Below are 50,373 nucleotides of genomic sequence, written 5' to 3' on the forward strand. Positions count from 1 at the left end.
AATAATGATTGATATGCCAGCTGGGCATTTTTTTCATTAAAGTTTTTCTTATGTCTTGCACGTTGACCATCTGAAACCATATGCTTAACTTTAAGTAACTTGAAGAAAAAAACATCAGGCTTATCATGATAATATCTTTTTCTCTTACCGACTTTAGCTAGGAACTTATCCTTGCTTTCATATTGCTCATATCTTTTGTTTAAGCTATCCCACATTAGTGGGAACAACTCTTTAAATAATTTTAACAACAAATACTTATCATACTCTTCAGGTAACGCCTCTGATATTAAATTCAAAGGTCGTGTAAATGACTTTTGTAATTTTCTTGTTTCTGACTCGTATTTTCTTTTTATAATACCCGCCATAATCAACCAATTGCTATTATTTTAGTTATATAAATAATAAACACTRATCGAATATAAAATCCCCAAACTGAAATTGACTTCATTGCATCAACCTGATGTTTTGACATTTTCTCCTGTGGCTTGATTGCATATAAATCAGAACTAACTAATGACTTACGATGTAGTTTTTCGACGAATTTGTTGTAAGTTTCTCTAAACCCCTTTTCTAATGCTAAGTAATATGCATCTAAACAAGCAAATATTACCGTAGGTAATAATGCAATCCATGCATAATCTGGCTTTCATTTATCCGCAACTATTACAAGCACAGCGGAAACTAAAGTAATACACCATGATTTACATGAAGAGCTATTTGATGCCATTCTCTGTATAACATTTTGTAACATCGCTAAATGAGCTTAAACTGAAGGAGATTCTTCAGTCACACTAATTGGTTGATTTTATAACATTTTTCATCCTCGTACATTTGATGACTTCGAAAGCACATGACGCCCGCATTTGCGGCTGATTTGTAGCGAAGCGAAAAAGCAGTCCGGCAACATGCGTTTGTTAGAGCATTTCACAGCCCGGACACCAGTTCGTACATCTTTTTTCTGTACCCGATCAGGTTTTGATTTACAGCAAGAATATCCTTTTCCAACTCCTCATAATCAGGAAAATTCTTTTGTATATCCTGCGGGTGGAAGTCCGCATTTTCATCCTTAGCCAGCTGAAACTCATACCATCTGCGAAACCTAGCTTGCCATTTGGTAAGATGCGGACGTATCCCGGAATTAAGAACATCGATAGAAAGCGCTATGATTCTCTCTGTATCTTTGCGTCGAAATTTTGAAACAGGAACATCTTTTATAAGCTCGCGAGTTACAGAGAAAAAGCTATACCAAGAATCATAAATCTCGGAAACTACGTCATTATCTAGATCTATCTTTAAACCGACTTTTCGAGTGCTCAACTCGACCCAAATCTTATAAGCTATTTGCCTATCTATATCATTCGGTCGAATTTTCACTTTCTGGTTGCCAAGACCGAATTCCGCTTCATCAATTTCGTATGATCTCCAAGGTCCACGAGATGATAGAATAACACGCAGAATAACCACCAAAATCAATATTGCTATCAGCGCAAGAACAACCGAACCGCTAGCCTCTACAGTCAAACCTAGGCTATGATCAAGAATTACTCGAAAGTGGTCTGGTAGCGTTTCTTTACTTTCCATTTTCAAAATCCTAGCATTGACGGTTATACCTCATCCTATCCCTAGGATTAACGATCCATTTCCGATGGGTATTTCTTCTTTGGCATGCAGCTTCAATTGCGTTGACTAACTGTTCTGTAGTCCGTGGATATTCGATCCATCTAGCGTAGCAATCTTCTTGAGCATCACTTTGTTTTAGGTTTTTGTTTAGTCTGTCTGGGAAAATCTCACTTCCTTGTGTATAGCTTGGCAGCTTTATAGCCAGTAGCCCGTTTGGAGTGGTAGCCTCCCCTTGTCGCAAGGAAGATTGAATTTCCCAATCTACGTATCTGCGTGCCCAAGTACACTTGCCGAGCATAACAAGAGTAACGGTCGAATCACCAAGATAAAGCTGCCGAATTCGGCTCATAACATAGTCGGTATTAGTGCTATTTATAATATCTTCAGACATTTCACGACCTAGACCACGAGCAATGAACGTGTCTTGTTCGTGATCAAATGATCGAACAAACCGACTCACTTCATCCTGATCCGCATGATGATAGGAAATGAAACATTTCCTTCTTACAATTGCCATTATTCCTCCTTTTATTCTGGTTCTCTAACGCTGCTGACACGCGCCTGTCGCGTGGTCAGCCTTGTTAAGTTTGTATTTAGAGTTCATTTTTAACCCTGACCCACTCAAGCTTAAGGACTTTCTTGGATTGTGCGCTTAGTAGCTCGTGATTACTTGGAAAATTAATACGGTCATCGTTATTTCCGTAACTATAGATACCCTTGAAACAGGATCCTATTAAAGCCAAAAGGTTTTGGTGCTCATCCTCAAATGGATTGAGAAGAAGTTCTACTTCTGAACGCAGGATAGTAAGGCGACTTTCCACCAACTGCTCAATCTTATCGTGTTCGTCTTCCGAATCTAATGACAAGTCATGAAGATATGTCCCTGTCACATAGTACGATAAGCTCACACTAAGAATCTCACTCAATAGGCCACGGAGCCTATCAATCCATGCCTGTCGGATCGGAGCTACAACCTGCTTTTTGGCTAGCTTTATTGCGTTGTCGCTTTGTAGTTTGGCGACCTTCCAAGATATGAATGGACCGACTATAACAGCCAAAAACGCTACAATCAGAGAAATAACTGGCAAGTACGCCTGTATATTATCCAATGTCCCTCCTTAAAACTTAACGCTCGGCTCTGCGGATAGTAAAAGTGGAGGCGAAGCCGGAGCTTTTACCAGTCCGACAGCAGCCGCTTGTTAAATGCGATCTAACTGCTTGCGCACAGCATGAATTAATTCGTCAGTTGCCTTGCCGTTATTAGCGTCTATATATAAATAGTCTTGGAGCAAAGGAGGCATATTATCRTAATCAACGCCTAAATTTACGACCACCAATGTTTTGTTCTTCTTCATCCGCCTATTAATAAAATAGTTGCATTCAGCCTCAGTCCATCCGGAATGTTTAGATAGAAAGTTATCCGACAGGAATATCACTCCGAGCTCGCACTCTTCCAGGCCTTCACTTACTTTTGAAGTAATGCTATCACCTGCAGTTATTTCTTCCTTATCGTACCAAGCCTTTAATTCGGCTTTTTGAATTTCATTATAATATACGTCTACAATGTCTTTATCCTTCGACGAATGGGATAAAAATACTTTTTTCTTTTTTTCTATCACAGGTTTACCCCATATTTCGAACATTACTTCTCTGTCAGGATACAAAAATAGTTCATTTCTATTTATAGTCATCACTTCATCGATATTGCTTGAATCTATGAACGTGACTAGCGAATAACCCTTCCGATAAACCGCCTCCATAAGCTCGTTTACAAATACGTTGTACGCTCTGATTTTATGTGGGTAGTGTTTTGAAAGCCAACTATCAAAATCTCTATCGTCTCTTTCGAAACTTAAACAAAAATACAGCTCCAAGTTGTAAGGAGTGTTGTTTATGAAAAGCCCACAACCTGTAAGTTGAAAGCGATTAAAGCGGTCTAACACATCCTTTACGAACTCTCTTTCATTCTTTCTGTCGCCATAATCTAAAGAGAAAAGGTATGTCCTATGCTCGAGTAGATTGTCGACCATTTCTTCAGGTTTCAATTCATTGCTCCTTACATTTAACGCTAAAATAAGCGGCGGCCCGTCAGGGACGTCCGGTGGAGGCCACGTCTTTTGTGGCCGTAACGAATTTGATGGCCTTGTTATATGTTGAATTTCTCATTCATGCGCTCGATTAAACTGCGGCACTTTTCCGAATCAATGGAAACAGAAGTGCTAACCGGATGGTAGATGCCAAACTGCTGACGGACGCTCTCAGGTGAAATCCCCTCGTTTAAAGCCTTAGCGGTAGCCTTCCACTTTACCTGAAGCCTATGCCTGCAATTACCATCCAAACGGTCTCCCTTATCCCCAACTGCTATCAACCGATATTTAGCAGGGTCTGTTACGACTCCCCACCCAACTGCTCCAAACCCTTTCGCGTATGCAACGACGACGTCACCCGGAATGTACCTTGTCAGGATCTTCTCACCTTGATCACCAGGCGAATTCTCGAAACAAGCCGGAATTTGCCGATTGTCTACCAGGAATGTCCACCAATCTTTGTCAGCTCTGGCAATATTGTGCCAATAGTAGCCGGGCTCCCGAACACTTGACGCAAAACTGACTGGATACAGCGCCTCGTTTGCTCTATCAAACACCACGGAAAATGAGAGTAATTTCTTGCCTTCTATTTCTACCGGGGAATAAGTTATACAGCGGAATGATATTCCTTTGGAGCTCAACCACTCCCCCATAGAGAACAGAGTTGAATCAAAGGATCTCGCCATCAAGATTACACGGGAGTTGCGGTTCAAATCTTCGATCTCGGCATTGTCCCCGACAAATCCGAGGATCACATCCTCGGAAAGCGTGTCCTTTTGTCCAAATTTCTTAACGAAATTCTTTCCTGAATAAGCTGAAAAATCCGCCAGATACTGAAGTGCTTGCGTTTCGACACCAAGATGTCCTTGGTCCCGCTTGAGCTCGATTACTACGCCGTTACCCGCTCGATCCATTGCGAGGATGTCGGCTCTTTTCTTGTTGCGAGTTCGTACTTGGTTGCTCAAAAGCAACAACGGCTCACCAAAGACAGCTTCAGAAAGAATCGGCGGGCCATCATCTTCTCTAGTGATGAGATATTTCTCTATATCGAGCTCAAGCGGCATCCACGAAGATTTTACCGATCGTAGTACACCTGACTTCTCATCTACCTCGTAAAGCATCGATTACCCTCTGAGTGGATACATATAACGCTTGCAGCATGCGCGCCCACGGAATGGAGCCAAAGGCGCAATGTAGTGGGCGTCGCCGTGCCTGCGATTGTTAGGCACTTTCTGCCTCAATAATTGAGATATACCGGTCAGCAGGACGATTGAATTGACTGGCGCCACACGAATAACGCCCCCTAGGTGTGGTTCCCATATTCCTGACTTCGTCCGCCGTAAGCCGATACACGAGAAAGTCGGCAGGGTGTACATGCTTTCTGACAACGCTGTCCTTGCCAAGCACAACGTAAACCTCGTCATACGTCGAAGGGTCTCCCAAATCCATGTTCGTTTTCTTACCGCCACCGTACTTAATTTGGACCTTCAGCTCTTGCCTAAACCCATCGTGCCCAGCTTGCCGCTGGTTAGTAGCGAGATCGATTCCATAAGCATCAGCACAAAGAAATTCGGCTATATCGCCTAGGTATCGGTCGGACCGAATCACGCCTGCTGCTTTAAGCTCTTCTATGGATTTGTTGAAACGCACCAGAGCACGCTGTTGTCTCTCATTCATAGCTAGTTCTGCCTAACGCCTTGCTAACAAGCGACAACGCGATGCCACTTAACTTAAATATTGTGCCATAAACACAGAGTTGAAATTGCGACTTAAGTCGCCAAACGTTAGGAGTCTTTGTTAAGCAATTTGTTATATTTTTTCACGCACTAAGTTAGCTACATCAACTGCAGCGCCACCTGATTTGAAACTACGACCTAGATCGTATGCCATGTTCTCTAATGGCGCATTGTCATAGCCGTGTTCATTGATTTCTTGAACGTACCGCTTCAAAAAGCCTTCTCCACCTAGCTGCTCCCATTGAATTGTGTGCATGAGTTCGTGAATATGAATTTCTAAGTTTTCTTGATGCTGGGGTTTCATAAAGTACATGTGTTTGTAGGTGATTGCCCCACAATCCATATCAAGAAAATCACCTAAACCAATATGGCGTAGTTCGGGAATGTCAGGCTTCGGGATTACGTCCGTTACAACAAACTTGCATTTAGCTAAGTATTCTGGAGAGTAGTAGCCTAAGAAAACATCTGAAAACTTACTGCAGCATTGAGCTTCAATTTCGTATTTAGAAACGATGCTATCAATCCACTTATCAAACTGCTTGATTGGCATATTACCCCCGTAAAATATAACATTGTATTAGTGCGCATGCGCGATTTCCCAAAATCGTTATACGCGGCTTTTATTATCTAACCCACTGTTATAAATAGCATTTTGAGTCTTTATGATCTGTCTCTTTCCGAGAAAGTGTGCATGCCGCCTATCATGGTTCAGGCGTTCACATTATCCCCAACCAGTGAAATGCAACCCATTGATTAAATAGCATTTCTATTTTTTAGCTTGGTGATAATGTGAATGTGTTTCGAATAATCGTGCACACGATCTGGCTTTCCTCGCCGATAAGCTGTGTAAATATACAGCTTGGCAGTTTAATGGAGTGCGCTTCAACACCCACGCTACCGCCATTGGTTGGCGGCGTCCAAAAGGCCTTATAGGGCAATTTTTCGCGGGCTAGATTATCAGACGCTGGGCAGTGTGTTTAGGCAAAGGGGTCTAAAATGTTGGCGCGGTCAGGGTTTGGGGATTTGTAGGGGGATAAACGCAAAAAAGCCGCTGACTGAGCAGCGGCTTTTCGGTATATGGCGGAGAGATAGGGATTTGAACCCTAGAAGGGCTATTAACCCTTGCCGGTTTTCAAGACCGGTGCTTTCAACCACTCAGCCATCTCTCCGGAACGCGGCGTATATTATTGGGTTCGTTGTGGCTTGTAAACCCTTTATTTGCCGCTTTTTGTCTGCTCGCTCAATCAATGATCAGGCTGGCGAACATGCTAGCAAAAGGCGATTAGCTTACCGCCAATCGCCCCTGCTTTTAACTGAGACACTTTAGCTGAGTCTCTTTGCTGCGCAGTGTTTATAGCGCGATAAAAATACCCGCCAGTGCCGCACTCATTAGGTTGGCAAAGGTGGCGGCAATCACTGCGCGCACGCCAAGGCTTGCCACATCTTTGCGGCGCTCGGGCACCATGGCACCAATCGAGCCAAGTTGAATGGCAATTGAGCCAATGTTGGCGAAGCCACACAAGGCAAAGGTCACTATCACCTGGCTTTGCACCGACAGGTTCGCTTTGATATCGGCAAAGGATAAGAAGGCGACAAACTCATTGAGTGCAATTTTCTGCCCTAATAGGTTGCCGACGGCAAACACTTCATGCACCGGCACCCCAGTAAGCAATGCCAAGGGTGAGAATAAATAGCCGAACAGGCTTTCTAGGCTTAAGCCTTCTAAATCAAGCAGCTCGCCAATGCTCCCGAGCCCGGCGTTTAGCATCGCAATCACACTGATAAAGGCCACCAGCATAGTACCCACGGCCACCGCGACTTTCATGCCGTTCATCGCGCCACTGGCCAAGGCATCAATCGCGTTCGCTTGGTCGCTATCGCTGATCTCCACCTGATTTTGCTCAGCCGGTGTTTCCGTCTCAGGGACGATGATTTTGGCCATCAATAATCCACCGGGCGCGGCCATAAAGCTCGCGGCAATCAGGTATTTTAAATCCACGCCCATGGCGGCATATCCGCCAAGTACGCTGCCGGCCACTGAGGCCATGCCGCCGACCATTACGGCGAAGAGTTCAGAGCGGGTCATTTTGCTAAGAAAAGGGCGAACTACCAAAGGAGATTCGCCCTGAGAAAGAAAGATGTTGCTGGTTGCCACCAGAGACTCTGCGCGGCTGGTGCCGAGTAATCGCTGTATGCCGCCGCCGAGGAGTTTGATAACCCACTGCATAATGCCGAGATGATAAAGGAGAGAAATCAGCGCACTGATAAAAATGATTAACGGCAGTACTTTAACAGCGAAAATGAACCCATCGTTCGCCAGAGGTCCAAACACAAACTCGATACCTTCGTTGGCAAAGGAGAGCAGCTTCGCCGCGCCATTACTCATTGCCCCTAGCATGGCTTGACCAAAGGGAATATAGAGCACCAGGGCAGCAAACCCAGCTTGCAGGCCAAACGCACCTAGCACTGTTCGCCAGTTGATCGCTTTGCGGTTGGTGGAAAATGCGCACGCGCACAGAAACAGAGCGACCAGACCTGCCGCACTATAGAGGAGTTGCATAAATAGATTACCTTGCCGTTGTGTTGCACTTGCGGTACGGATGAGTACGACACGCTGCCGGGGTGGCAAGAGGTTCCATCATGCGTTACATCGTACCGCGGGTTCGGTGAAGGTGGGCCCGACCTTGGACGCTTTTTCTTCAGCCGCAAATCGCGACACAGTCACTCTTTGGCTATCGCTGCGCAAAGAGCACATGTTGGGCGAGCATTCTAGTGTGATTAAACTCTCATTTCCAGCAGAATTTGACGCTCAATCACACTTATTGAGTGGTTATCGAGGGTTGCAAACTGCCCTTTTGGCTGTGTCTTGTCTCTCAGACAATGGTCGGATGTTTATCCCTCTCTTTTTGTGTCACCTTGGTGGTGTCTATCATTCACACCCTGCATCACGCCTGCGCTTAACAAATTTGGCAAGATTGGTTGACACGTTTGGCTCATATGATATTCATGGGTGGCTATTGACAAAATCATTGAAGGTAAAGTGATAAAAATAAGCCTCAATGGAAAAACAAAAGCAATAGCGCTAAAAAAACATAAAACAAAGCAAACACAACAACGCAACCACAATAAAGGAAACACACATGCAAACCGTCTCTTCGCATCAGGCAGGATCTAGCTTGTCGGTGATGCAACGTCTACGCGCATTGGGGCCTGGTATCATGATGGCCGCGGCAGCTGTAGGCGGCTCTCACCTTGTTGCCTCGACCAAAGCTGGAGCCATTTATGGCTGGCAACTCGCGGCATTGATCCTGCTCGTTAACTTGTTTAAATACCCCTTTTTTCGAGCAGGCGTACAATACACCGCGGGAACCGGTGAAACCTTGGTCGAAGGCTATGCGCGTTTAGGTCGGCCTTATTTGTGGCTGTTTGTCGCGTTAAGTGCGGTCTCTGGGGTGATTAACACCGCGGCCTTGACCTTATTTAGTGCCAGCTTGCTCAGCTATTTTGTGCCGTTTGATCTCTCACTGACGGTGCTCTCGAGCATTATTGTGGCCACCTGCTTAGTCATCTTGATTGCGGGGCATTACAAAGCGTTGGATACCTTATCAAAAGTGATCATGGCGACGCTGACATGCGCCACCTTGGTGGCGGTGACGATTGCCGTGGGGAATCCTGTCGCGGTTGAACCCAACTTCAATGCGCCCTCAATTTGGTCTGTCGCCGCCATCGGCTTTATTGTGGTGACCATGGGTTGGATGCCCGCTCCGATTGAAATATCTAGCATCACCTCGGTGTGGCTCAAGCGTAAAGCGCAATCTGAGCCGATTAACGCCAAAGCGGCGCTGTTTGATTTTAACGTTGGCTATATCGGTACCGCGCTGTTGGCGATTGTGTTCTTATCACTCGGTGCCTTGCTTCTGCACGGCAGCGGGGTGGAGTTAAAGCAATCGGGTATTGGCTTTTCGCACCAGTTAGTGGGCCTGTATGCCGCCACCATTGGTGAATGGTCGCGCTATTTGATTGCCGTGGTCGCCTTTTTCTGTATTTTCGGCAGCACCATTACCGTGATTGATGGCTATGCGCGGGTCGTATCAGAATCACAACGCTTGTTGCGTGAACAAACAGAAGCCGAGGCGCACCCGGGCATCGCACAAGGCTGGATGATGCTGATCTCGGTGTTGGCACTGGCGATTGTGGCGTTTTGGACCGGCGCACTGCTGACCATGCTTGATTTCGCCATGGTGGCGGCATTTGTCACCACGCCCTTTTTCGCTCTGTTGAACTATATTTTGGTGACCAAGCACCGCTTGCCGCCTGAAGTGACCATGAGCAAAGCGATGCGTGCGCTAGCCATTACTGGATTAGTGTATTTATTCGGCTTTTTGGCGGTGTTCGTCTGGTGGAAGTGGTTGATGTAACAAAGTTTACCTTGTTCGCGCTTAAAGGGCTGGGTTAACATCCTTTTACAACTTCACCATCGGTGTTGAGCGCGGATAAGGTATTATTGACCTTATAAAAGCCAGTCGTGGTTTAGGTTAAGGACGTGGGCGGCTTGAAAAAGTGAACGACTGCCCACATAACTGTCGTATATAAAAATGGATTGTTAACCCAACCGGGAGAACGTTATGAACGATCGTATCGTTTCGCACAGCCAGTCACAGCAGAGTGCGTTATCTACAAACAAAGTGCTACGTAATACGTATGCACTGCTATCGATGACACTGATCACCAGTGCTATCGCGGCCTTTATCGCTATCGCTGTCGGCATCGGCCCAATGATGTCGCTAGGTATGACCCTAGGTGCGTTGGCGATCGTGTTCTTTGTGCTACCACGCACCATGAACTCTTCCGCCGGTATTGTATGGACCTTCGTGTTCACCGGCTTACTGGGTGCCTCACTCGGTCCAACCTTGACCTACTACCTGAGCCTGTCTAGCGGCCCAGGAATTGTCATGCAGGCGTTGGCGACCACAGGTATGGTGTTCTTAGGCCTATCGGCGTATGCCATTACCTCTAAGAAAGACTTCTCTTTCATGGGTGGTTTCTTGGTCGCGGGTGTGATTGCTCTACTGGTGGCGATGGTCGCGAACATCTTCTTGCAGATCCCAGCGCTGAGCTTGGCAATCAGCACCATCGCGGTACTGATTTTCTCAGCCTTTATTCTGTATGACACCAGCAACATCATTAATGGCGGCGAGACTAACTACATCCGCGCCACCGTGTCGCTGTACTTGAACATCTTCAACATCTTCGTTCATATGCTGAGCATTCTTGGCTTTATGAACGACGACTAAGCCTCGTGCTTTAAACCGTAAGTCACAAAGAGCCGGCATGCGCCGGCTTTTTTTATGGCTGCTTTTCTATCCCTAAAGCGTGTGATTGAATGGCGCACCCACTCAGTGAAGCGCGCCACATCAGGCACAGTGAACGCCAGTTGCACTCGCCCGCCCTGCTCGCTATGCTTTGCAGCCTCAATCAAAGCGATAACGTCCGGTCAGATGACGAACAAAGGTAGAAGTATGCTGGTGTATGAAGGTGAAACCATTGCGACGGATGCGCAAGGGTATTTAAAAAATGTGGATGATTGGCACGAAGCCCTGGTACCGCTGCTTGCAGAACAAGAAAACATTGCGCTGACCGAAGCACATTGGGAAGTGATTCACTTCGTCCGCCATTTCTATCAAGAGTACAACACCTCACCGGCGGTGCGTTTGTTGGTTAAATCGATGGAAAAAGAATACGGCCCAGAGAAAGGTAACAGCAAATACTTGTTTAAGCTGTTCCCTAAAGGCCCGGCAAAACAGGCTACCAAGCTGGCAGGCTTACCCAAGCCCGCGAAATGCCTCTAGTCACCGAGGCAAACAAGTACCGAAGCTGACAAGCCCGAGGCCGATAGATCAAGCGCCGCCACACCTTCGCGGCGCATGTAACGATTGGCAGCAGCCTCTCTTCTATTGAGACCTGTTACTAAGGCGCTACAAGATGGCAAAGCCATCAACGGCGCGCCATTCCACGTCCTCTTGATCAACCTGATCGACGCCCGCCGTCGGTGGCCCTTTATCTAACCAGGCCATTAACGAATCCACTGACTCTTCGCGTCCACAAGCCAATACCTCAACGCGACCATCCGGCAGGTTCTTCGCGTATCCGGTTAATGAGAGCTTCAACGCCTCATGGGCGGTGTGATAACGAAAGCCAACCCCCTGAACGTGACCTGTGACATAGGCTTTGACACATTTTTGAGACATCTGTCACCTCTCCTATATTCCCATTGCAAAACGACACCTGTATAACGCTACATGAGACAAGTCGTTTGACAGGATGGCGTCATGAAAGAAGTTGCGTTTCGATGGATTGATAAATATTTTATCCACCTTCGGCTACAAGAAAAATTTTACCTTATCTTTTTCCTCCCCTTGCTCGCAATGGTTGTGATTGCGCTTACCTTGGATGCCGCCTCGGATACCCGTGTGGCACACAAGATGGAAGCGGAAGGCCAAGCCATTCAAGCCATGGTTGATAAATACGACCTCCCGAAAGGCGAGGTACAAACCCTGCTCAATAACCAGCAAACCGGTTTTACGTTCAATGGTAATGAGCTTGTCTATCAACTTGACGGCTCACTGTTTAGCCATATGAGCGCCACCGACTGGAGCCTGCTGATCGGTATGGTTCTGGTGATTGCAGTACTGATTTACTACATCATGACCTTTATTGGCGGCGCGATGTACACCATGAACCAAGCCTTATTAAAGCTAGCAGATGGTGAGCTGAGCTACCGAATGAACTTTATTCCTGTTCGTGATGAGTTTAGCCAAATTGCCGTCACTATCGATAAAGTGCTTGAGCGCGAGCAAAACTTGGTGAAGGCGATTCAACAAAGCGCTGAGATGATGGATGGCTTGTCAGCAAGCTTGCAGCAGCGTAGCGATGAGAGTGAAGCCTTGGGTGAGAGTCAGCGCCAGTATCTTGATTCACTGGCCAGTGCCACCGAAGAAATGGCAGGCTCGATTCGCGAAGTGGCCAGCCATGCCACGGACACCTCAACCCAAACGCAAGAGGCCACCGAAGCGGCGAACCAAGGACGTCAGCAAGTCCAGCAAACCATGGCCGCGATTAACGGCCTTGCCAGCGAAATTGCCCAAGCGGCGGATAAAGTCAGCGAGCTGAGCAAAAACGCCGAGCAAATTGGCACCGTGGTGACCACCATCAATGGCATCAGTGAACAAACCAACTTGTTGGCGCTGAATGCGGCGATTGAAGCGGCACGTGCCGGTGAACAAGGCCGCGGCTTTGCGGTGGTGGCCGATGAAGTACGCACACTGGCCAGTCGCACCCAAGAGTCAACGGTTGATATTCAGTCTATGATTGAATCACTGCAAGCGCATACCGCGGATCTGCGCCGCGTGATGGAAGGCACGGTTGAAAATGCGTCCGCCAGCGAGGCAGCGGTGCAAGAAATTGATACCGAAATCAGCCAAATCGCTGAGCGCAGTGGCACCATCGCCGACCGCAGCACCGAGATTGCAGCCGCTGCCGAACAGCAAGGCAATGTCGCGGGCACGATTTCACAAGACGTCGAACAAGTACGCAGCCAATCGACCCAAGTGGCACAAATGCTGCGAGATTCTGCCACCGAAGTCAGCGAGCTGGGCGCACAAGCTCATCAGCTGAAAACCTTGGTGGCAGGGCTTCGTACCTAAACGCCTAGGTCTATCCCCTCACGCTTGTAATCACGCGCCCTTCTCTGGGCGCGTTTTTATTGCAATCCCCCTGACCTTGCTCGACAATACCCGCCCTTTTTTGCTTTGCCTCGTTAGGACACCATCATGACTGCCACTGTGTATCTCGCCAAAGGCCGCGATAAATCTATCAAACGCCGCCACCCCTGGATTTTCTCGCGCGGCATTGCCCGTATTGAAGGAAAGCCAGGTTTAGGTGACACTGTCACTGTCTGTGATCATCAAGGCGAGTTTTTAGGCCTTGGCGCGTTCTCGCCACAATCGCAAATTCGGGTACGCATGTGGTGCTTTGAAAAAACCCCCATCGACAGTGACTTTTTCCTTGCCCGTATTCGTGCGGCAAAACCGCTACGCACCATGCTCGCTAACCGTGATGGGCTCACTGGTTATCGCCTATTAGCCGCTGAGTCTGATGGCGTCCCCGGCATCACCGTCGACAAATACGATAACTACTTGGTGTGCCAATTGCTCAGCGCCGGCGCGGATGCCCAGCGTGATAATCTGGTCACCGCCCTACGCACCGAGTTTCCAGATTGTCATATCTATGAGCGCTCCGATGTGGCGATTCGTAAAAAAGAAGGCCTTAAACCGCGCACTGGCGTTTTACACGGTGAGGAGCCGCCTGCGTCCGTCATCATCGAGGAAAATGGCGTGGCAATTGAGGTTGATATTACCAATGGCCACAAAACCGGCTTTTATCTCGACCAGCGTGATAGTCGCGAACAAGCGGTGAAATACATGGATGGCAAACGGGTCTTAAACTGCTTTTGTTATACGGGCGGCTTTGGCTTGTATGCGCAAAAAGGCAATGCCAAACATGTCACTAATGTTGATGTGTCACAGCCTGCGCTCGACAAAGCGAAAGCCAATGCGGCCCGAAACGGCTTTGATCTCACCCGCGCGGAATTTATCAATGCCGATGTGTTCAAGCTGCTGCGCACTTATCGCGAACAAGGCGAGCGCTTTGACGTGATTGTGATGGACCCACCTAAGTTTGCCGAGTCGAAGTCACAACTCAATGGGGCGTGCCGTGGTTATAAAGACATTAACATGCTGGCGATGCAGCTGCTTAATCCAGGCGGTGTGCTGCTCAGCTACTCTTGCTCGGGTTTAATGGATGCGGGGCTGTTCCAAAAGATCCTCGCGGACGCGGCGTTAGATGCCGGTAAGAACGTGCAGTTTATCGAACGCTTTGCACAAGCGGCGGATCATCCCACTCACAGTGCTTATCCTGAAGGCTTTTACCTGAAAGGGTTTGCCTGCTTGGTGCAATAAGCCGCAAGCGGTATCGCACTTTTGTGTCAGTAGGCGACCTATGTCGTCTTCTGACCTAGACACTTCTGTCTAGCGCCTCTACTGTATTTAGAGAGTCAGCGTTTAGAGAGCCAGCAACAGGAGTGTATGAATGCTCAGTCCCATTAAGCCACAAGATGAAGATCAGCGTTTAAAAAAACTAGAAGAAACGGGCCTGCTAGATAGCGAAGACGAAGAGCGCTTTGACCGTATCACTCGCTTAGCAAAACGTTTATTCAACGTCCCGATCGCCCTCGTTAGCTTAATCGACAACGATCGTCAGTGGTTTAAATCCTGCTTTGGCCTGACTGTGCGCGAAACTTCCCGCGATATTTCTTTTTGCGGCCATGCCATTTTGGGCAATCAGCCGTTTGTGGTTCAAGACGCCAGTGCCGATCCACGTTTTGCCGATAACCCTTTGGTGACTGGTGACCCGCATATCCGCTTTTATGCCGGGCACCCGCTTTCTCTCAGTGATGGCACCAATATCGGCACACTCTGTGTTATTGATACCCAGCCAAGACGTTTTAGCCAAGAGGACGTGCGCTTTTTAAAAGATCTGGCGCTACTCGCGGAAAGTGAGTTGTCATCGGCACATACTGCTTACACTGACGACATTACAGGCATTTCTAATCGACGCGGTTTTATGCAACTGGCGAGCCGAGCGGTACAGCATTGCCAGTCAATTAATGCTCCCTATTCATTAGCTTTTTTGGACTTAAATAACTTTAAAGCGATTAATGATACCTACGGCCATGCTGAAGGGGATATCGCGTTATCTCACTTAGCCAACTTGCTGCGCGCCAATATGCGCGAATCGGATGTGTTCGCCCGCTTTGGGGGGGACGAGTTTGTGGTGTTTCTCTATGGTGCGGGTCGTCAAGAAGCGGAGAATGCCCTCGAGCGTTTTGCTGGGGTGGTTGAACGATTTAATCAGATCAACCGACACACGTATCCCCTCTCATTTAGCCAAGGCATTGCGACCAGCTCAGCCACCTCGCGCCGTGGTTTAGATGACTTGTTGGATGAAGCAGATACCAAGATGTATCAACAAAAAATGCGTCAAAAAGCCCACAACGGTGATGAGCCCTAAGCGGTGTAGACGTGTAAACGAATAAAAAACGTGGCACACCAAGGTGCCACGCGTTGTCGATAGTACTCACAGCCTTTGCATCTAGTGTGAAAGCGCCGAGGCGATGGTCTCCAAACTACTCGGATCATCAATCGTCGAGGGCACGTGATAAGCCTCGCCATCCGCCATTTGGCGAATAATGCGACGTAATATTTTCCCTGACCGTGTTTTGGGCAACTTATCGACGATAACCGCTTTTTTAAAGCAAGCGATCGCGCCAATTTGATCCCGCACACGCTGTACCAATTCCTGTTCTATCTCCCCGCTCACAGAGACAAAACCATCTTTCAGTACCACCAAGCCAAGCGGCAATTGGCCTTTGAGTTCATCGTGCATGCCCACCACCGCACATTCGGCGACCGCTTCATGGCTACCCAGTACTTCTTCCATTTCTCCGGTCGATAAGCGGTGACCCGCGACGTTAATCACATCGTCAATCCGTCCCATCACAAACACATAACCATCTTCGTCCATGTAGCCCCCATCACCAGAGACATAGTAACCGGGGAACTGGCTGAGATAGCCGGCTTCAAAGCGATCGTGGTTGCGCCACACCGTGGGCAGGCAGCTGGGCGGCAGGGGACGCTTCACGGCAATGTATCCTTGCTGGTTTGGCGCCGCAGGGTCGCCCATTTCATCGAGGATACACACCTGATACCCCGGGCTTGGCATGGTTGCCGAGCCAGGCTTGGTCGCAAAGCAGGTTAACCCCAATGGATTGCCGGCAATCGCCCAACCAGTTTCAGTTTGCCACCAGTGATCGACCACAGGTCGCTGGGTCTTTTCTTCTACCCATTCCAATGTCGGTGGGTCAAGCCGCTCGCCGGCCATAAACACCGTGCGTAACGATGTCATCGGATAACGCGCCAGGTGCTCACCGTTTGGATCTTGCTTTTTAATCGCTCGAAAGGCGGTGGGCGCCGAGAACAAGATGCTGACGTTATACTCATCACACACACGCCAAAACGCCCCCGCATCCGGTGTGCCGACGGGTTTGCCTTCAAACATCACCGTGGTGCAGCCGTGTAGCAAGGGGGCATAGACAATATACGAGTGCCCCACTACCCAGCCGACATCCGAAGCGGCCCAAAACACCTCGCCGGGTTTGACGTTGTAAATCGCGCTCATGCTGTACTTCATCGCTACCGCATGGCCGCCATTATCACGCACTACGCCTTTGGGTTTGCCCGTGGTGCCGGAGGTATAGAGAATATATAAGGGATCCGTAGCATTGACAGGCACTGGCGCCGCAGGCGTTGCTTCCGCTAACAGCGCCGCCCAATCAGCATCACGCGGATTATCTAAATTGGCACGACACATGGCACGCTGATAGACCACCACATGGTCGGGTTTGTAGCGACTGTCCATGATGGCTTGATCGACCATCGGCTTATAAGCCAAGGTTTTCGCGCCCTCGATGCCGCATGAGGCGGTGAGCACCACTTTGGGCTCCGCGTCTTCAATCCGTACCGCCAGCTCATTCGGGGCAAAGCCACCAAAGACTACCGAGTGGATCGCCCCAAGCCGTGCGCAAGCGAGCATGGCTACGGTCGCTTCTGGGATCATGGGCATATAAATCACCACGCGATCCCCCTTTTCAACCCCTAGCCCTGCCAGCATGCCCGCAACTTTCGCCACGTAGTCACGCAGCGCGGCATAGGTGTAGGTGGTTTTTTTGTCGGTGACCGGTGAGTCGTAAATAAGTGCAGTTTGTTCGCCTCGACCTTGCTCGACATGAGCATCAAGCGCCATATACGCGGTGTTCATAGTGCCATCGGCAAACCAGCGCTCAATGCCATTGTCATCTTTGCTAAGAATGGTTTGTGGAAAGGTAAACCAATCAAGCTGTTTGGCCTGCGCCTGCCAAAACCCCTCGGGATCGCGGCTAGCCCAATCCGCATGGTGTTGATAACTGGCTTCTTGCATAAGCGGCTCCTTATCGCCCGCCATGAGCGAGCGATGAGTTAGCAAGCAACGTGTTTAATAACGTGCTTAGTTAATCACAAACAGAGACATAAACGTGTGCACTGGGGTTTTCTCCAGCGCGGCCTGGTCGCTACACAAGGCAGCGATTTTTTCGCTCTGTGCTTGCGGGAACCGAGTCGCCAAGTTAGCGCGGAATTTTTGCTCCAGCACAGGGATCCCTTCTTCGCGACGGCGGCGGTGACCAATTGGGTATTCCACCGCGACTTGTTCAGTACTGCTGCCATCGGTAAAGAAGATTTGGATCGCATTAGCAATCGAGCGCTTGTCGGCTTCAAGGTATTCCGCGCTGTAGCGTGGGTCTTCTTTGATCACCATTTTTTGCCGTAGTGCATCAATACGCGGGTCGGCGTGATGGAAGGCGTCTTCGTAATGCTCGGCCACTAGATTGCCGTATAGCAGCGGCACGGCCACCATGTATTGCAGGCAGTGGTCACGGTCAGCCGGGTTAGCCAACTCCCCTTCTTTAGAAATGATGCGAATGGCCGATTCATGGGTGGTGATTTCAATACGTTCAATCTCATCCACGCGGTCTTTCACCTGTGAATGCAAGGTCACCGCCGCTTCCACTGCCGTTTGGGCATGAAACTCTGCTGGGAAGGAAATCTTAAACAGCACGTTTTCCATTACGTAGCTGGCAAAGTCTTGTTTGATACTAAAGGGATTACCGTTAAACAGCACATCGTAGTAGCCCCACTTGGGTGCGCTGAGTACCGACGGTAAACCCATTTCACCTTTCATGGTGATCATCGCCAACCGCACCGCACGGGAGGTGGCATCGCCCGCCGCCCACGATTTGCGTGAACCGGCGTTCGGCGCATGGCGATAAGTGCGCAGCGCACAACCATCTACCCAAGCTTGTGAGACAGCATCAATGATCTGATCGCGATTACCGCCCAGCATTTTGGTGACCACAGCCGTTGATGCCACGCGCACCAATAAAACGTGATCCAGCCCGACGCGGTTAAAGCTATTCTCAAGGGCGAGCACGCCTTGGATCTCATGCGCTTTGATCATCGCGGTCAACACATCGCGCATAGTGAGTGGTGGTTTGCCTTCGGCCACGGCCACACGACTTAAGTAATCGGCGGTGGCCAAAATTCCACCTAGGTTATCGGACGGATGGCCCCACTCGGCGGCGAGCCAAGTATCGTTAAAATCGAGCCAGCGAATAATACAGCCGATGTTAAACGCGGCAGTGACCGGATCAAGCTCGTGAGAGGTGCCCGGCACACGCGCGCCATGGCGCACAGTCGTCCCCGGCACCAGTGGACCCAGGTGTTTGGTACATTCAGGGAAACGTAGCGCTAGCAAGCCGCAGCCAAGGGTATCCATCAAACAGTTACGCGCGGTGTTGTAGGCTTCTGCCGAGGCAATCGGCGTGCTATCGACATAATCAGCAATTTGCACCAATAAGGCATCGGGGTCGGGGCGCTGGTTCAGTTCTACGTTGTTGCTCATGGTCAATTCCTTCTGTGATTTCAATCGGGTGAATGCGCGCTGATTAGGGGCGCTGATCGATAGGTAGCCAATCTTGGTGCTCAGGGCCGTCGTAATCGGCACTGGGGCGAATAATGCGGTTATTAGCGCGCTGCTCAAACACATGCGCCGCCCAGCCCGTCACTCGGCTCATAACAAAAATCGGGGTAAACAATTTGGTCGGGATCCCCATAAAGTGGTAGGCCGATGCGTGATAAAAATCGGCATTGGGGAACAAGCCTTTTTCGCGCTTCATCACCTGCTCAACCCGCTCAGACACGTCATAAAGCCAAGCGTCCGGTGCGTTTTCGGCAAGCTGTTTCGACCAATGCTTAATAAGCGCATTGCGGGGGTCTGATTCACGGTAAATCGCATGGCCAAAGCCCATCACTTTGTCTTTGTTGGCGAGCATTTGCATTAGCCCGGCTTCAGCGTCGTCAGGCGTTCGCCACTGCTCGAGCATCGCCATCGCCGCTTCATTGGCACCGCCATGCAATGGGCCGCGCAAGCTGCCGATGGCCGCCGTAATACAAGAGTGCAAATCGGACAAAGTGGACGCGCACACACGGGCAGTAAAGGTCGAGGCATTGAACTCATGCTCGGCATACAGCACCAGCGAGCAATGCATCACGGATTCATGCAGTGGCGACGGGGTTTCGTCAGTGAGCATTTTGAGAAAGTAACCGCCAATGCTTTTCACCTCCGGCTGATAGGTATCGACTCGTACACCATCATGCGAATAGCGGTACCAATAGCAGATAATGGCCGGTAACATCGCCAACAGCGTATCGGTTTTATCCGCTTGCTCACTAAAGTCGGTTTCTTGATCCAAGTTACCCAGCATCGAGCAACCAGTACGCATCACATCCATGGGGTGCGCATTGGCAGGAATTCGCTCCAGCACCGCTTTTAAGGCGTCAGGCAATCCCCGCTTGCCGACCAAGGTTTGTGTGTAGTCGGCGAGCGCTTGGCGATTGGGGAGTTGGCCTTTGAGTAGCAGGTAAGCGACTTCCTCAAATTGGGCGTGATTGGCTAAATCGGTAATGTCGTAACCGCGATAGGTTAATCCAGTACCGGTTTGTCCCACCGTACACAAGGCGGTGGTGCCGGCACTTTGACCACGAAGGCCCGCGCCGGAGATGGCTTTGTCTTTGGGTGCGACGGCGACATTTGTCATGATTGGCTCCTTTCCTTTGATGCCATCAGATTCAACCGCTGCATGAATCCGTGAACGTGGCGATAATTCCAGTGTGGCGTAACCGACGTTTTCACACCGAGGGTGTGCGTCCGTGATCACTCTTTTCCAAATAAGCGATCCAATTGTTGTTCGTAGGCGTGATACCCCAAGAAGTCATAGAGGGCATCACGGGTTTGCATGGTGTCGACCACGTTTTTCTGGTGGCCATCATCCAGCAAGTGTTGATACACATTGAGGGCGGCTTGGTTCATGGCACGAAACGCAGAGAGCGGATACAGCACCATGCTGACCCCGACGCCCGCCAGCTCTTGGCTGGTAAACAGTGGGGTTTGACCAAACTCGGTGATATTCGCTAGTACCGGCACCTTTACTTGCTCAACAAAGGCTTGGTACTGCTCGAGTGTTTGCATGGCTTCGGGGAAAATCATGTCCGCCCCTGCTTCTACGTACGCTCTGGCGCGGGCGACGGCACTGTCCATGCCTTCCACCGCCAAGGCGTCGGTGCGCGCCATGATCACAAACTCAGGATCGGTCCGCGCATCCACCGCGGCTTTAATGCGGTCGACCATTTCAGCTTGGCTGACAATTTCTTTGTTAGGGCGATGACCGCAGCGCTTTTGCGCCACTTGATCTTCCATATGCACCGCGCCTGCACCGGCCCGCTCCATTTCGCGAATGGTGCGAGCAATATTGAGCGCGCCGCCAAAGCCGGTATCAATATCCACCAGTAAGGGCACGTCGGTTGCTGCCGTGATCCGGCGGACATCTTCCAACACGTCGTTGAGAGTCGTGATCCCCAAATCCGGTAAGCCGTAAGAGGCGTTAGCAATCCCGCCTCCGGATAGATAAATGGCTTGATGCCCCACCTGCTCTGCCATCATGGCGCAATAGGGGTTAATTGTGCCGACGACTTGCAGCGGAATATTGTTGCGCACCGCTTGGCGAAAACGTGCACCTGCACTCATAGTATTCTCCTTGTAAATTCGTGACTTAGCGGGACTCACCACCGCACTATTTTTAATTCGTCAGTTGCTATTCAATCAGCAATTTGCTGTTCAATCAGTTGGCGACTGCGCTGAATATGACGACGCATCAGCATTTCGGCCAACTCGGCATCGCGCTCTCGAATTGCCGCCAAAATCTGCATGTGCTCTTGCAACGCTTGCTGGGGGCGAGAATGCGCCCGGGGCGATTGAAAGCGATACATTCGCAGCAAGTGGTACAACTCGCCACACAACAGGTTGATCAGTTTCTGGTTGTGGCTGGCTTTAATGATGCAATAATGAAAATCAAAATCGCCTTGTTGGTGAAAGTACGCCGCCCCCTCCACCCGTTCGATATAGGCATGGTGGGTGTCGAGCACTGCACTTAACTGCTCAATTTCCTCATCGGTGATGTGCGCGCAAGCCAGTCTTGCGGCCATACCTTCTAACGCTTCTCGCACCGCATAAATCTCAGCCAGTTGACGATGCGTGAGTGTCACTACCCTTGCCCCAACATGAGGGACGCGCTCTACCAACCCCAAGGCTTCGACCCGCATCATGGCTTCACGCAGTGGCCCTCGGCTGACGCCAAATGCAGCAGCCAACCCCGCTTCCGATACCTTGGTGCCCGCTGGATAAGTGCCGGTGACAATCGCCTCGATAAGTTGCTCGGTCAGACTGGCTGACTTGGTGGGCTCTCGTGACTCAAGCTGCGCCGCTTGCACGCTCTGATCGAGAAATTGATCATTTGTCGACAATAAAGACATAAAAACCGCCTAAAAACTTCAATAAAGCCAGAATAGAACAATATTGTAGACAATGTGGATTAGACTTTGGTCTGTAGACACCAACTTTTATCGTGATCAAAGCCACAACGTAAATGATAATGTACGCATTGAGTTGTTATTCACTTGTTATCAAACGAGCGTTTGACTCGACCTATCCGAACAACGGCGTATGGTGTAGCGGTCGTTTTAATAGGGATAGAACGCAAATATGGATAGAAATCATTCCAAGCGTGAAAACGCATTAGCGCTACTGATTGGCAGTAGTTTGGTGTCACTCGGCATCTTCTTTTTCAATCAAGTGGGGTTACTGACCGGCGGTACCGCTGGGCTAGCACTCTTTTTACAACGGATCACCGATTTCAGCTTTGGTGAGCTTTTCTTCGTGATCAACCTGCCTTTTTATTGGCTCGCCTACACCCAAATGGGCAAACGCTTCACCATCAGTACCTTGGTTGCGGTCAGCATCGTTTCATTCGGTGCGGATCATCTAAGCGCCGTATTAACTATCAACAGCATTCATCCTGTGTATGCGGCGCTGTTTGGCGGCGGCTTAATTGGCATGGGCATGCTGGTGATGTTCCGCCATCAATGCAGCTTGGGCGGATTTAACACCTTGGCGTTGTTCTTACAGCAACGATTTGGTATTCGCGCTGGGAAAGTACAAATGGCGTTGGATTGCTCGATTGTGGTGTTGTCGCTGATGATCGTTGACCCATGGCTGATAGCCTTATCTGTCGCCGCGGCGATTACCACCAATCTCGTACTGGCCATGAACCACAAGCCTGGACGCTATCAAGTCCAGCCTCCTTCAACCGCATAATGGCGGTGAGTGTTGAGAGGCGAGTTTTCGCCTCTCTTCCCTAGGCTCCATCCGCTTACGTCTGGCGTGTTATTCGTGCCATCGTCGCCACTCGAATACCTAAATACGAATCACTCTTACAATTGATTGCCGTACATGCTAAATTTCGCTTTTTTGGCGCCTATCATAAAGGAGTGTTGATGAACGCGGCCGATCCTAGCGTTGATGTGTTACCACTGCCCGCCACGGTTGCACTGTCCCCTTTCCCCGCTGCTTTAGGCTTGTCTGTGATACCAGATGATGTAGTGGGCACGTCACTTCAAGAACAGCTCACGACTGAGCACGGATTGACGCAGTGTTTTTCCGCCGTCAACGCCACCTATGGCGATGCAGATAACCGCGCCCAGGGCACACTTTTTATCGGCGCCTATGCCTATGAGTTTTTGCTTCCGGTGCTGGCAAGCTGGCTACAGGCTGGGCAACTCCCCGCGCTGGACTTAGATAACTGGCAAGTTAAATACGAGCCTACCCGTGTCACTAAGCCGAACGGCGAAGAGCTCGTTTATCACAAGCCGCATTTTTATCTCAATGCCTTGATTGGTTGGGAACAGCCTGCGGCAAAGGATTGGCAGGCTATTTTGCATGGTGCCTTATTACGGCATTTTTCGCCCATCGTCGACGCGGTGGCGGAGCAAAGTGGCATGCGTGAAGGTCCACTTTGGAAAGTGGTTGCCGATTCAATCTGTATTGCCTTTTTGATGGTGGGTAAACATCGTGATTGTGAGCAAGCCGCGCGTGACGCGGCGCTGTCGATCGTCCATCAACGCGGCACCCCACTTTATAGCAAGCGCAGTGGCTTTCACGATGTGACCGTCTACGATCCAAACGATACCCAAACCGTGCTGCAAACCCATAGCTTCCGTTTGCGCGGCGGCTGCTGCCGGATCTTTACCGTCGATGATCACAGTTATTGCTCAACCTGCTGCTTTTTAAAGCCTGACGAACAAGCTAAGCGTCTCGCGGAAGTCGCGTGTCAGCGTGAAGGCGTGGCGCTGGACACGCAGCCTCGCTAACTCAGCGCCACATCGACCCAAACAAGACGATGATCGGAGTGAGCACGCGCATGCTCTTGGCCGTTTTTATCACAAATCAGTGGGTAATCGGCATCATCAGGCGCAGGCCAAAATACGCCGGAGGCTTGCACCGCGAGCTCTCGCGAAGGTAGGACATAATCAAGGCGCAGTCCGCCGTTGTGGGTGGCGATTGCCCGCCCTTTACCATCGATAAAGCGAAAGGCGTGAGACTGGGCCGCCTCACTTTTTGGCACCTGTGCGCCGACAGCGACCTCTGGATGCACACGCGGATGATTGAGCAAAGCGCCAATGGCTTGCTTATCCCCATCGCCATAGCTCGGATCCGCATTTAAATCGCCAATCACCGCAAACGGCGTCTCGGAAGCAAGCCCGCCGTGGACGCCCTTGTCGTCCACCAGCCAATCGGCGTTGTCTAAAAGGCCAATTAGTTGGTGAATTTCATCACTGTTGCGCCGCCAGTTACGCTTTTCCGGTCCATCAAACACGGGCGGTGTGGGATGACAGGCCACCACTTGTATTCGATGTTCGCCGACCCGTATCGGCACTGACACCAAGTTTTTTGAGGCGAGACGCAGCGCCTGTTGTGCTTGTTCGGTGTAATACTTCGCAGGAAGCTGATGGCGAGGCAATTGATGCCACGCAAAGTGCTGCCAAGTGCGAATTGCGGCATCTTCGATGAGGTAACGCGATAAAATCACATAGCCAAATTGACCATGATAGTCGCCAAAGCCATGGCATTGCTGGGCACGATTTAAGCGTTGGTGATCACTGACCGGCACCGTTAATTTTAAGCCCGTATTGGTGGCCGGCAAATAGCGATACGGATAATCAATCGGCGTTTCACCGTGTTGCGATTGAGCCAAATGCCGCTCACAAAATGCGGCGAGCGCACCATCGTCGCCACCGCTGCCCGGATGATCAAACTCGCAAAGCACCGCCACATCAGGACGCACTCGTTGTAGGGTCGCGGCGAGATTTCTAATTTGTCGGCTGGGGGTGGGCGCTAACATCTGTGCTTTAATGTCACCGGCCTGACGTCCGGCTAGAGACAGGTTGAATTGTGCCAACCTAAGGCTTGAAGGTGCTGTCATGACATCCCGATAATGTGCTGAAAGAACCCCTATTTTAACAAGCTATCAAGGGCGCGACGAATTTGCCGCGCATCTTCTTCTGCTCGATGCGGTGTCGGCCCCAAAGCCTCCATTTCGCGACTAAAATCGCGCCGATCGAGATCGCTGTGCTTTTTTAGCCATTGATTCACCTCCATTAGGGTGAATGAAGGACGCATATAGCAGGCTTTGTAAAGCCGCCCCATCCAAAACAGATCCCACTGGCTGTCGCACAATACATGTTCAAAGGGGGCAAGGGTTTGGTTAAGGTGCTGGCATACCTCAAGAACACTGATCCCTTCGCTGAAAAGACGTTCACGCGAGATCCCATGAATTCGGGTTTCGGCTTCATTGTCCCAGTGGTTCCAATGGCCACTGGCGGTGGAAGGGTCAATCAAAAAACTATCACTGTCGCCATTTGGTAACACGTACCCGACCTCAATCGGGTAAGACACTAACGACAAACCGGATGCTTCAAAATCCAGTGTCACCCACATACGCGTACTCCTTGCTCATAAACACTCCTGCATGACTAGGCACTTCCATTGCCTGACTACCTAACTGTAGCCTTTTTGTTGCTACTTGGACGGGGTGTCGCGCTACTTTTGCGTGCTTGATTAACAAGTGGGTGAAAAAATAGATGTTATTTCATCTGCTTGGCTATTTTTTTATTGATAATGTGATAATTCTGACAAGTGACCGTCGGAGTTTGACCGTTGTACGATATATTTTATCACCGGATTGATTTAGGCTTCGGTAAATGCTGCTTCACGCAGTTTGATAGCAACCACCTTGTTAACGAGGGATGATAGGTATGAAGCAAACGTCTCGCACCATGCTTGCGCGTAAACACGTGGCGTTAGTGGCGCACGATCACTACAAAAACGCCTTGAGCGAGTGGGTACAAGAAAATAAAGAGATACTGAGTCAGCATGAGCTTTATGCTACTGGCACCACGGGGCATATTCTTGCGCGAGAAACCGGATTAAAAATCACCCCGTTAATCAGCGGCCCCATGGGTGGCGATCAGCAACTCGGTGCGATGATTTCTGAACAAAAAATTGATGCGATGATTTTCTTTTGGGATCCGCTCAATGCCGTGCCACACGACCCAGATGTCAAAGCACTACTGCGTGTCAGCACGGTTTGGAACATTCCGGTTGCCACCAATCGCTCAACCGCCCGCTTTCTGATCACTTCGCCGCTATTTGGCCAAGAGGTGGATGTTCAAATCCCTGATTATCAAGCGTACTTAGACGAGCGTTTGTAGTACTTGCCCCACGCTGTGAGTCATTCGCTGACAGTGTGGGTTATACACCTTCTAGAGATACCCTTTGAGCTCCTCAACAAATGATGAGGCATGACCTTTTTGGTGTACTAGCCACACTTGTTTTTGTGCGCGTGTCAGGGCGACATAAAACAGTCGTCGTTCTTCCGCGTGCTCAACCGGCTCTTCATTTTTTCCCAGTAACGCCTCATCGAGTGAAAGCGAGCGTGGTTTGGCGGGAAATACGCCATCATCCATGCCGAGGATAAACACATAGTGCGCTTCTTGGCCCTTGCTGGCGTGTGCGGTGGTATAGCGAAGCGCCAATGAAGGATACGCATTCTGCCAGCTTTCTAGTGCGTCAGGACGGATGGCATGCGTGCGACCAATCATCATCACACTCACAGCTTGCGCCGCCTTAGCATGCTTTTTCTCTAAGCTTGCCAGTGTCTTTTCTAGCTTATCGTCAGTGATCACCTTGATCGATTTGGGTGTTTTCGTCGATGCCTTGTCTCGCGCGTAATCTAATTGTTTGCTGAGCTGTTTAGGGTTTTGGCCAATGAATTGTTGTGCCACATCTCCCAAGGTAGACGGGTAGCGATAACAGGTGGTCAGCCAGCAAATTTCACTGTCACCGAAACGCTGTGCAAACTCGGTGGTTAAACTGACGTCGGCACCGGCAAAGCGATAAATGGCTTGCCAATCATCCCCCACGGCATACAAGGAGGCGCGTGGTGATTGGGTTTCACTGTCCGTTTTACCGTGACACAGTGCCTCGAGCATCGCCAACCGTGCCGGGGAGATGTCTTGATACTCATCGACCATCACAAACTGAATCGGCGTGACGAATTTTCGCTGCTGAAACAACTTGGTGGCTTTTGCGATCAAGCCGTCAAAGTCAACAGCGTTCTCCGCTTTTAGCGCCTGTTTGTAGGCTTGGTACAACGGCCAAATCACCGCCAGTTCATTTTTTAACGCACTCTGCTCATCAAAGCTCGCCAATCTATCGGTCAGGGCGCGCTTGGTGGTATTGGCTTGGATCACTCGAGAAAGACGCGACCAAATCCAGGTGTGCAACCGGTTTTCATGGGCACAGGCGCTGAGCTCAGCATTATCATCAAGTGGCAGTGCGTGCTGCTGATGTAATTTGTCCCATGCTTTACGGGTAGAGGACTGTTGCCAGAGTTCGGCGAGTGTTTGGGTCAGCCATGCCGATTTCGCCGTCTCATCACTGGCGAGTGGAGAAATAATCGGCGCCTGTCCTTGGTGTTCAGCAAGTTGCTGGCGGGCAAAACCATGGAAGGTGGTTACATTCACTTCATGGCCCGTTTTGGTCTTAATCCGAGTTTTGAGCTCGGTGGCGGCATCTCGACCAAAGGCAAGCAACAAAAGCTGATCAGGCTTGGCTTGACCGCTTTCAATCAAGTAGGCGGCGCGTGCGACCAACACGCTGGTTTTACCGCTTCCGGGCCCAGCCACCACCAAGGTATGAGATTCATCAGTAAGCACGGCCTCGCGCTGTCCCGCATTCAAAGGCGACGACTCAACCTGATCAAACCAGGTTTGCCACTGGTTAAGCATCGCCGCTTGCCACTGTTGATTGCGGGCTTTCAGCCAGCTTGAATCGGCCTGCAACACAGGCGCTAACGTGGTGGCAAGGCTTTCGTCCAAATTGGCTAAGAATGAGGCGGGTATCCCCTCGCCTTCCAGCTTATTCAATACCGTTTGCTGCGCGGTGCGTAATTGTGTGACACGTGCATAACCTGGCGCATTCACCAGTGCATCAAACTCTGCCAGTAAACTGGGGCGTATCATTGCCAGCCGTTTTTGATAACGGGCGATATAGGCTTGATAGTGGCGATAGATAGTTTGTCCCGCCTGTTGGGCATGATCCCATGGCAAGCCAAAGACCTCGAATGGCAGCGGGTCGCCGTCTTCGGTGTAACCGGTTAGCGAAATCGTGCCCCAAAGCAACCCACGCGACACCCGAAGTTGCCCGTCCCATGCTGAGAAAGGAATGTATTGGCGATGGTGGCGAGACTCCAGCAATAAACCATCATCTTCTAACTGCAGGCTATAATGATCGCCATAAACAAGCCATTGTGCCCAACGGTTGGCCGTAAGTTTCATATCTCAACGTTATTCAGCGAATAGCGCACGCGTTGTGCCCTAAAAAGATGCTTGGCATGCTACTTCTCAAGGCTCGATAAATCAATTCACTAGCGAGATGCCACTGCCTACGCACTGCGCTGACAACGCGAAATTGACCTGCCGCAACCATTTTCTTAATCCATGACAAAATACCCGATTGAGGCTTAGTTTCTGGTCCCGTTTCTGCTATCTTGCCAGCATTGTTGGCCGATCACCGTTATTTATGTCTCTTTCTCTGCCACGTTTACCTTTCCTGCCGCTCGCCGTGCGTGAGTATTGGGCGAACCATCGTATTAATGACAGCATTCGCGTCCTTATTGCCCTAATGGGGGTAGCGCTTTATGCGGGGTATGCAGACCGTACGGATATTGTCACACCGCTGGTGTTGGGCGTGATTGCCTCGGCGTTGGCAGAAGTGGATGACCACTTTTGGGGGCGGATACGAGCACTTGGCGTCACACTCGTTTGCTTCACGGTCGCCGCCTTTTCTGTCGAACTGCTTTACGACACACCTTGGTTATTTGCCATTGGCCTCACACTATCGAGTTTCGGTTTTATCATGCTGGGTGCGATCGGTGAGCGCTATGGCACCATTGCCTTTGCCTCTTTGCTTCTCGCGGTTTATACCATGCTGGGGATGGAGCAAGGCAGTGATATGTGGTTGCAACCTATGATGCTGCTGTCAGGCGCACTCTGGTATGGGCTGCTATCGCTAGTATGGATCCTCATTTGGCCTCACCGCCCTGTGCAGCACCGGCTCGCGGCGGTTTTTCGTCAAACGGCGACGTACATGGAAACCAAATCCCGTTTATTTCATCCGGTGGCTGAATTGGTTCCGCAGCCGACTCGTATCGCCGCCGCTAACCAAAATGCCCAAGTGGTGGCGGCGCTAAACCAAGCAAAAGCGTCATTGCTGACACGCGCGCGCCGTGGCCGACTCACACAGCGGCATCAAACCTTGCTACAAACCTATTTCATTGCCCAAGATATTCACGAGCGTGTCAGTTCATCCCATTATCGTTACCAAGATCTGGCGGCGCATTTTTTCCATTCCGATATCCTCTTTCGCTTTGAAGCCTTATTAAACGCCCAAGCTCAAGCCTGCCGGGATGTCGCTCAAGCCATGTCAATCGGTACACACTACCAGCATCCGAAAACAGGCCAGCAAGCGCTCACGGCAATCAAACAGTCGATGGCCTATTTGTCGGCACAAGAGGAGCAAAACAGCACTCGCCTCGCACTGCTGCAGCAACTCGATTTTCTCTACAAAAACTTGGAGACAGTGGAACAACAACTCGCCAGCTTGAGCCACTTAGCTAGCACGGACAATCTGCAAGAAAGTGAACTGGCCGACCCTGATGCACACTCGTTGGGGGAAATGGCTTACCGCATTCGTCGACAGCTCACGGTCAAATCATTGCGGTTTCGTCATGCGGTGCGTTTGTCCTTATCACTGCTGACCGGCTACGCCCTGATCCAAGGGCTTTCGCTAGAGCACGGTTTTTGGATTTTGATGACCATTCAGTTCGTGTGCCAAACCAACTATTCAGCCACCCGCAGTAAGCTTAAAGAGAGAGTATTGGGCACCGTCGCCGGTCTACTCTTGGGCGTACCGGCGCTCTATCTCGTTCCAGATCCCAGCAGTCAACTGGCGTTGATGGTGATCACCGGTGTGCTCTTTTTCGCGTTTCGCACCGTGCAATACACCCTCGCAACCTTGTTTATTACGCTGTTGGTATTAATGTGCTTTAGCCAATTCGGCCAAGGCTTCGCTGTTATTCTTCCCCGCCTTGGCGATACCGTCATTGGCAGCTTGATTGCCGTCGCGGCCGTCCGTTACGTGTTACCCGACTGGCAAGCACACCGTTTGCGCGGGATCATGACCGAAGCCTTGCAAGCCAATCGAGACTATCTTGCTCATGTGATTGCGCAATACCGCGTCGGTAAGCGCGACAACCTGGCTTATCGTATCGCTCGACGTCACGCCCACAATGCCGATGCCGAGCTCACCACCGCTATCAGTAACATGCTGGTAGAGCCTGGACGCTATCGCACCAATATCGAAGAGACCTTTCGGTTCTTGTGTTTAAACAACGCAATGTTGAGCTATATTTCGGCCCTCGGCGCGCACCGTAGTCGCATGGATGATGAAGTTAATCACCAAAAAATGGCGCAACTCCATCGTGAGATTCATCAATCACTGAACACACTGACTGAGCGTTTGGGTCAAGCATTGCCAGCAGAGTTACCCACCCAAGTACCATCCACTGGCACCAAGACACCCGCAGGCGAGCCTGTGAGCATTGATGAGCACCACGCCAATGACACTATCGCGTCGCAATCACCTTCGTACGCGCCTATTGATAACGCGCCGCTAAGCATGGTGCTGCAACAGCTACACTTAATTCGACGCATGTTGCCTGAGCTCAATAGTTTGACAGAAACACTGCGCCAGCAAGCACTTAAGCAAAGTCGCGCCTAGAAGGAAGAAAAACGGTTACACAGGGTTAGCTCGGCACTGTCACGTAAAAGGCACGGTTATTGCGGAGTTAACAGGACGGATATCACGTCAGCGCTGTGTAAAATTACACTAATTTACGCAGCGAATGGTTGAAAGCCTGACCGCGAGGCCGGATATTAATAGTTACGCCACCTGTTGAGGCTGGCAACTATACTGATAATTAAGCGGCCTAATGCCGCCTCGTAGCCCGCCTGGAGCAATTATGGCTATTCATGTAGGAATCATCGACTCTGACCCCGTCCGTCTCGTCACCCCTGTTTTACATCAGCAATTGCCTGTGAGTAAGCTGATACTTATTGGCACACTGGAGCAAGATCTAGAGTTTGAGCGTTTAACACGTGTGTTGGCACCCAAGGGGATTGAAACCGAGTTTTTTGAAATCTCGGACGACATCAATATTCGTGAAGTAAAAAGCCAAGTGAAACAACTGGCAGAACAGCTCAGCAACGCTTCTGAAGACATCCTTTTTAATGCGAGCTGTGGCCTGCGCCACCAATTACTCTCCGCTTATGAAGTCTTTCGTACCTATCAGTGGCCCAGCTATGTAATTGAGCCCTATAGCGACGAGCTTTGTTGGCTGTACCCTGACGGCCTCCCCCAGCAACAAGTGGAAGACCATATTAGTCTCACTGAGTATTTAACGGTTTTCGGCGCGCGCTGTGAGCATCAAGATGACCAAGTCTCAGGTTGTTTAACCAATGACATTTACCGGTTAGGAGAAAAGTGGGCCAGCAATGCCTATGAGCTAGGTCCAGGCTTGGCCACTTTGAACTACCTCGCAACCACGTGTCGTAAAGAGCAACGTTTAGACGTCGCGCTTAGTGAGAAGCAGCAAGGTTATCGCGAGCTTGGTATTCTTCTCGATGACCTCTCGGATGCCGGCTTAGCCAGTTATGAGCAAGGGGTGCTGACATTTAGCTGTGAAGAAGCACGACGTTTTGCCAACGGGGAGTGGCTAGAAAGCTACGTGCACCACACTGTCACGTCCATCCAACAGGAGCTTCCCACCATCCAAGACAGTGCCCTCTCTTTACAGGTATATCGTCAAATTGGTGAGCGCGAGGTGCGCAATGAGTTAGATGTCGCCATGGTGGTGAATAACAAGCTGCATATTATTGAATGCAAAACCAAAGGCATGTCGAGTGATGGCGACGATACCCTATACAAGCTGGAGTCCTTGCGTGATTTGCTCGGAGGGCTGCAGGCGCGCGCGATGTTGGTAAGCTTCCGTCCATTAAGGCATCACGATATTACCCGTGCCACCGATTTAGGCTTAGCCTTGATTGGCCCGGATCAACTGGCCAACCTGCGTACTCATCTTTATGACTGGTTTATCGCAGCGGGCGGGACGATTGAGGTAAGAACGAGCTAAACGCTTGCGCGAAGCAATAGGACAGGTTCGCTAAACGGTCGACAATAAAAAAACGCGGTGCCCGAGGGCACCGCGTTTGGATAGGATAACGAGGTCTCGCTTATGACAGAAGCTTACGTGCAGCCTCTACCACGACTTTAATCGAGCGCGCTTCCGTCTCTTTCAAGGTTGCATGATCTGGGGTCTCTTTCTGTGTGCGGTTGATAATCACGCCCGCCACGCAACCCGCTCGCAGGCCGGAGCTCGCACACATGGTCAGCAATGTGGCTGATTCCATCTCAAAGTTCAGCACACCCATGTCCTGCCATTCTTGCATTGAACCTTGGAAACGACGCACAACACGGCCGCTAAAGGTATCGTAACGCTCTTGACCTGGGTAGAAGGTATCACTGGATGCCGTCACGCCAGTGTGAACCGTCGCACCATCTTCATCAACGGCGGCTTTCATGGCCGTGGCGACGTCAAAATCGGCCACCGCAGGGAACTCCATTGGTGCAAAGTGCGTACTTGCACCGTCAAGGCGTACAGAGCCGGTGGTCACAATCATGTCACCGACATTAATGTCAGGCTGAATCGCCCCCGTCGTGCCCACACGCAAGAAGGTGCCAACGCCAAGTTGTGCCAACTCCTCAACCGCAATAGAGGTCGATGGGCCACCGATACCCGTTGAGCAAACAACCACAGGTTTGCCATCAAGCCAACCGAGGTACAAGGTATACTCACGCTGTGAGGCGAGAAACGTGGGTTTTTCCATCAAGTTAGCAATTTTTTCTACGCGCGCAGGGTCGCCAGGAATAATCGCCGTGGTTGCGCCTTGAAGATCCGCTTTTGTTACGCCAAGGTGAAATACAGGGGTATCAGACATCATTCGTCTCCTCGCTGGATGGTATCATCCGCATTAGAATCAATGTGATGCCTACGTGAGCAGGCATCAACGCGTTATTGGTTATGTGGTTAGGATACCCAAATTTTACGCCTTTTGTGTGACCACCATCGACCTATTACCATATTGAATATTACAGATTTCAGAATTTAGAGATCGTTATCACTTTATAAAGGCAAAAGCAGACAGCCTTTGCCCTGGTTTTTAGCGCGGGTCACGAAGTAAGCGTAGCGCATTCAGCGTGACTAACGCCGTGGCCCCGCTATCAGCCAGCACCGCGACCCAAAGTCCTGTGATACCGAGTACACTTGTCACCAAAAACACCCCTTTAAGCCCTAATGCGATCGTGATGTTTTGCCGTACATTTGCTTGGGTCGCTCGCGCCAGTTGCAGTACTCTTGGTAACTCGACCAGCCGGTTATGACTCAATGCCGCCTCAGCCGTTTCTAACGCCACATCGGTGCCACTTCCCATTGCAACACCCACGTGAGACGCTTTCATGGCCGGTGCATCATTAATGCCATCGCCAACCATGGCGATACGGTATTGCTCCGCCAGCGCTTCTACCGCCTCAACCTTGTTCTCCGGCAGTAGCCCCGCACGGTAATCAATATCCAGTTCGCGGGCAATTTCAGCGGCTGAGGTCGGGTTATCGCCGGTCAACATCACAGGCTGGATACCCATAGCGCGCAATTGCTCGATGGCTTCTCGCGCATCATGTCGCAGTGTATCTCGCCAGCCGATCATCCCTTGTGGTTGCTCGTCAATGAGCACAACCGCAACCGTCACCCCGCGCTCGGCCACCGATTGGGCCTCTTGATATTGCGCGTGGTTTAACGTCGACTCTGCCACTTTATCCAATGCAACCAACCTGACTAACTGTCCTTCGACCATGCCTTGCACGCCGCGACCAGCATTCGCTTGAATATGCGAGGCATCCGGTACCGATAGACCACGCTCGGCGCTATACAACACCAAGGATTTCGCCAAGGGGTGGTGGCTGCCACGCTCTATCGCCGTCGCCGCTTGAAGCAGAGCGCTCTTATCACCGTGCCATGCGCGCACATCGGTCACCATGGGTTTACCTTCGGTCAAGGTACCTGTCTTATCCAATGAGACGGCATTGATACTGGCGAGTGTTTCTAACGCTGCTCCACCTTTGATCAAAGCGCCACGGCGTGCCGCGGTGGCAAGCCCTGAAGTAATCGCCGCAGGCGTCGAAATCACGAGCGCACATGGGCACGCGATCAACAATAGTGCTAACCCTCGGTATAACCATTCTTGCCAGCTGGCGGCAAAGAACAGGGGGGGAATCACCACAACCAGCGCGGCGAGCCCAATCATTGCCGGCGTGTACCAACGACTGAATTTGTCGATAAATCGCTCAATCGGCGCTTTTTTCGACTCGGCCTGCTCGATGAGACGCAAAATACGGTCAATGGCATTTTCGCCCTGTGCGGATGTCACGGTCAGCTGTACGGTTTTATCAGTTGCCAAGCTGCCCGCCATCACGGTATCGCCCGCGTCGATATCGACGGGAATAGGTTCACCTGTCAGCGCACTTTGGTCGAAACTGGCGGCACCTTTCATCAGTTGCCCATCCGCGGGGAGCCGCTCACCGGCACTGATTTCAATCCGATCACCCGGCTCTAGATCACTGGCCGCGACTGTCTCACGCGAACCATGACGATCAATCCGCGTCACGGTTTCTGGCACTAACGCCATGAGTGACTGGATACCATCACGGGCACGTGTAGAGGCATACCCTTCTAACCGCTCGCCAATAAGAAACAGCACAAGTACCATCGCCGCTTCCGTGGTTTCTCCCAGATACAGGGCCCCGATGGCTGCAATGCTCATTAAGGTTTCTATCGAAAATGGCGATCCTTGGCGGGCAAGCCGAGCCGCTTTAAGCACAATGGGTGCCAGTCCGACTACAGTCGCAGCAGTAAATAACCAATCGGATAAAGAAGCGGACCAATAATCTAGCCCCCAAGCCACCAACATCATGCCCATTAGGCCAAACAGCAGAGCATCATCACGCCATTTCAGCCAGCCAGAAGGCGCAGTGGCGGTTTGATTCAAGGGAACCAGCGGAAAACCGGCTTTTTTCGCGGCTTGCTGAATCGCAGAGCGAGTATCGGTTGTTGGCGCTTCGTGAGTCAAAGCGACGCGTAGCTTTTCAGTCGCAAACAGCACTTGTGCGCTCTCTACACCCGGCGTGGCATGAATCGCCTTTTCAAGTTTGCCAGCACAGCTTGGACAATCCATACCAGTCACTCCCCACTCATGGGTTACAGAGGACCATGACGGGGATGACGCCGAAGATGCATTCTCGCAGGTATCGTTACACGAGGTGTGAGGCCTGTCGGGATCGTCATCGCCCGCACTGCCCTCTCCGTCTTGGTGACTTGCACAACAGCTCGACGCTTGGCAGCTATTCGTTACCGTCTGCGCAGACTGAGAAACCGTTTGGTGATGTGGCTGATGACAGTGGTGATGTCCACAATGCTTACACATAATCGACTCCTTCTTTGGTCGTTGTGTCATTATCTTGTGGTCAGTATAAGGGTTGGAGCCCACTCCAGAGTCAAGCGCTTATCGAAACAACTCTCATTTGTTTTGCCAAACGCCGCACAACAGCAGGAAAAAGATGCGCCCAGCCATGATGGCTGAGCGCAATGCGCCTATTGGATAATAAAAATATAGCCCTGTAATATTAGGAGGTTAACAATATCGATAAAGAAAGCCCCCACAATCGGCACCACCATAAAGGCTTGGGGCGCGGGGCCGAAGCGATTCACAATTGAGCCCATATTCATTACCGCGGTCGGGGTGGCGCCAAGGCCAAAACCACAATGCCCGCCAGCAATAACGGCCCCTGTATAATTGCTTCCCATCAGCTTAAACGTGACGTAATAACTGAATAAACCGATAACCACCGATTGAATCGCCAAAATAATTAAAAATGGTACCGCTAAGTCGAGAATGTTCCACAGCTTGAGCGTCATCAGCGCCATCGCTAAAAATAAAGATAGAGAGACGGTCCCTACCATATCCACGGTTTCTGACTCTAGCTTTCTAAGTTTAAAGACCTCTAGCGTATTCGTAACAATCACACCCAAGAATAAAGCATAAACAAAGTCAGGCACCATGAGCCATTCAATATTAAACCCGTTTACCCACTCAGATAAATGGCGAGCCCCGGTAATACAAAGTAGTAAAATAAATAAGACTTCAATGACTTTCTTCGCTGTCACTTTATCTTCTTCATTTTCATTGTAAGTCACAAGCTCGGGATATTTTTCGTGTGTTGTGGTGCCACGCCCATATTCAGACTCAAGCTGATGTTTATTAATCAAACGCTGAGCAACTGGGCTACCAATGATACCGCCAATCACGAGGCCGAGTGTTGCCGACGCCATGGCAATTTCGAGGGTACTTTGAATACCATACTCATCGGTTAATATCTGTGCCCAAGCCGCGCCAGTACCATGCCCACCGGACAGGGTAATAGAGCCAGCGACCAACCCCATCAGAGGATCCAAGCCAAGCATCGACGCAAAACTGACACCAATGGCGTTTTGTATAATGATGTACACAGATGCGATGGCAAGAAACCAAAATACCTTTAAACCACCTTTTACCAATTGTTTATAATTTGCTGCCAGACCAACGGTAGCAAAAAACATCAACATGAACGTATCTTTTAGTGGCAGACTAAACTTAAAATCGATACCGTTGTAATGTAATACAGATATAACACACGCAATGATTAACCCGCCCACAATCGGTTCTGGGATATTAAACTTGCGCAATGCGGGAATTTTTGAATTAACAAAATGGCCTAAAAAAAGGACACCGATGGCAATCAGGAATGATTCTAGCGCACCAATTGAATTGAGTTGATACATATAACCTCTTTGTTTCTCTCACCTCATCCTCCCTGATTGTTTAATTTGACCTTTGTTTTACCTCATTTACGTTCACATTAACGTCAATACGGGTTAGCCACACTTCACGATACTCCAGCATCCTGCTTATCGTTTTGCTGCCGCGCTTGGGCTTTTTTACGCCTCAACCTCGCGATAACTGCCCGCTACCAACGGGCGGCACAATAGCAGAAAAACGCAAAACAAGCACCAACAATCGAACTATATATCGTCATATAGCAAGTAACTACTTAAATAGGCAGGATTAAAATTGACTTACCAGCACATAAGACTGAATGAAAAACAACCACAATTCGTTCGGTTTTTGTACTTAGGCAGCGATGAAGCGCGGCGAGATAGTCGTAAGGTAGAGAGAGAGCAAAAGAAGCGACGCGGGTATCAATACGAGAATGAGCGCACCTTACCCCGTTTGTAAGGCGCGCAATAAACAAACCTCAAACAGGATGGGTAAGGCATTCACCCATTTGCATACTGATGGCTCTTAAGACATCTCGCCGGGTGATAATGCCCACCAACTTGCCCTCGTCGACCACGGGGTACAGTTTAGGTTTGGTCGGCGCCATCATTTCAGCCAATTTGATAATGCTATCCTCAGATTCAACCGCCAAGGCATTACTGGTCATGCAATCAGCCACGGCGTGTGAATCTTGACAGTGATAGCTGTCGCGCAATAGCTGTTGCAACATATCTTGCTCAGAAATAAAACCAACCAAACGCTTATTAGCATCCACCACAGGTCCACCGGTCTGCTGACTGCGGAGCAGTTTTTCCAGTGCACTGGAAAGCGGCATATCCGGTGAAAAGGTTACCGGGCGTTTATTCATATAATCTTTAACGGTGATCGACTCCATGTCGCCTCCCTTAATCGTCATGACAATCTGTTGTCCAGTACTTTAAGTGTTGTCGAAGTTGGCGAAATGTCTAAATCACTTTAAACAATTTGTGTTATTGAGCAAACCAATGGATAAATAGCTCGCTCTATCGGTGGGCTACCAGCCGAGTAAACGATAAAGCTCACCGGTTTTTACACTTCGGTGTGCATTATCGATGGTGCCATCACGAGCCCACTGTTCAACGACAGGCCGAATGATAGCTTGCGCCGTTTGCCAATCTTGCCCTGCTTCTATCTCGTCGAGATACAACAATCTTAGCAGTAAGCCATCCAGCCCAGTCAAAAGCTGCTGTGGCGTGCGGTCATTAAAAATCGATGGAAAAACCCGGTCATCGTCATTAGGCAGTCCCATCACTTGGGTCAACTCTTCCACCACACAGGCCACGAGCTTCCCTTTGGATCGCGCCAAATCAACGGGAATAACGACCGCTGCATAACGAATCGCACCATGCTTATTGACTCTAAAATTAGCAGCACAAACGGCATCTTGTAACGGGGAGACATCCGCATTGGCAAATTGCTTGCGCGCATCATCTAAAAAGCGGTCGTGATTAGTAAACATGATGGTGAGGTTGGCGCGCTGCGGAATGTCGGTGGGGATAAAGTCGATGCCAGTTAGCGTTTCAAGGTGTGAAACGTGATATGTGACAAGATCATCATGCAACTGGCTCTCGTTGATTGGGTGCGCCACATGATAACGGATCGGGCCTTCCCACTTGCGGACGCCTTGTTCACCTTGCACATACTCACTTTTAAACGCAATACGATAAAACGCATCGACAATAAAATCAGGCGACTGCCAAGCCCGTTGGTTGGCCATTACAGGCGTCACCGTTAGGCACAAGGCTAATAACACCATCCGCTGAAAAAGCCGCCAATATGAGTGACTCACAGTATTACTCCCGATATCGAATCCCTTAGCTAGCATAGTCACGAAAGTGCGACGCTTGAATCATTTTTTTAACAATCGCTAGCGCTGTCTTTTATTTTGTGCATAAAACGTAAAAACCTAATATCAGTTCCATTTTTCTAGACATTTTTTGAACCAAATCCTCATTCTCACCGCTAAAAAAACCCCGCTAGACGCACACTATGGATAGTAACCAAGGATTTTTAACTCGTTGTAGTATGAAGAGGACACTATGCGTAAAACGCTACTCGCTTTAACCCTTCCATTAGCGATACCTGCTCAGGCTGCCAATGTGGTCGATGCCTCAAGCTTAGATTTGAGCGCGGCATTAAACCATGATCAGTCACGCGCAATGACGGCATCATCGCCAGCACTAAGCTTTCGTGAAAAATCACGCCTACAAGTGGGTAATAAAGCCTTGGTGCGCAAGCAGCAGCTGCATCACGGCGTTCCCGTTTACGGTTATTCGGTGGTCGAAAACACCACCGCACGCGGCTTCGCGCCCACCGTAAAAGGTGACGTTGTCACTGATATCGAGCAAGATATCGGTGGTACGCTACCGATGATTAATCAGCAGCAGGCCATTGCAATTGCACAAGGTCAAACAAGCCAAGGCAATCGGCATTTTCACCAAGCCGATGCGAACACAGAGCTCTTGGTCTGGCTGGATAAACAACAAACAGCGCGCCTAGTCTACAAAGTTGACTACCTTGCCAGCGACAACGGCCACCCTTCGCGTCCGATGAAAATTGTTGATGCTAAGTCTGGCGAGATCCTCGATAGCTGGGACGGCATCGCGCACCTAGAAGCGGGAGGGCCCGGCGGTAACCAAAAGAGCGGTCGATTTAACTTTGGTCCCAACACCGAACTAGGTAGCTTTCAAGTCAACCGCGACTGCCAAATGGATAGCCCGAATGTGGTGACATTAAACATGAATAACCGCGAATGGGGCGGAGAAGTTCATCAGTTCAATTGCCCACAAAACACCTACCGTCAAGTCAACGGTGCGTATGCGCCGATGAATGATGCGCAGTTTTTTGGCCAGAAAGTATTTGATATGTACCAAGACTGGCTCGGTATACGTCCGATTCGACAAAAGCTCACCATGCGCGTCCACTACGGCCAAGGTTATGGCAATGCTTTTTGGGATGGCAGGCAAATGACCTTTGGCGACGGTAATCGCAGCATGTATCCCCTAACCACTTGGGATGTCATTGCTCACGAAGTGAGCCATGGTTTTACCGAGCAAAACTCAGGGCTTGAGTACCGAGGCATGTCCGGTGGGATGAATGAGTCTTTCTCGGATGTCGCCGCAGCGGCTCTGGGACAGTACGTATTTGGTGAGTTTAACTGGAAAATGGGTGAAGACGTGATGAAACATAGCGAAGCTATGCGTTATTTCATCAACCCAAGCCAAGATGGACGCTCAATTGGTCATGTGAACCGCTATTACTCTGGCATCGATGTGCACTTTAGCTCTGGCATCTTTAACAAAGCTTTCTATCATCTCGCCACCAGCGATCAATGGAATATCAAAAAGGCCTTTAAGGCATTTGCGACAGCAAACCAGCTTTATTGGCGCCCAAACTCCAGCTTTCAGCAAGGCGCGGAAGGCATTTGCGAAGCGGCCAAAGCATTAAACTACCCAGCCGGAGCAGTAAGCCAAGCCTTTGCAGAAGTGGGCATTCAAACCCAAGGTTGCCAAGGAACGGGAGGCAACCCTACGCCAGACCCAGAGCCGCAACCTGATCCAGAAACCTTGCCGCTGACACTCGATCAGCCCGTACAAATCCAAGGGCGCGCGGGCGCTGGTTACCAGTTCGTGGTACAAAATGCGCCTCGCGGCACTGTTTGGCTGCAAACCTATCGTGGTCACGGCGAAGTAGATTTATATGCGGCGGTAGGTCGCCCTGCAACCGTCAATGATAACGACTGCGCCTCAACGAATGCGGGCAACGAAGAGTACTGTGGCTTTAGCCAAATTCAGGGCATGGATCTGTACGTCACTGTCGTGGGGGCGCGTGATTATGCGACCAACGTGTTAGCACGCCTTGACGATCGCGGGGTAGATACCAACCGCTGTACCAATATGCCGACTTGGGGTGGATACAACTATTATCCAGCAGGCGTCACCGTTCAGTATCAAGGGCATCTATTCCAGGCCACGCAAGACAACTGGGGCATAGACCCTTTCACTAACCAATGGGTTTGGCAGTATCAAGGCAGCTGCCAAGGCTAACTTCTCTGCGGCCGACTTCTTTCGGCCGCTTTATTTGAGTTAACACCTCCTCACGTTACGCCAAGAGTGTGATCCCCTAGCGATTATTCCCGTCAATGCTTCGTGCAACGTCATCGCGCCGCTCGCATTACGGTTTTATTGCATCTATGTTAATGATTACTGGTGATAATCTAGCAATGTAGAGGCGATAAATGCGACTAACCGCGTTGAGTAATACATGGCAGTGGCGCTGTTTGGCCATCCTCTTATTTCTACTCCCCACCCTTGCATGGGCAGCGAACACGGACGCGTCTTCGCTCCACACCCTCACCATGTTGATGGGGCTGCTCGGTGGCTTAGCGCTGTTCTTATATGGCATGGAAAAAATGTCTAATGCGCTGAAAAACGCCGCTGGAAGCCGACTCAAATCCTTACTCGCCAAACTCACCACCAACCGTGTCGCCGGTGTTTTAACGGGCGCGGGAGTCACAGCCACCATTCAATCCTCTTCTGTCACCACCGTATTGCTCATCGGTTTCATTTCCGCAGGGTTAATGTCGCTCGCGCAAGCAACTGGGGTGATCATGGGGGCCAATATCGGGACCACCATTACCGCCCAGATTGTGGCCTTTAAAATCACTCAAGCCGCCTATCTGATGGTCGCTATCGGCTTTTTAATTGAATTTACGGCCAAAGCCGATAAAACCAAGCAATACGGTAAAATGCTATTCGGGTTGGGGTTGATCTTCACAGGGATGAATGTGATGAGTGAGGCAATGTCGCCTCTGCGCGATTATCAGCCATTTATTGATGCCATGGCGAAAATGCACAATCCTTTTTTTGCCATTTTACTTGCGGCCTTGTTTACCGCATTGGTGCAGTCTTCATCTGCGACAACCGGGATTGTCATCGTCCTCGCGGGACAAGGCTTTATCTCGCTTGAAAGCGGGATCGCACTCGCAATGGGCGCCAACATCGGCACCTGTGTGACCGCCCTCCTCGCCGCTATCGGTAAATCGCGGGAGGCCAAACAAACCGCCAGTGTGCATATTCTGTTTAATATTATCGGGGTGTTGATATGGCTTCCATTGATCAGTGTTTTGAGTGATTGGAGCGTCGCACTGTCGCCGAGCCATCCTGATCTCACGGGCGTTGAACGCTTAGGGGCTGAACTTCCTCGTCAAATTGCCAATGCCAACACCCTATTCAACGTCGTCAATACACTTGTCATGTTGCCGTTTATCGGCGGGTTTGTTTGGCTTGCAAAGAAGATCATCCCTAAAACTCGTAAGCCTGCACCAAGTGAACAACCTATTGTTTCGCCGAAATATCTCTCCAAAGAACTGCTGATGACACCCGATATTGCCATGGATCAAGCCCAGCTCGAGATTGGACGCATCGGACGCCGAGTTTGCAATATGATGAATGCACTCCCGCCTCTCACTTCTAAATTAGCTTCCCAGCAAGATCGAGAAGCGGCTAATCATGCGTTAGAGAAAATCGATGAGCTTGAGCATCAAGTCGATATTTTGCACGGACATGTGCTTTTTTATCTCGGTCGATTGCGTAAAGAGCCTCTCACGCAAGCACAGAGTGACCGACAGATCACCCTAATTAGCATGACCGATCAGCTTGAGAGCATTGCTGATCTGATTGAAGACACCTTGGTGCCCATCATGGATAAATCACTGCATGCTGAGATAGATATCAGTGATGATATGCGTGAAATTCTTGATAATATTCAAGAAAAAGTCACACATGCGCTGCTAGATAGCGTGAATGCCATTCGACGTGGTGATAATAAACGCGCGAAACAAGTACTGCATACCAAACGTGCGCTTAACGCGCTATTGGATAAAGTGCTTGCCCATCAAGCCGAGCGCTTGGTAGAGCATGACACCAACCGCTTGCAACTTTTTAGTATCGAGATGGAGTGGACCGAATCGCTAAAGCGCGTGTATACAGTGACGAAACGGATCGCCAAACTACACCTGCGAGAAAAAGACCCGCAGTGATACGTCACTAGCAGACTTTAAAAAGAAAACGGAACCAAGCCCTAATTTTTAGGCTCATTAAACCAATAGTGTCGGGAAAATCGTTATAACGGCTCCGCCTAATCATATCTAGGAGCTTGAAATGTATACACTATTTCCTTCCCGACCCAAAACTCTATCGGCACTCATTGCGCTTGCCGCCTTTAGTAGCACCAGTGCATGGGCTGATGCTCAATGTGATATTGCCGATTTAGCGGCCAGTAACACACCGCTCCAAGCCATTATGAGCGCTGAACGCAGTTGCTTTACCAGCTGGTACGACACCACGTCTATTCGATATCACAACGTCTACCAAGAAACCTTTGTAAACAAAGTGACTCAGCGCCTCGCACAGACCATTGCCAATTATCAAGGGGATGACAGCCAAGCCCGCCAAATTGCTAACTTAGCCGAGTATGTGCGCGCCGCCTACTATGTTCGCTTTTATAGTGATAAAGCGAACGCCGACTTTTCGGACGCACTAGACGACCGCCTTGCGGATGCCATCAACACATTTTTGCGCTCGCCCTACGCAACGGCAAAAGGTAGCGCCCAAACCGATGCCTTGCATGGCTTAACGCTGATGGCCGATAGCATCAAGCGTTTACCGCAAACTTTGGACCTACAAATTCAACTGCTTGAAAACCTCAGGCAAGATCGCCTACATGAACGCCGTTACGCGGATGCACTGAATAACCTTTTCCGTGCCATGGCAGGCCACCAATCACGTCAGGCCTTTTATGACGAGCTTGCTGCCGATCTCTCATTGATTGACCGTCTCTATCAATTCGTGTTGGATAACCCACAACTGTCCAACAGCGAGCACGGTGCACTATTGGTGTCGAATACCGTCCGTGAAATGGGGCGGCTATTGATGGCGCCACAAGCCAGCGTGCGAGATCGTGTGATGAGTCATTATCGCGACCTGTTACCCCGTTTCCCACTGGGCGGCAAAAACGACGCGGTTTGGGTAGGCATGGTAGAAATGGTGGATGCTTACGCCCCCGATAAAATGACCGAATTAGGTCTGTCTGACGCCAAAGCGACACTGGAAGCCAAAGTGGTACCTTATCGCCACCAATGTGAAGGCCCGGCGATCATTCGCTCACAAAGCATGACACAGGCCCAATCGCAACAAGCATGCGAAAGCCTGCATCAAAAAGAAGTCGCCTTCCATCAAACCGTGAACTCAGGCTATCAGGCCGTCGCCGATGATCTAAACGACAGTGTTGAAGTCGTGGTATTTGATAACCCGTCCGACTACAAAACCTATTCCTCATTTTTGTTTGGTAACTCGACGGACAATGGCGGCCAATACTTAGAAGGTAACCCTGCCGATCCAGATAACCAAGCCCGTTTTATCGCGTACCGTAATGATAATGGCCAATCGCTTTCCATTTGGAACCTTGAGCACGAGTACGTTCACTATCTGGATGGCCGCTTTAATATGTACGGCGATTTCAACGACGTGCTTCGCCACGGTCATACAGTGTGGTGGCTTGAAGGCTTTGCGGAGTATATGGCCCATGGCGATGACTATGCCGACGCCATACGCTTGGGTAAAGAAGGCGGCTATTCACTCAGTGAAGTCTTTGCCACCACCTACCAGCATGATGTGAACCGCGTATATCGCTGGGGCTATTTGGCGGTACGCTTCTTGTTTGAACAGCATCCAGATGCTGTAGAAACCTTGCTTGAAGCCGGGCGCTCCGGGAAATTCGAGCAGTGGGCAAATTTAGTCAAAGACTATGGCCATCGTTATGACCAGGCCTTTGCGCAGTGGCTGAACACCTTGGATAACACCGGTGGCGGTGAACCACCACGTCCAGACCCTGATCCCGAGCCAGAGCAGCCAGAGGTAACAACGCTATCATTGGGACAAACGGTCACCATCAGTGGACAAGCGTACAGTGAGCACCTGTATCAGATTGATATTGCTCAGCCTGCCAATGCGCTTACATTTAGCATTGCGGGGCAAGGAAACGCGGATCTCTACGTGGCGAAAGGTCGTCAAGCGCACTATTACGATTTTGATGCCACTGAGTGGAACCAAACCAGTCATGAGACCGTGACGCTTAATGATGTAGAACCAGGCCGCTATACCTTAAGTGTCACCGGACGTGGAGACTTTACTGATGTCACCGTCGCGGTAAATGCGGAAGGCCAAGTCGATCCCGAGCCAACGCCAGAGCCTGAAACACCGGCTGGCACCGATGACTTGCGCCCGGCTCAGCTTAACGTCGCGAGTCCCAATAGCATCAGCGTTTATCAACGTCGTTACCTGTATGCCGATGTGCCTGAAGGCGCAACCAAAGCACAAGTGTGGGTCATGGCGGATGGTGACGCGGGCGATCTGAGCGTATTCGCCGCCGAGGATTACTGGCCAACGCAAGCACAAAATCAAGCCGTTTCAGACGTGCCGGGCAGCAACCAGTATATCGAGGTCGATTTACGTGATCAGCAACGTCTGCACCTGCTGCTCACGGGTGATGGAAGCCGAAGCCAAACCGATGTGCGTGTTTACTTTCGCTGATCGCTAAGCACTAAGCACTAAGCACTAAAAAAATTCTACCAAGCGCCACTGCCGAGTGGCGCTTTTTTGTTCGATTTCCATAGGAGGAGGAAAATAATAGAAAGAGGAAAAACGCTTAAGGAATGATTTCTGTTTTCACGCTCCCACAAACTGAGATAATGCCGTCATGACTGGTCTTGTATCACTGTTCACGAATAATAAGGAGAAACCATGACCGAATGGGAAAAAATGTGCCAAGGACTTGTCTTCGATGACAGTGATGGATCCATTGATATCAGGCGAGACCATGCCACACGAACCTTACTGGCATTCAATCAAACAATAGAGACGACGACAAGGCAGCAACTGCTGCGCGAGTTATTAAGTGCTATCGGCGAAGGTTCGGTGATCCAACCGCCGTTCCATTGTGAATTTGGTGAGACCATTCGGGTTGGCAGCAATAGCTTAATCAATATGAATGTCACTATGCTCGATGGCGCTCCGATCACTATCGGTGACCATGTGCTGATTGGCCCCAATACCCAGTTTTACACTCCCACTCACTCTCTCGATTATCAAAGCCGCCGATCGTGGGAGACCTGGTGCAAACCCATCGTGGTGGAAGACGATGTGTGGATTGGCGGCAATGTGGTGATCTGCCAAGGCGTGACGATCGGCGCGCGCAGTGTCATTGCAGCAAACGCCGTGGTGAAACAAGATGTGCCACCTGACAGTCTTTACGGTGGCACACCCGCTCACTATATAAAAACGCTCAATGGCAAGTGAGACAGACAAACTAGTCGATATTTCGCCAATGTGTCGGAGGAGTCAGCCCCCAGCGCTCAAATTCTGTGGCGCTATAAATGGCTCTCCCTTTTTTGCCATGAATAACCGAAATTTCCGAGGCTTCTTCACCCGCCAACACGCGGTTGACGTATTTGCCCGCTTGTATACCCTGGGATTCGCCAAATAGCACGACCCCGCCAGCAGTTTGGCCTTTCCCGACCGAAAAGTCCCAAAAGCCAAACAAAGGTGTCTCACTGTTTTCATTAGTCCATGAGAGCACTTTATTGGCATCAACCACTTTGTCCGACTCATTGCGGATAATTTGGTATAAACCAACCACAATCGCGTCGTAATCATCGGATTGCTCTACTGAGTTTTTCCAAGACGAAAACAAGCGGTGATTTTCGATGGTCACATCGATACCCAGCTGTTGTTTCAAATCTTCATATTGGTTGGCGATGTGATCGGTTGCAATCGTCGCCGTGGTGCCCGCATCAAAGAGGATTTTTACCTTCATTTGATCTTTCCCTAATAATTCGCTCATCTCTTTCATACTGCGAGCAAACAAGGGACGCTCCAACACACCAGTGACTCGCGCCGTACCGGCGTATTTCGCCATTAATCGACGTGGATTGGAGTTAATACCTAAAAACACTATATCGATATCTTCGTTTCTCAGTCTCGGCAGCATATGGCTCAACGCATTATCATCTCCAAGAACAACGACCTCGGGGCTAATCTTTTGATAAAGCGCCAACGCTTTATCTGCTTGCGCGTCAAACTGAGACCTGGGTAAGCGCTTAGTATCCATTTCAAAAGTATGTAGCGTCACATCATCGCCAAGCGTACTTTCAAGCCCACGGATATAGCTTTCATCCCAGCCGTATTCTTTATGATAACTCTGAACCAGCAGTACATCGGCAGCCCAAGTGGGTGCAACGCTCATCAAATAGAAGGCCAGGATTTGTAAATAGAGTTTCATTATGGCTCCTTGACGCCGAGTTCAACCTTCTACAACTGTAGAACAAGATTTTGAAGTGAGACGTTCCCCCACCCGCCACCTGAAAAAAAGCCGCACCTCTTGGGTGCGGCACGTTTGCTGATTGCCTGCATTTTCGGCTTACTGAGCAGGTTTAATCGTCAGTTCAGCATTTTCAAATCCGAGTGCGGCCAACTCATCCGAATCAAAGTTGGAAATGAGCTCCACCCCATTTGCGCTATCATGACTTGCCATGGGCGTCGCAGACCGCTTACTGCGCGTTTGACGAGAGGTTTGCGACTTCGCTTGTCCGACTTCGATAGTGCCCGCGTATTGTGACTCTGCATAGAAATCGCCAGATACGTGGGAGTAGAAAGGACGTAAGCTTTTGCCTGTTGCCCATTGCATACTCTGTAGGCCGTATTTCTCAATGGCCCAACTCCAGTCCCACCATTTTACTTCACCTGGGATATAACGATGATGCCACTGATAGGCAATATCGGCAGACGGCTGGCTACTGCGGCCCATGGTGAAGGTATGGTCATGTGTAGGGCGATTGTCTGGATGGGAGTGCCATGCGTTGCCGCCCCAGCGCAAGAAACCGTTAAAGTTAACGTCATAACTGATGTCTGCGCCGAAGCGATAAGGATACGAAATGCTTGAGCGATATAACTCAACACGGATAGGGATCTCTGAGTGTGCTGGAACGAAAGGACGTGCTTGCAAGGTCACTTGCTCGCTGCTCGCGCCGCCATTGCTGCTGGCAAAACTTTGGTTTGCCTCAAAAGAAATGGTTAACTTGGTCTCACCCACCAGCGGCCAATCAAAACTGTTTTCAGTTTCCACTTTTTGTGAAAAGCCATAGGTGTTGGTTTTTTCCCAACTGGTGGATTCATCGACTTTAAGATCGACCACAACCTGCTGATCAATATCGGTATTATTCCGTGCTACCGCGGAAACAGTTTTAACTAACTGGCGATCAGACTCGACCACATCACCGTGCCAAAAATCGCTATCATTGAGGGTATAAGCAAAATTATCGACCGTGATAGTGGTCTTATCACTACAACGATAGCCATCACAGCCCCCGTCATTATTACCGCGAATATGCCACTTATCACCTGAGCGCCAGACGTCCATATCTTCACCGACATAGTCACTGTGGTTGCCGCCTACCCATGCATAACCGAGATAATGTGCGAGATAGCTCAGTGGTTTAACAAATTCACTGCGGTTATTCACGAGTGCATACTGGATATCAAGTTCTGTGCCCTCAGGGATGCTCTTGGCAGCATAATGAGGAATTTCGCCCTCATCGTTTTCTGGATAACACCAAGTATCGGCCGTCTGGCCGTATTGCTTGATTTCACCGTTGTATCCACTGCCCATAATGGCCCAATCACCTGCTAGGCCGGAAATCTGCCACTGTCCCATGCGATCCATCAGAAAATGACGATGTGTGCTTGCTTCATCGGCAGTAAGGGGGCGGTAATTCGCGCGACATTGGTCATCACCTAAGTTATCGAGCACAATTTGATCAGGATAAATATTTGCCTGCGCGAGCCCAGCATAAACCAGTACTGATAGGCTGGACACAGTGAGCGCCGTTACACGTGTTGTATTAGCCATTTGACGTATTCCTTATTGAACCTTAAATAAGAGTCATAGTGCGACTGTCATGGTCGTCGCAGCCCTTACCCTTTCATAACGGTTCAATAAAAAATAATGAAAAGCGTTGAAATTAATTCCTCCTAAACTTCATAAAGTTACCGCTAGGCATTCAAAAAAACACCAAATATTCAATGTGATTTTCATTCAATAAAATAAGGGAGGAAGCTGGTGATGAAAATAGAGTTAAGGCTCTATTTTTAGCCTATCAGAACATCATGTTTGGGCATGAGAATAAATTTAGTTGTTGCTTATGAATCTAGCGTATTATTTTTCCTGCTGAAGAAATTCATCTATTTTTTGTGTCGCATGAATAATATTGAGCGGAGAGTATCGAATAAAAGTGCTCCGATGGGTCTGCTTTGAAACAAAAAGAAAGGTGGAGTACTTGTGTCTTTTTTCAATATAAACAAGGCAGTTACACTGGCTATGAGTTAAAAATTGCTCTATAGAAAAGCCGAGCTCACTACCGGGCGGGTAAAACACGTAAAGCGCCCCAACACGCTTTTGATTTAACCCTCCTCGCTGAACCCAATCACTCCACCGCCATCCATTCATTTTTCCAACCACAAACACGCTTGTTGCCACGCACAGCAATAGTGTTATCGCAATCAACAAACACTGCCGGTAGAGAGGCACTTTACGCTGAGCCGGACTTGATGGCTTAGGGTGTGAGGATCGCCCTGTTTGAGGGAGGGAAGGTTGAGGTAATGGCGTAACGTCATCTACCCCACTACATGCGGGCTCAGCGGTATGATGAGCGATCATGCCTTGTGTTAATCGGTAGCCATACTTAGGGACCGTGACCACCAATGAAGCGTCTGCACCTATTGCGATCAAGGCGCGCCGCAAAGCACTGACTGATTTAGCCAGCGACGTCTGACCAATGTACTCACTCCCCCAGCTATAACAGATCAGCGTCTGCTTACTGACGGCTTGCGGTGCGTGCTGCAGAAGGCACTCAAGGACAAGCGTCTCGCGAAATCCAATTCGAGTTGACTTGTGATCGTTGTGGAGTTTCCTTGCGACATTGTCGAAATAAATCATAGTTTTTTCTTTTAATAATAAAACAATCAGTTATTTAGTGCGATAAACATCGTTTTATTTAGAAACAAGATCACATTTCAAGAAATGATGTGATTAACCCGTTTATTCATAAAAATATTAACCCCTCACAATATATGG

Annotated in this window: 40 protein-coding genes, 1 tRNA gene and 1 pseudogene; 15 read left to right on the top strand and 27 right to left on the bottom strand. The window is 49.9% G+C overall.

The genetic code is table 11. The annotated features are described in order from the left end of the window. From BZG72_RS13100 to BZG72_RS13150, 10 genes and pseudogenes are all read right to left on the bottom strand, one after another. Positions 1-365, bottom strand: a pseudogene (locus tag BZG72_RS13100) (toll/interleukin-1 receptor domain-containing protein); the annotation flags it as partial. A 559-nt stretch (positions 366-924) separates the two neighbouring features. After that, the gene (locus tag BZG72_RS13110; RefSeq protein ID WP_077666980.1) at positions 925-1,581 is read right to left on the bottom strand and encodes a hypothetical protein; all 657 of its coding nucleotides are present in this window, start codon (positions 1,579-1,581) and stop codon (positions 925-927) included. 10 nt (positions 1,582-1,591) lie between these two features. Beyond that, positions 1,592-2,137, bottom strand: coding sequence for a TIR domain-containing protein (locus BZG72_RS13115; protein ID WP_241832553.1), 546 nt, complete (start codon positions 2,135-2,137; stop codon positions 1,592-1,594). A gap of 76 nt (positions 2,138-2,213) precedes the next feature. Further along, positions 2,214-2,729 (bottom strand): hypothetical protein, encoded by a 516-nt coding sequence (locus BZG72_RS13120; RefSeq protein WP_077666981.1) that lies wholly within the window; start codon positions 2,727-2,729, stop codon positions 2,214-2,216. A 90-nt stretch (positions 2,730-2,819) separates the two neighbouring features. Next, positions 2,820-3,665, bottom strand: a complete 846-nt coding sequence (locus tag BZG72_RS13125) for a toll/interleukin-1 receptor domain-containing protein (protein WP_077666982.1) — start codon at positions 3,663-3,665, stop codon at positions 2,820-2,822. 101 nt (positions 3,666-3,766) lie between these two features. Next, positions 3,767-4,828 carry a hypothetical protein gene (locus BZG72_RS13130; protein WP_077666983.1) on the bottom strand — a complete coding sequence of 354 codons (1,062 nt, stop codon included), beginning with the start codon at positions 4,826-4,828 and terminating at the stop codon, positions 3,767-3,769. Positions 4,829-4,928: 100 nt separating this feature from the next. After that, entirely contained in the window at positions 4,929-5,384 is a 456-nt protein-coding gene (locus BZG72_RS13135; protein WP_077666984.1) for a DUF6998 domain-containing protein, read from the bottom strand. A 132-nt stretch (positions 5,385-5,516) separates the two neighbouring features. Beyond that, positions 5,517-5,993, bottom strand: coding sequence for a hypothetical protein (locus BZG72_RS13140; RefSeq protein WP_046073110.1), 477 nt, complete (start codon positions 5,991-5,993; stop codon positions 5,517-5,519). Between the two features lie 528 nt (positions 5,994-6,521). Beyond that, positions 6,522-6,612: transfer RNA gene (locus BZG72_RS13145), tRNA-Ser, on the bottom strand. Positions 6,613-6,794: 182 nt separating this feature from the next. Then, positions 6,795-8,003 (bottom strand): NupC/NupG family nucleoside CNT transporter, encoded by a 1,209-nt coding sequence (locus BZG72_RS13150; protein ID WP_077666985.1) that lies wholly within the window; start codon positions 8,001-8,003, stop codon positions 6,795-6,797. A gap of 580 nt (positions 8,004-8,583) precedes the next feature. On the opposite strand from BZG72_RS13150, the gene BZG72_RS13160 reads away from it, so the two are divergent. From BZG72_RS13160 to BZG72_RS13170, 3 genes are all read left to right on the top strand, one after another. Continuing rightward, positions 8,584-9,861 (top strand): NRAMP family divalent metal transporter, encoded by a 1,278-nt coding sequence (locus BZG72_RS13160; RefSeq protein WP_077459433.1) that lies wholly within the window; start codon positions 8,584-8,586, stop codon positions 9,859-9,861. Between the two features lie 207 nt (positions 9,862-10,068). Then, on the top strand, positions 10,069-10,737 hold the full coding sequence (locus BZG72_RS13165) for a Bax inhibitor-1/YccA family protein (protein ID WP_046073363.1): 669 nt from the start codon (positions 10,069-10,071) through the stop codon (positions 10,735-10,737). 225 nt (positions 10,738-10,962) lie between these two features. Further along, positions 10,963-11,292 carry a TusE/DsrC/DsvC family sulfur relay protein gene (locus BZG72_RS13170; protein ID WP_025672953.1) on the top strand — a complete coding sequence of 110 codons (330 nt, stop codon included), beginning with the start codon at positions 10,963-10,965 and terminating at the stop codon, positions 11,290-11,292. A 126-nt stretch (positions 11,293-11,418) separates the two neighbouring features. Here BZG72_RS13170 and yccX read toward each other — a convergent pair whose 3' ends face one another. Then, complete coding sequence (gene yccX, locus BZG72_RS13175; protein WP_077666987.1) at positions 11,419-11,691, bottom strand: acylphosphatase; 273 nt, start codon at positions 11,689-11,691, stop codon at positions 11,419-11,421. 81 nt (positions 11,692-11,772) lie between these two features. Here yccX and BZG72_RS13180 point away from each other — a divergent pair, with 81 nt between their 5' ends. The 3 genes from BZG72_RS13180 (at position 11,773) to BZG72_RS13190 (ending at position 15,571) form a co-directional block, all read left to right on the top strand. Then, the gene (locus BZG72_RS13180) at positions 11,773-13,146 is read left to right on the top strand and encodes a methyl-accepting chemotaxis protein (RefSeq protein ID WP_077606289.1); all 1,374 of its coding nucleotides are present in this window, start codon (positions 11,773-11,775) and stop codon (positions 13,144-13,146) included. 126 nt (positions 13,147-13,272) lie between these two features. After that, positions 13,273-14,460, top strand: a complete 1,188-nt coding sequence (locus BZG72_RS13185; protein WP_077666988.1) for a class I SAM-dependent methyltransferase — start codon at positions 13,273-13,275, stop codon at positions 14,458-14,460. A gap of 130 nt (positions 14,461-14,590) precedes the next feature. Continuing rightward, complete coding sequence (locus BZG72_RS13190; protein ID WP_077666989.1) at positions 14,591-15,571, top strand: sensor domain-containing diguanylate cyclase; 981 nt, start codon at positions 14,591-14,593, stop codon at positions 15,569-15,571. An 81-nt stretch (positions 15,572-15,652) separates the two neighbouring features. Here the strand turns inward: BZG72_RS13190 and BZG72_RS13195 are convergent, their stop codons facing one another. The 5 genes from BZG72_RS13195 to BZG72_RS13215 form a co-directional block, all read right to left on the bottom strand. Continuing rightward, positions 15,653-17,536, bottom strand: a complete 1,884-nt coding sequence (locus BZG72_RS13195; protein ID WP_077666990.1) for a propionyl-CoA synthetase — start codon at positions 17,534-17,536, stop codon at positions 15,653-15,655. 66 nt (positions 17,537-17,602) lie between these two features. Beyond that, positions 17,603-19,054, bottom strand: coding sequence for a bifunctional 2-methylcitrate dehydratase/aconitate hydratase (locus BZG72_RS13200; RefSeq protein WP_077666991.1), 1,452 nt, complete (start codon positions 19,052-19,054; stop codon positions 17,603-17,605). A 43-nt stretch (positions 19,055-19,097) separates the two neighbouring features. Continuing rightward, positions 19,098-20,249, bottom strand: a complete 1,152-nt coding sequence (prpC, locus tag BZG72_RS13205; protein WP_077666992.1) for a bifunctional 2-methylcitrate synthase/citrate synthase — start codon at positions 20,247-20,249, stop codon at positions 19,098-19,100. Between the two features lie 116 nt (positions 20,250-20,365). Then, a complete protein-coding gene (gene prpB, locus BZG72_RS13210; RefSeq protein WP_077666993.1) occupies positions 20,366-21,235 on the bottom strand; it encodes a methylisocitrate lyase in 870 nt (289 codons plus the stop codon). A gap of 71 nt (positions 21,236-21,306) precedes the next feature. After that, complete coding sequence (locus tag BZG72_RS13215) at positions 21,307-22,020, bottom strand: GntR family transcriptional regulator (protein ID WP_077666994.1); 714 nt, start codon at positions 22,018-22,020, stop codon at positions 21,307-21,309. 229 nt (positions 22,021-22,249) lie between these two features. On the opposite strand from BZG72_RS13215, the gene BZG72_RS13220 reads away from it, so the two are divergent. Further along, positions 22,250-22,861, top strand: coding sequence for a YitT family protein (locus tag BZG72_RS13220; RefSeq protein WP_046073373.1), 612 nt, complete (start codon positions 22,250-22,252; stop codon positions 22,859-22,861). Between the two features lie 179 nt (positions 22,862-23,040). Continuing rightward, positions 23,041-23,913, top strand: a complete 873-nt coding sequence (locus BZG72_RS13225; protein WP_077638983.1) for a ferric iron reductase — start codon at positions 23,041-23,043, stop codon at positions 23,911-23,913. Here BZG72_RS13225 and BZG72_RS13230 read toward each other — a convergent pair. After that, on the bottom strand, positions 23,910-25,025 hold the full coding sequence (locus tag BZG72_RS13230) for an endonuclease/exonuclease/phosphatase family protein (protein ID WP_077666995.1): 1,116 nt from the start codon (positions 25,023-25,025) through the stop codon (positions 23,910-23,912). The genes BZG72_RS13225 and BZG72_RS13230 overlap by 4 nt on opposite strands. 29 nt (positions 25,026-25,054) lie before the next feature. Beyond that, positions 25,055-25,540, bottom strand: coding sequence for a hypothetical protein (locus BZG72_RS13235; RefSeq protein ID WP_077666996.1), 486 nt, complete (start codon positions 25,538-25,540; stop codon positions 25,055-25,057). Positions 25,541-25,857: 317 nt separating this feature from the next. Between BZG72_RS13235 and BZG72_RS13240 the strand changes: the two genes are divergently transcribed. Then, positions 25,858-26,313 carry a methylglyoxal synthase gene (locus BZG72_RS13240; RefSeq protein WP_046073377.1) on the top strand — a complete coding sequence of 152 codons (456 nt, stop codon included), beginning with the start codon at positions 25,858-25,860 and terminating at the stop codon, positions 26,311-26,313. 51 nt (positions 26,314-26,364) lie between these two features. Here BZG72_RS13240 and helD read toward each other — a convergent pair whose 3' ends face one another. Beyond that, positions 26,365-28,440, bottom strand: a complete 2,076-nt coding sequence (helD, locus tag BZG72_RS13245) for a DNA helicase IV (protein ID WP_077666997.1) — start codon at positions 28,438-28,440, stop codon at positions 26,365-26,367. A 244-nt stretch (positions 28,441-28,684) separates the two neighbouring features. Between helD and yccS the strand changes: the two genes are divergently transcribed. Next, positions 28,685-30,943, top strand: coding sequence for a YccS family putative transporter (gene yccS / locus BZG72_RS13250; protein WP_077666998.1), 2,259 nt, complete (start codon positions 28,685-28,687; stop codon positions 30,941-30,943). A gap of 241 nt (positions 30,944-31,184) precedes the next feature. Next, positions 31,185-32,354 (top strand): Card1-like endonuclease domain-containing protein, encoded by a 1,170-nt coding sequence (locus BZG72_RS13255; RefSeq protein WP_046073380.1) that lies wholly within the window; start codon positions 31,185-31,187, stop codon positions 32,352-32,354. Positions 32,355-32,454: 100 nt separating this feature from the next. Here BZG72_RS13255 and udp read toward each other — a convergent pair whose 3' ends face one another. The 5 genes from udp to BZG72_RS13280 form a co-directional block, all read right to left on the bottom strand. Then, the gene (gene udp / locus BZG72_RS13260; RefSeq protein WP_046073381.1) at positions 32,455-33,219 is read right to left on the bottom strand and encodes a uridine phosphorylase; all 765 of its coding nucleotides are present in this window, start codon (positions 33,217-33,219) and stop codon (positions 32,455-32,457) included. 222 nt (positions 33,220-33,441) lie between these two features. Beyond that, complete coding sequence (locus tag BZG72_RS13265; protein WP_077666999.1) at positions 33,442-35,757, bottom strand: zinc/cadmium/mercury/lead-transporting ATPase; 2,316 nt, start codon at positions 35,755-35,757, stop codon at positions 33,442-33,444. Positions 35,758-35,924: 167 nt separating this feature from the next. After that, the gene (gene gltS / locus BZG72_RS13270; protein ID WP_077577915.1) at positions 35,925-37,151 is read right to left on the bottom strand and encodes a sodium/glutamate symporter; all 1,227 of its coding nucleotides are present in this window, start codon (positions 37,149-37,151) and stop codon (positions 35,925-35,927) included. 473 nt (positions 37,152-37,624) lie between these two features. Further along, the gene (locus tag BZG72_RS13275; protein WP_046073384.1) at positions 37,625-38,041 is read right to left on the bottom strand and encodes a CBS domain-containing protein; all 417 of its coding nucleotides are present in this window, start codon (positions 38,039-38,041) and stop codon (positions 37,625-37,627) included. Between the two features lie 138 nt (positions 38,042-38,179). Further along, entirely contained in the window at positions 38,180-38,974 is a 795-nt protein-coding gene (locus BZG72_RS13280; protein ID WP_158075478.1) for a DUF2927 domain-containing protein, read from the bottom strand. 250 nt (positions 38,975-39,224) lie between these two features. Here BZG72_RS13280 and BZG72_RS13285 point away from each other — a divergent pair, with 250 nt between their 5' ends. The 4 genes from BZG72_RS13285 to BZG72_RS13300 all read left to right on the top strand — a co-directional run bounded on the left by BZG72_RS13285 (position 39,225) and on the right by BZG72_RS13300 (position 46,541). Further along, entirely contained in the window at positions 39,225-41,231 is a 2,007-nt protein-coding gene (locus BZG72_RS13285; protein WP_077667001.1) for a M4 family metallopeptidase, read from the top strand. 191 nt (positions 41,232-41,422) lie between these two features. Further along, entirely contained in the window at positions 41,423-43,225 is a 1,803-nt protein-coding gene (locus tag BZG72_RS13290; RefSeq protein WP_241832554.1) for a Na/Pi cotransporter family protein, read from the top strand. A 121-nt stretch (positions 43,226-43,346) separates the two neighbouring features. Beyond that, positions 43,347-45,776 (top strand): M9 family metallopeptidase, encoded by a 2,430-nt coding sequence (locus tag BZG72_RS13295; protein WP_077667002.1) that lies wholly within the window; start codon positions 43,347-43,349, stop codon positions 45,774-45,776. 210 nt (positions 45,777-45,986) lie between these two features. Continuing rightward, on the top strand, positions 45,987-46,541 hold the full coding sequence (locus tag BZG72_RS13300) for a sugar O-acetyltransferase (RefSeq protein WP_046073389.1): 555 nt from the start codon (positions 45,987-45,989) through the stop codon (positions 46,539-46,541). Between the two features lie 10 nt (positions 46,542-46,551). On the opposite strand, the gene BZG72_RS13305 is transcribed toward BZG72_RS13300, so the two are convergent. The 3 genes from BZG72_RS13305 to BZG72_RS13315 all read right to left on the bottom strand — a co-directional run bounded on the left by BZG72_RS13305 (position 46,552) and on the right by BZG72_RS13315 (position 50,235). Continuing rightward, positions 46,552-47,523, bottom strand: coding sequence for an ABC transporter substrate-binding protein (locus BZG72_RS13305; RefSeq protein ID WP_046073390.1), 972 nt, complete (start codon positions 47,521-47,523; stop codon positions 46,552-46,554). 138 nt (positions 47,524-47,661) lie between these two features. Further along, positions 47,662-49,149: an aerolysin family beta-barrel pore-forming toxin gene (locus BZG72_RS13310; RefSeq protein ID WP_077667003.1), complete on the bottom strand. Its 1,488-nt coding sequence runs from the start codon at positions 49,147-49,149 to the stop codon at positions 47,662-47,664. Positions 49,150-49,455: 306 nt separating this feature from the next. Continuing rightward, on the bottom strand, positions 49,456-50,235 hold the full coding sequence (locus BZG72_RS13315; protein WP_077577920.1) for a transcriptional regulator: 780 nt from the start codon (positions 50,233-50,235) through the stop codon (positions 49,456-49,458). Between the last annotated feature and the right edge of the window lie 138 nt (positions 50,236-50,373).

This window comes from Salinivibrio sp. PR6 (assembly GCF_001995955.1).
In the GTDB taxonomy this organism is placed as follows: domain Bacteria; phylum Pseudomonadota; class Gammaproteobacteria; order Enterobacterales; family Vibrionaceae; genus Salinivibrio; species Salinivibrio siamensis.

Excerpts from the sequence above, each read along its gene's own strand:
- BZG72_RS13110 (WP_077666980.1), bottom strand. The coding sequence starts at position 1,581 with ATGGAAAGTAAAGAAACGCTACCAGACCACTTTCGAGTAATTCTTGAT.
- BZG72_RS13115 (WP_241832553.1), bottom strand. The coding sequence starts at position 2,137 with ATGGCAATTGTAAGAAGGAAATGTTTCATTTCCTATCATCATGCGGAT.
- BZG72_RS13130 (WP_077666983.1), bottom strand. The coding sequence starts at position 4,828 with ATGCTTTACGAGGTAGATGAGAAGTCAGGTGTACTACGATCGGTAAAA.
- BZG72_RS13135 (WP_077666984.1), bottom strand. The coding sequence starts at position 5,384 with ATGAATGAGAGACAACAGCGTGCTCTGGTGCGTTTCAACAAATCCATA.
- BZG72_RS13140 (WP_046073110.1), bottom strand. The coding sequence starts at position 5,993 with ATGCCAATCAAGCAGTTTGATAAGTGGATTGATAGCATCGTTTCTAAA.
- BZG72_RS13150 (WP_077666985.1), bottom strand. The coding sequence starts at position 8,003 with ATGCAACTCCTCTATAGTGCGGCAGGTCTGGTCGCTCTGTTTCTGTGC.
- BZG72_RS13160 (WP_077459433.1), top strand. The coding sequence starts at position 8,584 with ATGCAAACCGTCTCTTCGCATCAGGCAGGATCTAGCTTGTCGGTGATG.
- BZG72_RS13165 (WP_046073363.1), top strand. The coding sequence starts at position 10,069 with ATGAACGATCGTATCGTTTCGCACAGCCAGTCACAGCAGAGTGCGTTA.
- BZG72_RS13170 (WP_025672953.1), top strand. The coding sequence starts at position 10,963 with ATGCTGGTGTATGAAGGTGAAACCATTGCGACGGATGCGCAAGGGTAT.
- yccX (WP_077666987.1), bottom strand. The coding sequence starts at position 11,691 with ATGTCTCAAAAATGTGTCAAAGCCTATGTCACAGGTCACGTTCAGGGG.
- BZG72_RS13180 (WP_077606289.1), top strand. The coding sequence starts at position 11,773 with ATGAAAGAAGTTGCGTTTCGATGGATTGATAAATATTTTATCCACCTT.
- BZG72_RS13185 (WP_077666988.1), top strand. The coding sequence starts at position 13,273 with ATGACTGCCACTGTGTATCTCGCCAAAGGCCGCGATAAATCTATCAAA.
- BZG72_RS13190 (WP_077666989.1), top strand. The coding sequence starts at position 14,591 with ATGCTCAGTCCCATTAAGCCACAAGATGAAGATCAGCGTTTAAAAAAA.
- BZG72_RS13195 (WP_077666990.1), bottom strand. The coding sequence starts at position 17,536 with ATGCAAGAAGCCAGTTATCAACACCATGCGGATTGGGCTAGCCGCGAT.
- BZG72_RS13200 (WP_077666991.1), bottom strand. The coding sequence starts at position 19,054 with ATGAGCAACAACGTAGAACTGAACCAGCGCCCCGACCCCGATGCCTTA.
- prpC (WP_077666992.1), bottom strand. The coding sequence starts at position 20,249 with ATGACAAATGTCGCCGTCGCACCCAAAGACAAAGCCATCTCCGGCGCG.
- prpB (WP_077666993.1), bottom strand. The coding sequence starts at position 21,235 with ATGAGTGCAGGTGCACGTTTTCGCCAAGCGGTGCGCAACAATATTCCG.
- BZG72_RS13215 (WP_077666994.1), bottom strand. The coding sequence starts at position 22,020 with ATGTCTTTATTGTCGACAAATGATCAATTTCTCGATCAGAGCGTGCAA.
- BZG72_RS13220 (WP_046073373.1), top strand. The coding sequence starts at position 22,250 with ATGGATAGAAATCATTCCAAGCGTGAAAACGCATTAGCGCTACTGATT.
- BZG72_RS13225 (WP_077638983.1), top strand. The coding sequence starts at position 23,041 with ATGAACGCGGCCGATCCTAGCGTTGATGTGTTACCACTGCCCGCCACG.
- BZG72_RS13230 (WP_077666995.1), bottom strand. The coding sequence starts at position 25,025 with ATGACAGCACCTTCAAGCCTTAGGTTGGCACAATTCAACCTGTCTCTA.
- BZG72_RS13235 (WP_077666996.1), bottom strand. The coding sequence starts at position 25,540 with ATGTGGGTGACACTGGATTTTGAAGCATCCGGTTTGTCGTTAGTGTCT.
- BZG72_RS13240 (WP_046073377.1), top strand. The coding sequence starts at position 25,858 with ATGAAGCAAACGTCTCGCACCATGCTTGCGCGTAAACACGTGGCGTTA.
- helD (WP_077666997.1), bottom strand. The coding sequence starts at position 28,440 with ATGAAACTTACGGCCAACCGTTGGGCACAATGGCTTGTTTATGGCGAT.
- yccS (WP_077666998.1), top strand. The coding sequence starts at position 28,685 with ATGTCTCTTTCTCTGCCACGTTTACCTTTCCTGCCGCTCGCCGTGCGT.
- BZG72_RS13255 (WP_046073380.1), top strand. The coding sequence starts at position 31,185 with ATGGCTATTCATGTAGGAATCATCGACTCTGACCCCGTCCGTCTCGTC.
- udp (WP_046073381.1), bottom strand. The coding sequence starts at position 33,219 with ATGTCTGATACCCCTGTATTTCACCTTGGCGTAACAAAAGCGGATCTT.
- BZG72_RS13265 (WP_077666999.1), bottom strand. The coding sequence starts at position 35,757 with ATGTGTAAGCATTGTGGACATCACCACTGTCATCAGCCACATCACCAA.
- gltS (WP_077577915.1), bottom strand. The coding sequence starts at position 37,151 with ATGTATCAACTCAATTCAATTGGTGCGCTAGAATCATTCCTGATTGCC.
- BZG72_RS13275 (WP_046073384.1), bottom strand. The coding sequence starts at position 38,041 with ATGGAGTCGATCACCGTTAAAGATTATATGAATAAACGCCCGGTAACC.
- BZG72_RS13285 (WP_077667001.1), top strand. The coding sequence starts at position 39,225 with ATGCGTAAAACGCTACTCGCTTTAACCCTTCCATTAGCGATACCTGCT.
- BZG72_RS13290 (WP_241832554.1), top strand. The coding sequence starts at position 41,423 with ATGCGACTAACCGCGTTGAGTAATACATGGCAGTGGCGCTGTTTGGCC.
- BZG72_RS13295 (WP_077667002.1), top strand. The coding sequence starts at position 43,347 with ATGTATACACTATTTCCTTCCCGACCCAAAACTCTATCGGCACTCATT.
- BZG72_RS13300 (WP_046073389.1), top strand. The coding sequence starts at position 45,987 with ATGACCGAATGGGAAAAAATGTGCCAAGGACTTGTCTTCGATGACAGT.
- BZG72_RS13305 (WP_046073390.1), bottom strand. The coding sequence starts at position 47,523 with ATGAAACTCTATTTACAAATCCTGGCCTTCTATTTGATGAGCGTTGCA.
- BZG72_RS13310 (WP_077667003.1), bottom strand. The coding sequence starts at position 49,149 with ATGGCTAATACAACACGTGTAACGGCGCTCACTGTGTCCAGCCTATCA.
- BZG72_RS13315 (WP_077577920.1), bottom strand. The coding sequence starts at position 50,235 with ATGATTTATTTCGACAATGTCGCAAGGAAACTCCACAACGATCACAAG.